The sequence below is a fragment of the Microcoleus sp. ARI1-B5 genome (assembly GCF_036705795.1).
Taxonomy (GTDB): Bacteria; Cyanobacteriota; Cyanobacteriia; order Cyanobacteriales; family Microcoleaceae; genus Microcoleus.
Genome location: NZ_JAUBVK010000016.1, coordinates 115,343 through 165,480 on the forward strand (window position 1 = coordinate 115,343; position 50,138 = coordinate 165,480).

Sequence of the window (50,138 nt, forward strand, 5' to 3'; positions counted from 1 at the left end):
CGGTAATCTGGTACATCGAGATATTTTTGCTGGATCAGTTCTTCGCGGATTTCGGCGAGGGTTTGCAAATCTTGGGTGTTGCGGTAGGTTTCCAATACCGAAAGCGCGACTTCGACTTGTTCTAAATAGTCGATTTCTTCTTGTACGGCGGCTAACAAAGGTTCTACTGCAATGCGGGCTCTTTTAAGTTTTTGGTGTTTTTTGTAGAGGGCTTGAGCGTTTTGAACGGCGTTTTTTTCCGGGTTTAGCGCAATAACAACTGGTTTTTCGGTTTCAAAGTCTGGGAGAGAAATTGATTTCATTCCCGGTTCCCAATGCTGCAAGGAAGCCATCAGCAAGTCGGCTTGGGATTTGTGGGTGTCGGCGTCTGCCGATTGCTGCAAGCGTTCTTTAAATGTGTTGGCTTTGAGGCGCAGTTTTGCGAGGACGCTGTTGAGTTTTTGGGTGAGTTGATGCCGCACTTGGGCGAATAGTTGTTGGTTGATTTCGCCTGTGTAGTAGCTGTTGAGTAATTGTTGAACGGAAAGGTTCGGCAGCGGATTTTGTTCCGGATTTAACGGATTGGGGGAATTAGATTCGTTTTCAGGATTTGAGTGTTTTTCTTCGGGTTTTGGCCAGTCGATGACGCTGTAGCCTTCGGGGGTAAAAGTCGGTTGAAATTTCGAGTTTTCTAGGCATTGCAGCCAGTACAGCCAGCGCTGGAACAGTTGCTGCCATTGGTGGGGGTTGAGGCTGTCGGTAGATTGTTCGGGGTCGAGATTTGCCGATCGAATCATGGACACAACTAAGGCTTTGCTCAACCCTCGGTAATTCTTCAACAGATTAATCTTTATTTGCCCGGGAACCAGGCTAATTCGTTCTTTCCAGCGATCGAGAGATTCGATCGCGCTTGGCACTGTATCGGTCAAAGACGGGGGCAATTCGTAGGGTTGCCCGGTTTGGATGGGGCGGACGCTGGACTGTTTGACGCCCACTTGGTGGGCGCAGGTGACAACGAGATTATCTTCGGCGGTGAGGATGACGTTGCTGTATTTGCCCATAATTTCGGCGTAGAGGTGCCAGAGGGCGGGTTCGCCCGGGCGTTTGGCGAATTGCAAGTCGATGACTCTTTCCCAAGGGGAGACGGGGGCGATGGAAACTAAGGCTAAACCGCTGAGTTGGTGCCGCAGTTGTTCGCTGAAGGTGAAGGTGTCGGGAATGCGGGGCGGGGAGTCGCCGACGCAGATGCGGGCGGCTGCTGGATGGGAGGAAATGTCTATCCAGCCGCGTTGATTCATGGTGCGGAGGGCCAGGGATACGGTAAATCGATCGCGCTGGTAGACTTGTTCTAAGCGCGCTGGCAGCCATTGGGCTCGCAGGTCGCTGCAAGCTGCGGTTAAAGTTGTAAAGTCTACGGGTTGCACGGTGGCCTCTTTGCGATCGAGCTATGTATTTCTATGCTGACAGATATTCGTCATATTTAACCAATTGTATCAAATTTTTGTGCCCTAATTTGAAAATCCGCCGCTCGCAAATCCGAACACAAGAATGTGCGATCGCATTTGGGAAAATACAGGACACAACAATCAGGTTCGATCGTTCGGAATGCGAGTCCTCTTTCATCAGAAAGGACTCGCATTCCGAACTATCGAACCTATCTGTCCTCTCTGATGAAAGATGCGGACTAAAGTCCTCACTACGAACCTATCTGTCCTCTCTGATGAAAGATGCGGACTAAAGTCCTCACTACGAACCTATTTTTAGACCGATATCCCGCAGCATTTCTAAATGTTTGTTCAGGGGTGCGATCGTATTGGCTGCGATCGCCCCGCTAGCAGCAACAGCCGGCAAACCAATACCCGGAAACGTGGAATCTCCGCAGCAAAACAGCCCAGCCAAAGGCGTTAAGGGCCCAGGGAACAAGCCTGTGCCCGCCCGAATTCCAGGCCCGTAGGAACCCCGATTTCTCCGCAAAAACCGTTCGTGAGTTAGCGGTGTTCCAACTAAGGTGACTTCGCAGCGCGATCGAATATCTGGCACAATTCTCTCTAAAGCTTCCCACATCACCTCGGCGCGCGCTTGTTTTTGCAGCTTGTACTCTTCGCTGGTGCGATCGAGCTTTTGCCACAAATCGTAAGGCTCGTTACCGGGTGTATAGGCGTGAATGACGTGCTTCCCATCCGGTGCGAGGTGGGGGTCGAGCAGGGAGGGAATCGAGACGAGAACGACGTTCTGAGGGGCTGTAACGCCCAGTTCCCAGTCCTTGACGAAGATGTAGTGACAAGCCAAGTCCGATCGCACTCCGGCAGCATCAATTCCCAGATGCAGGTGCATGAAACTGTCGCATTCGGGAGTCGCCTGCCGCTGTTGGCGAAATTGTTTGGGGATAGAGTTTTCCGGCAAAAGTTTCAGCGTATCCCAAACGGAAGCGTTGGAGACGACGGCTTTGCGCGATCGAATAACTTTGCCCGATCGCAGCCGCACGCCCGCAGCCCGGTTGTTTTCCACCAAAACTTCTGCAACGTGGGAATTTAGCAGCAACTGCCCTCCGTGGCGCTCTAAACCGCGTACCAGGGCATCGACGAGGGCTGCACTACCGCCGATCGGATAGTCTAAAACTGCACTGGGGCGATACCAGTCGGCGAACATGAAAGCGACTTCGGCTGCGATCGTTCCGTCGGCGGGAAGTCCAGACAGCAGGAAACACAACAAATTCAGCCAATTTCGGACAAAGGGATCTTTGACATTTTTGTCCATAATTTTGCTGAAAGGGCCTGCAAGTGCGATCGCCTCGCCAGCACTTTGCAGGAAAGCCGGCGCAAATTGGCCGAGGGTAAAAACACTGCCCAAATCGAAGCGCAAAGCGAGGGAGGGCAAGGCTGTGGCAGCTTTGGCGTAGGGTTCCATGATGCGCTGGAGTTGCCGCCATTCGGCTGCTGCTTCGCTACCGCGCAGTTGTGCGAGCACTTCGCCAAATTGACTCGCGCCGACGGATGTGTCGAAATCGCCTTCGGGCAAACAGCAACCCCAAGTATCGTAGGTGATGCAGGGGAGTTTTTCGCCGATCGCATCCAAAACTTGCCGCAGCGGATTCGCAGACGGGCTGTAGGATAATCCTGAGTACAATGATGGCCCGGAGTCGAAGGTGAATCCGCCGCGTTCAAAACCGTGTGCGGCCCCGCCCGCGATCGAGTGACTTTCGCAGACAATCACGTCAAAGCCATATCGGGCAAGCATTGCACCGCAACTTAACCCGCCGGTGCCGCTGCCGATGATGATGATTTCTGTGTCTGTGGGGGCGATCGCAACCATGTTTTTCTCCGCTACTTCAGCTAATATTATCAATGTCTTGCAGCTTTAGGACTTAGGCATTTAACTGTGGGCTCGATCCCCCCTAGCCCCCCTTAATAAGGGGGGGACAAGAAGCAGTCAAAGTCAACCCCTACTCCCCTTATTAAGCGGCTCGATCCCCCCTAGCCCCCCTTAATAAGGGAGGGACAAGAAGCAGTCAAAGTCCTTGTTAAAAATGGCGGGCTCAGAAGCATTCAAAGTCAACCCCTACTCCCCTTCTTAAGGGGGATTTAGGGGGATCTAGATTCAGCTACCACCCTTAAAATACAAATCTGTATATTATTAAATGGAAAACATATCAATTCTAGAACAAGCGGCCAAATCGAATACTAAACCATCATCCGCCGCCGTAGTCGCCGCCCTCCTAGAAGCTGAGAAAAACGCCAAAAAAACTAAAACTCGCTATTCTTTCGAGCAATTAACCGGCACTTGGCGCTTGTGCTTTATCACCGGCACGAAAAAGACTCGACAAAAAGCGGGAATTGTGTTAGGTGCGGGACGTTATATCCCTGAGTGGGTGGCGAAAATTCAAATTGCTTATTCGGCCCAAGCTGTTGCTGATGGGGAAGAAAACAGCAATATTGGCAGGGTGGAGAATTCGGTGCAAGTTGGGGCGATCGAACTAACTCTTTCGGGGCCGACTAAGTTTTTGGTGAATAAGAATATTTTAGCTTTTGATTTTACCATAATTACTGTGAAATTGTTGGGGAAAACTGTGTATCAAGGATTTATTCGCGGTGGAGAAGCGCGGGAGGCGGAATTTTTTAGTTTGAGTGTGGGAAAGCAGGCATTTTTTGCATATTTTCTGGTAGAAGATGGGATAATTGCGGCTAGGGGCAGAGGCGGCGGCTTGGCTTTGTGGCGGAGAGTTTAGCTGGAAATTTACGCGGGTCTTTTTGTTTGTGTAAATGCAGTTTCAACCACCGGGTTTCAAATTGAGTGAATACCACTGGCCAAGATACCTAAAATTTTACCAATATCGTTGATAAAATATTCCACTAAATCAATTTCGATCGCCTGTCCTGTTAATCGCATAAATTTCCAGTTAGTCCCCGTAGTAACAGTGCCATAAATCACCGGAATTTCATTACCTTCATTTTGGTTAAAAATTTGTGCAGCCAACATTTCTGCTACGCATTGCCCTAAACCAGCTAGTATATTTTCTTTTTTGGCTTCGACAATAGTAATTACGGGCGCACTGACAAATAAAAGTTCGGGGGATTGACTGATAATAAAATCACAATTGCCGTTTAATCCTTTGGTGCTATCTACACTAAAGTCTATGCCAGAAAACCAGCTAATTTGATAATTTAATTGTTTTCTGAGTTCGACTAAAATGGGAGCAATAATCAGTTCAGAGCGAGCTTTTTCCGTATTGCTACCAAGGGCTAAAGCTAGATTGTCGCGCAGGGTTTCTTTGAGAAAATCGCTTGGTGTCAATTCGGAAATTTCTATGAAAATATCAGAACGCTCGGAAATCGTTAAATTAAATTCTTTGGCAACTCGATTTAAAGTAAAATCACTGTATGACATGGTTATCTATCTCTATGTATGTTTGTGTAAACGCTATTTCTACCACCGGATGACAAAAGCCATAACTACCGCGCATCGCCAATTAAAATAAACGGCGACCAATAAAACGGATGGCGAGTAATTTGACTCAACTTAGCTTGCCGCAAAGCTTCATTTTTACTCATCCCCTTATTGATATTTTGATAAAATTGAACCATCAAATCTTTAGTAGCGGCATCATCAACACTCCACAAACTCGCCATCACCGCTTGTGCGCCCGCACGCTCAAATATATATGCAACTCCCGATATTTCTTCACCGTTAGAATTCGCTTGCATAGCAGTTTGACACGCGCTTAAGGTGAGAAGTCTGGTGTTTTGCAATCCTAATAACGCCGCATCGCGAATATTGAATTGGCTGTCAGCAAATAGCAGTGTATTTTCCTCCATCCCCAATTTTTGACAGCCTCCCTGTTGGAAACAGCCGTGAGTTGCTAGGTGTAAAAAAGGAAAGCGGGGTGCTTGAGTTTTGAATTGGTCGAGGGTGGCGGCATTGCCGATATAGGCGGAACTTCCGGGGAATAATTGAGCGATATTTCTAACTTCTTCTTCTGTACCAGCTAAATTTTGCGGAGCACGGGGGATGGGATTTCCTAATGCTAAGACTCCACCTTGTAAAGTAGAATTGGGAATTGACCTTGTGGAAATGCGGGTGAGATAGTTGACGGGATATTTCTGGATGAGGAATTGGCGATTTTGCCTATCATAAAGGGTTTCAAAAGGGATGTAACGCAATTTTCCTGTGGCGATGATGCTCAATTGTTTGGGAGATAATGCCTGTATTTGGTCTTCTATCGGGCGAATTAGGATGTCGTATAGTTTGCCGCCAGTTTCTCTGTAATCTGAAATGAGATAGTTTGATATTTCTTCGCGGTGTTCGGTGAGGAGTTTGTCGAATTCTGCGGGATCGATCGCAATTTTTTTAACACTTAAACTGTCTTTTGTCAAGACAAATAGGGCGATCGTATTGGGGACATTTTTGACATTTGTGAGCAAGACGGGTTGAATTACAACGGTATCTGGTGCGATACTTGCTTTCAGTTGGGCGATGTCTTTGGGTGTGGTTTCAAAGAGTTCGGCAACTTCTGGGAATTGGCGGCGGATTTTTTCAGCTAGTTTGTTATTTTCTTCATGAAGTTGATTGATTTGTTGGGAAAGTTGGTCGGAAGGTTTCTCTTGTAATTGGCGATATAAGAATTGAATTTGCTGACTTCTTTGATTCCACTGGTCAATTAATTGCTGTGCTTCTGGGTTTTTGACTTTGGCGTTGATGAGGCGGGTGTAGTCGGCGAGATCGGCGGTGGTGGCGATGTTGACCCATTGAAAAGCGCGATCGGCTTGGTTTTGGTCGATGAGGATGTCGGTGAGGGAGATCGCTGGTCCTCTGTTAGCTTGTAAAAACTTTTGGCGATTTTCTCGTTGTAAACCACTCCGCATTTCTAAGATAATTTGGACGGATTGCTGCCAATTGTCGATAGCATCAGTGGGTTTATTAGTATCTTGGTAGACAGAACCGATATTACTCAAAGTAGTAGCTTCCCCCCTGTAATCGCCCACTTCCCGCATAATTGGTAAAGCTTGGTTAAAGTATCTCAATGCTTCTTGCGGTTGGGAGATGCTGTTGTACACTGCACCAATATTGTTCAAAATGGTAGCTTCCCCAAAGCGAGATCCCACTGACCGCATAATTGGTAAAGCTTGGTTAAAGTATTTCAAAGCTTCTTGCGGTTGGGAAATGCTGTCATACACTTGACCAATGTTACTCAAAGTAGTAGCTTCCCCCCTGTAATCGCCCACTGACCGCATAATGGGTAAAGCTTGGTTAAAGTATTTCAATGCTTCTTGTGGTTGAGAGATGCTGTTGTACGCTGCACCAATATTATTCAAAGTAGCAACTTCTCCTCTGCGATTGCTCACTTCCCGCATAATGGGTAAAGCTTGGTTAAAGTATCTCAATGCTTCTTGCGGTTGTCCAATGCTATTGTATGCTAAACCAATATTATTTAAAGTAGCAGATTTCCCCGCACGATCGCCCACTGACCGCTTTGATAAAGCTTGGTTCAAGTAGTTCAATGCTTCTTGCGGTTGTCCAATGCTGTTGTACACTACACCGATATTACTCAAAGTAGCAGCTTCCCCAGAGCGATCTCCGAGTTCTTTATAAATGACAAGCGCTTGGTTATAAGAGTCTAATGCTTGCTGGGGCTGACCAATATTATCATAATTCAAACCTAGTCCTAGAAAAGCCAACGCTTCAAGTTCTCTCATTTTAAATTGTCGCGCAATAGCTAGAACCTGTTGCCATGTTTCTATTGCCTGTAGCGGTTTGCCTCGCTGTCCCTGTTGTATTGCTTGCTGTATCAATCTCTCTATTTCTTCAACCTGCAAATCTTGATTTTGCGCCCAACTAGGTTGAACCATCACCGGTACAGTCAGAGGAGTCAGACAGACACCAAAAGCCAAAACACTGCTAATAATTCGTTTCATGTTCTTCATAGTTTACCAAATTAAATTAATAGAATAGGCATCAAACTTAGTATCTAATAAAAATCGCAAACTCACAAAATAACCTCGCGCCCTGGTGATGAATCTCTGAGTCCCTCAAAAACTTCTGCCTCAATTCCTGCTTCTTCTAGATTGTTTTCTTGACGAAACTTTTGGATTGCTTCCCAAAAATTTTGAGGTTGCTCGATCTGGCGTTCTTTCTCAATCTTAGCAATAATTTCAGTTAACTCAGCAGATACTTTAGTCAATTCTTTAGCTTTTTCAAGCAAGCTATTGACCAAGGGTGATGGCAATAACTCCAGCGGTTCATCAAAATCATCAGAAGTTGTAATTAGTCCTCGTTCGCTCCCAAATCGGCTAGGTGTAGGCGAAGATTCTTCAAGTTCATGCAAAGTTTCTGCTTCAACTCCTGTTTTGATATCTTTAACTTGAATTGATTGAGATGGCATCCTTTTTCTGAGATAAATTGCAGATATCAGGTCAGACCAAGTAAAGTTTTCAGGTAATTTATCGATTAAGCTGCGGACTTCTTCTTTAAGATTAATGGTTTCCATCGGTTTTAGTAAAGAGAGTATGAATTTTAATTCTAGTGCCACTGATATTTTACATTTGTTGTAACAGTCCGGCAACGGTTAAAACCCCTGCCTCAAAGCTTAAGTCCTCGGTCGAGGACGGCAAGATCGATAATGATGCAAGATTTGAAGTGAAATAGACAGGAATTACGCACTCCGACCAAAGAAACCGGGTTTTTTACCGAATCTGCGGGCTGCACGAAATATTTTCGTAAAAAAACCCGGTTTCTGACATCCCGACGGACTCAATACGGAGTCGCTGCAATTGTCATCGTCTTTTTCTGCACATCAAATTGCATTTCATCCACGACATATTGTCGTTTATTTTTCCCATCTCCAACCATAACTGACCTGATACTGTCCAACTTGTCAAGAGAAAGAACCGACTCTAGCTTCACCTCCGCTTGACCTTTGTCCGGCGGATCTAGCAAGCGAAAAGCATTCATGGGAATACCGCGCCAAGTCTCTCGACGGCCTTTCGCTGGAGTGCCATCGCCCCGCACCTTTGGCATCCCATTACTCAGATAAACCACCGCATTTTTGGAAAACACGATTTTATCAATTTGACCCAACGGGATCGATAGCTTTCCCTGTCCTCCCTGTATCAATAATTGTTGCACTTTCTCGTCAATCTGCACAACTCGACCGTCTCTTTTTCCGCCCCCTTTCATCACAATTTCCGCTTGCGTAGGCAACGCTACGGGTATCGGCTGACTAGCGTTAGCCTCTGCTTGTACGGATGGCAAATTCTGTTTCTGGACTTCCTGACTGGCCGCATTAACTTGTGCAGCCATACCCGCTGTTACCGTAAAAAGTGCTACAACTAGAAAAGAAAGTGTTCTGCGTTTCATCGTCTCCTAGACCCCCTTCAAGGATAAGCGTTACCCGTGCTACTGTCCTAAAATTGTACTCCACATCCCTTGAAGGTGATTCCGTGACCGCTTCTCCCCAACCTACTCCCGAATCGAATATTTTAGGCAACTTTGCGAGTGTTGTTGGCTTGCTTGGTGCCGCTTTGTTTTTCACCGGCTGGATTTATCGCTGGTCTTATTTTTACTGCTTTCAGCTAAATGTAATTACCCTCGATTTACCAGTAGAATCGTTTTTCCTAGTACCGCTTCAGGTGTTTTTAGGTGATGGCTGGACAATACTCAGAAGTGCGATCGCCCTTCTGCTGACAGCCCTCGCGATTTACCTCAGTTTGTGGCTGGTTAATAGTATAAACAAGACAGTTGTTGCTAAAATTAATCGCAGAGCTAGACGTTGGCGTTTCTCTGCTCGCAGAAGAAGATTAGGGTGGCTTCATCGCTTCCTGAAGTCTTGGCAGCGATTCAATGTCAATAGATATAACTCAATCAAATTATTGCGATCGCTCGTTGACGAAATTATCATCGTCGGTTGGGTATTGCTAGTGTTGTTTTGGTCAGCATACCACCAAGGTATTGCCGATGCCCGACGCGATGCCGGGGAAAATTCGTCTTTACCCGCCGTTGCCTTAATCGCCAAACAAGACAACATTGCTTTAGGCAGAAAACTCGACGATCCAACACTCCGACTAGACCCCAAAGGATTTAAGGCGATCGGCGATGCAGGTTTATTTGCTGATTTGAGCAAAAGAGATTATACTGATATCAATAATCCCAAAGAACCTAGAGTTTGGCGGTTGCTTTTGGAAAGAGGGAACTGGATTTATCTGTTTCCGGCTTTAACAAAAGAACAGCAAAAAGACCCGAAAGTTCGACCGCCAGTGATGGCCATTCAACAAAGTCAATCCGGCGATCAATTGTTAATTGTAAGTCCCGAAGCTTCTCAACCGTCGAAATAAAGTCGGGGCGGGTTTATTGCATACCAAAATAGCCTCGATCCCCCCTAACCCCCCTTAATAAGGGGGGGACAAGAGCATTCAAAGTCCCCCTTCTTAAGGGGGATTTAGGGGGATCAAAACTTAACAACAAGTGAGAGATACAAAGTTCCCCTTAAAAAGATGGGATTTGTGTTTATTTGTTAGGCTCGATCGCACACAACTTCAAACACACCCCCCGGAATAAACCGACACAAAGCCCTGAGCCGATCGTCCGCATCTTGGCGGTTGAAAAAACGAGCAACCGTGTAATGCTGAGCATTCGGTAAAATTCGGACGATCGCCCAAGAATTGCGAACGCCCTCCTTTGACTCTTCCAGTGCTTTCCCTCGCGGAGTTGAGTTGAGTTCGATCGCGGGGCGATCGGCGATCGTCGGAGAATTTGCTTTTCTGAGAGTGTTGAGATAGCGGGCGATCGCGCTTCCTTTCAGATTCGCCCCAACGCGCAGAATCAGAAACACCGCCAAGCTTTCGAGCTCTGGCCCAGTCATGCGCGCGCGATCGGCATCAAAGTCCTCATCACAATAGCTGCGGATACCCGACAGCAGTTGCGTGATGCCAAAATCATTCAAAGCTTCTTGATAGCCGCGGGTATATTCGTTCCCGTCGCTCACAGGGTTTACCATAGTAATTGTCTCCTTGCGTATTTGGGGAGCCATCAGCCAGCGACGAACTTTACTAGGGATCTCGCTGGCTTTTGACTCTCTAAGAGTTTAACCATATATGCCGCATAAGTCAAGCATATATGCTTTATATTTGACATAATGGTCTAGATACAGCACAATAGGGACGCTATATCGGCGCATAGTGCTGTTTAATAGCAGCATAATGCTGCATATTAGAGAAAATCGTCTACAATACTGGACAATGACGATCAGCTTAAATCAGAAACAATTAACCTCTCATGGCTAAACGCATATCAACCTCCATAGCAGAAGGAATTTATGACCTACTTCAAGAGTGGGCAAATGAGGAACGCCGTTCAATCAGTGGCTTGTCAGCATTCATTTTGGAGCAAGCAGCCAGAGAACGTCAAAAGGAAAAGAAACAACAGCCCCCACCATCCGATGAGAAACAACATAAAAGTTGAGTGCAATTGCGGCGATCGAGCTTTTACTTTCTTCCCGGTAGAAGATTATCTACTTCCTGCTTCTTCTTCCTGATTCTTCCTTCGTGTTCTTCGCGTCTTCGCGGTTCAATCATACTAAATGAAATTTATCGGCATCGATTTAGGTTGGAGTTCGGGAGCAAGCGGTTTGTGCTGCTTAAATTGGGAAAACAACCAATTACAATTAATCGAGTGCGATCGCCTCGTAGCAACCAACGAAATTCTCACCTGGATCGATCGCCAAATCTCCCCAACTGAACCAGCAATCATCGCCGTAGACGCCCCCACAATCATCGCCAATCCAACAGGAATGCGCCTCGCCGACAAACTCACCCACAAACACTTCGGGCGCTACCACGCAGGCTGCTATCCCGCCAACCTTTCTCGCCCCTTCGCCCAAAAAACCGTAGAATTCGGCCTCAGTTTAGAAAGCCGAGGATTTGTTCACACACCAACAATAGAAGCTCAAAAATTAGGCAGATATCAAATAGAAGTATTTCCCCATCCAGCCACAATAAACTTATTTAAATTAGACAAAATCATCAAATACAAAAAAGGAAAACTGGCAGAGCGTCAACTAGAATTGATGAAACTCTGCCAGTATATTATAGATATTTTACCAAACCTTGAACCAAGTCTGAATCTCGCAAACATCCCGACCAAAAATCCGCGTTCATCTGCGTTTATCTGCGGTTCAAACCTCCCCGAAATCCCCACCGCCACCGCCACCCTCAAAGCCTTAGAAGACCAGCTAGATGCCTTGCTGTGCGCTTATATAGGCGCTCACTGGTGGTACTGGGGAATAGAGCGGAATTTGGTATTGGGCGATCGCGCAACCGGCTACATAGTCATTCCCCAACTTCAATAAGAAGAGAGGAAGAATAGCACAATCGCGCATTGACCATGACAACTGTCAACTGTCAACTGTCAACTGTCAACTGACTAATGTGCCCAAAGAATCACGCCAGCTTCATAAGGAGTGCTGAGATTGTCGTGCTTCGGCAAAACCCGCAGCGACAAACCTTGCAAACCGCTAGAAGTATAAGTAATGTCAGCCGTATAAAGGCTAGCATTGTGAGGATCTTCACCCAAATACTCCATTACCACCGGCACGCCGCCGACAATATTGCCATTAGCATCAACCGAACCTTGATAAAGTTCGACTTGCACGTCCGCAGGCGTCAATCCCATCAGATTGATGCGAGATTTAACAGCGATCGATTGATTGACCTTAACTTCCTTATCCTGGGAAATATCAACAGCCTCAATCTTAATGTCGTTCCACTTCGCGAGAACGTGCTTCTTCCAGTGAGACAACTCCTTCGCCGGAGCGCAATTATCCGAAGTCATCGTGAAGAATCGATCGCTCACCGGGAAATAAGCCCGCCGCGCGTAATCCTTCACCATCCGAGCCGTATTGAAGAAAGGACAGTTCAAAGCAATAGAATCCTTCATTTTCGCCGTCCAACCCCGAGGAATTCCATCAGAATCCCGGTTGTAAAACAGCGGTACAACTTCCTTTTCCATCAAGTCGTACAAAGCATTCGCCTCGACATCATCCTGATACTTAGTATCTTCGTAAAACTCGCCGTGTCCGATCGGCCAACCGGTACGAACATAATCCGCCTCATCCCACCAACCGTCGAGGATGCTCAGATTCGGCAAACCGTTCATCGAAGCTTTCATCCCGGAAGTACCCGAAGCCTCACGGGGGCGGCGCGGCGTATTCAGCCACACATCGCAGCCGGACACCATCATCCGAGCGACGTTAATGTCGTAATTCGGCAGAAACACCATCGAACTGATAGTTTCGTGCTCGCGGATGAAGTGAACGATATCCCGAATCAATTCCTTACCCGGAATATCCATCGGGTGAGCCTTCCCAGCAATCACAAACTGCACCGGGCGGTTTTTGTCCCGCATGATCCGCATAATTCGATCGACATCGCGCAAAAACAGCGTCGCCCGCTTGTAAGTAGCAAAACGGCGCGCAAACCCGATCGTCAGCACCTTCGGATCGAGAGCCTCGCGCGCGTGCTCGATTTCCGTTTGAGCCGCACCGCGCTCGCGCAGAGTCTTTTGCAGCCACTCCCGCGCGAACACCACCAACTCCGATCGGCAGCGCTCGTGATTCCGCCACAATTCCTCATCAGGAATCGACGACATCCTGTCCCACAGGCGATCGTCCTTGCGAGTCATTTCCCAATCCGGGCCGAGGTAGCGATCGTACAACTCCTGAGTAGACTTCGCCACACAACTGCGAGCGTGAACCCCGTTGGTAATCGAAGTAATCGGCACTTCTTCCATCGGTAAACCCGGCCACAACCCCTGGAACATCGGGCGCGACACCACACCGTGCAAAGCCGCCACCCCGTTGACAAAACTCGACATTTTAATTGCCAAAATTGCCATATTCAAAGGACCCGACACATCGCTAGTATCCTCGCGGCCCAATCCCAGAAACTCATTTTGCGACAAGCCAAACATCTTGGGATACTGACCCAGATAGTGCATCACCATATCCGGCTCGAACAAGTCAAACCCAGCAGGCACAGGCGTGTGAGTCGTAAACATACTGCTGGAAATCACCACCTGTTCCGCTTCCTTGAAACTCAGGTGATATTCCTCCATCAGCATCCGTATGCGTTCCAAAGCCATGAAAGCCGCGTGGCCTTCATTCATGTGATAAGCCGTAACTGTCAAGCCCAGGGCCTTGAGCATTTTCACGCCGCCGATGCCCAGCATGATTTCCTGGTGCATCCGCAGAGTTTTATCACCGCCGTAGAGTTGGTCGGTAATATCTTGGTCGTAGCGGCTGTTAGGTTCAATATTTGTATCCATCAAGTACAGAGGAACCGTTCCCACTTGTACCCGCCAAATTCTGGCATACACCTTGCGGCCGGGATAGTCCACCTCAATCCGCAATTCCGAACCGTCGGGATTGCGTTCTAGGTGCAGCGGCATATTGTAGAAATCGTTGAGCGGATAGCGTTCTTGCTGCCAGCCGTCGGCGTTGAGATACTGCGAAAAATAGCCTTCTTGGTAGAGCAAGCCCACACCAGCCAAGGGCAAGCCCAAATCGCTAGCTGATTTGAGGTGGTCGCCGGCGAGCACGCCCAAACCGCCGGAATAGATGGGCAGGGCTTTCACTAAGCCGAATTCCATCGAAAAGTAAGCGTAGCATTCTTTCCGCTCTGTACCGCGCTGTTTGCGGTACCAGGCGCGATTTTTGAGATAATCGTCTAACTGCTGGGCTGCTCGGTTCATTTGAGCAATGAAGCCTTCGTCTTCTGCCATTTCTTGCAGTCGCTCTTGAGATATGGTTCCGAGCATCAGCACCGGGTTTTGGTTGCTGGAGTCCCACAGGTCTCGATCGAGGCGGCGGAAGAGGTCTTTGGTATCGACGTTCCAGTCCCAGTGCAAGTTATAGGCAAGTTTGCGCAGGGGTTCGAGAATTGCCGGTAGGGACGGGGAAACGTTAAATGTGCGAATTGGCTGCATAGACAAAGCATTTATGTTGGGGTAGCGATATTTTCCTATGTCTTTAGCCGCAAGTCCGTTATTCTGCACACTATTTTAAGTTTTAAGTGGCGCGGGCGATCGGCTCGACGGGCGATCGACTGGACGGGCGATCGGCCATCTGCAACGACACAGCAGTATCGCACTTAAGTCTATCTCGTTGATTTAGAGCCCAAAGCCTCCAGCGTATCTAGCGCCCCATCCCGCAAAAACAGAGCTGGCAGAACTACTTGAGCCTCAACTGCCTCCCGATAACTGCCAGTTGGATTAGTCTGGAAAGTTTCCGGACAATACATTAATTAGTTTCCGGATAATATATTAGTTAGATCGATAAGGTAGCTACTCGACAAAAGTTCTATCTAAATAGGTATTAGAAGGACAGATAAAGATGCCAACAGAAAGACCTTTAGCCGTTGATTATTCTCAACGAGACGCAACTTCCAAGTTTGTTCCACGTCCACGCATTCATTCCAGCCTGCTTGCTGACTGGAAAAATATTCATCTGGCACACTATCAACTGCCTGCAATAGAAATTCCTGAAATTACGGGTGTTCAACACCTCATCTCTCTGCCATCCTGGAAACAGCCCACAGAAGTGGAAATCGTTGCTGACGGAAAGCGGCATTTGTTGCAGCACGATCCAAATGAAATCGGTTACATTGAAATATTTCCTGCTTATAAATTTCTGAGAGTGCGGGCGAGTCAGGCAGCGGAAACGACTCACTGCTATCTCGATCCGACATTTCTAACTCATGCTGCCTACGAATCCGCAAATCCAGAGCAAGTCGAACTGAATCTGGTGCTTTCAAAGCCCGATCTGCTAGTTTGGCAAATTGTCTTAGCTCTGAAAACAGTATTAGAAACCGATGCAACCAACAGTTGCTTTTATGCAGAGTCAATGGCAACGGCTCTAGCAGCTCATTTGTTAAGAAACTACTCAACCCGCAAGCATATTCTACAAGAATATAAAGATGGCTTACCAAAATATAAACTGAAGCAAGCGCTTGAATATATGAATGCTCATTTGAGTGAGAATGTGTCGTTAGCAGCGATTTCAGATGAATTAGGAATCAGCCAATTTCATTTCTGTCGCTTATTTAAGCAATCTACAGGAATGGCTCCTCATGCGTACTTGATTCAGCAGCGAGTCGAGCGATCGAAGCAGTTACTCAAGCAGAAAGAATGCAGAATGCTCGATATTGCGATCGCGTGTGGTTTTGCCAATCCGAGCCATTTTGCGAAGCATTTCCACCGACACACTGGCATTTCGCCGAAGCAGTTTCGCATGATGTAGCAAGAATGTGTTCAAGTCGCAAGAACGTGTTCGACTTGAACTAGCAGAGCCGATTAAAGTTGTTTACATAGAGCCTCAGGTGCTTATAGAGACCTTAATCAAAGCGTTCTTCGAGAAAAGCTTGTAACCCTCGATCTTACGTCTTTGTTGCGACTCACTCTAATTGCTACATACCATTCTTACCTATGAAAGTTAAATCATGAAACTTTTTCGGAACCTAAATCTTTCTCTCGCGATCTCATCATTTGTTTCTATTATCGTTCAGTTATCGATTCAAAGTCTTCCTGCTCAAGCAGGCTCGAGTGGTTGCGGTAGCGGTAGAACAGGCAGCATTACCCCAAATGCGCCAGCAGGAACTAGCTTCAAATCTGCCTGCGATCGACACGATAATTGCTATGACACTCTTGGCGCAGATAAAGGAGCCTGTGATAACCAGTTCCATAATGATATGTTAACAGCTTGTCGAGAAGCTTTCCCGGATGGTTCACTTCTAGGACAGACGATTCGGAAGCCCCAGCGCATAGCTTGTAATGGAGCTGCTGATAGTTATTATCAAGCTGTTCGTAGCGAAGGTGGCAAAGCCTATCAGGACGCTCAAAGAGAAGCTTCCAAGAAAGCTAATCAACCTGCCTGCTACAACGTGGATTCAAGACAAGGATGGCAGTATGTCAATTTTCCACGCTCATACAGTCGTGTGGTCAGCGTTAGTGGTTCTTGGTCAGTCGATGCAAGAAGTTACTCTGGTGTTGGACCAAGCGGGCATTCAGGCGAGTCTGCAAGCAGACTTGAGCCGTACAATCAGTACAAATACGACAAAAACACTCCGTTTGGAGGGTTGCTAGTAGATATTCCAACAGATGGGTATGGGTACTTCTGGGTTCGCAGTGGTTCACAGTCTTTACCTAAACCAATCTCACGGACAGCGATGAGAATTAATGATGCGGACAATGCTCTTGGAGACAACGCAGGTACACTCCAAGTCTGTTTTGGCAACTAGAATGTTAAGCCAACGTCATCCAACAGAAATTCAAGCTGTAAAAATGTCTCGTAATCTTTTGTAAAGCAGATAATCAGTTCTCAACCTCTTGTTGTAGAGCAGGCGAAAGATTTTTGGCGGGTGCGATCGCCAATTAATTAACTGTAAGTTATTTCAAAGTAGAGGATGTAAAGTGAAGTTACCACTGATTTTTTCGTTAACTGTTATTACCGTATTAGGACTATCGCCACAAGTAAAAGCATACGATCTTGAAGCTTGTGCAAAAGATCCGATGATCGCTACACCTCAAACGATCAATTTACTCCAGCCTATTGATAAAAAAATGATCAATTGCATTCCTAAACTGGATTCAATTGTTAGTCAATGGCAATCAAAAGCCAAGAGAATTTTATCTGTCATCGGTGAAGTAAAGATAGGTAATCAGGGCGAGAGTGACATCGAGAAGCTTGAATACAATGTAACAGGTAATATAATCTCTCTTGTTGCAAAAATTAGAGCTAAACATACTTGGAAAGAAACAATTCCGGCAGTAAGAACAAAAGTCCCTGTTGAGAAATGGCGTTGGGTAGATGTTCCTTATCCAGATGTAAGATGGAACAAAAAATGTGCAGGGAGCGGTAGATTAAAAACCTGTGTAAAAGTTCCGGAACATTTTACTAACTACCGAAGAGAAAAAGTGCCTTATACAGTAATGGAAGTAAGAACAATCACGCCTGAGAAAGTTGTATCGGCCACCGCATCAGCTACTTGCAAATATGACTACACGTTCAACGTGTCAACTTTTGAACAAAAGCCAATATTTAACTGTGGACAAGGAAGTCTTGGTAATTATAAACTGGATGCAAGTGCAATTACTAAAATTTTGAATGGTGAAATGCCCACTTTAGGTAGTTTGATAACTAGCATAAGTCTTACACCCCCTCTCTTCAAGGATGCTAATCGTGATGAGTATCAGAATGTCAGAAATGAAATAATTTCTAGTCATCCAAATTCAATAGTTTATTTCTCTTCGGAGTCTTTCGTCAATTGGGCATCCGCAGAAAACCAAGGACCCAACATAATTGCTTCTGTCCTTTCTGGGGGAGGATATGGTGCAGAGCTTGCTCGTCAAATAGAAGAAAGGTTGAGAACAGAACTCACTTTTATGAGCGCTTTTGCTTCTCAGACTGCAATAAACTTAAGTGCTGAACAGATAATATCAATGATGACAGGAAATAGTACACAGAATTTTGGAGGTTATAATGTCTCTGTAAAAGTGGTGAATACGCCTTACGTGATTCAGAAATGTGTGGTTAACGGCGATTGTCTTCCTCAGATAAAGTCACCACGTTTAGGCTTTGCTATCATTGCGACACCATCTAGCTAGAAAGATCGCACCTCGCAGTAGGCTGGGTTAACGAAAGGAGACCCAGCTTTCTCTTTGCAAAACTGTCCAAAAGTGCGATCTTGCTTGGGGCTGTGACCGAGTGCGATCGCCCAAGTTAAGATGAAAATGTCGGCGTTGAAACGAGGTCAAGCCGATGAGAATTTGACAACCCCGCTACAGCAAAGAAGAATTTGCTCGACGTGGCGATGAGATTTATGAATCTCAGGTGCGTCATCAAGTCGAAGAAGGTAATCATGGCAAGATTGTGGCGATCGACATTGAAACCGGAGCGTTTGAGGTCGATTCCAGTGAAATCGCGGCTTGCTCGCGCCTCGAAGCCCGTCACCCCGATGCTCAAATTTGGATCGTTCGCATTGCTTCCCAGTTGTACGTGCGATCGACCAATTACCCATTACCAATGACAACTGACAACTGTCAACTGACAACTGTCAACTGTCAACTGTCATGCAATTTTAACTTTTCTCAACAGAGAATTTACCAAGAGCTTGCTAGCATCGCCAGCCGAAAGCGCAGCGCTGAAATAGTGACCCTGAATTTCGTGACAGTGGAGCGATCGCAAACAATCCAACTGCTCTTTAGTTTCTACTCCTTCAGCCACCACGCTCAAGTTCAAATCTCGCCCCAGCGTCGCTACAGCATTGGCGATCGCCCGTTCGCACGGATCGGTCGTCAGTTCGCTGACAAAAGATTTGTCTATTTTTAAGATATTCAACGGAAACTTTTTGAGATAATTTAGAGAACAATAACCCGTGCCGAAATCGTCCAGCGCAATCTGCACTCCCATACTCTGCAAATCCCTCAGAACTTTTGTGGTATAATCCACATCTTGCATGGCTGTAGTCTCGGTAATTTCTAACTCCAAATACTTCGGTGCTAAACCCGTTTTTTCCAAACACTTCGCCACCATTTGCACTAAATTAAATTGCTGGAACTGCCGAGCCGAAAAGTTGACTGCTACCCGCAAATCAGGTTGCAAAGCATCCTGCCAAGCTTTATTTTGAGCGCAGGCAGTTTGCAGCACCCATTCGCCAATAGGGACAATTAATCCGTTCTCTTCGGCGATCGGAATAAATGTCGCGGGAGCGACTAAACCTAATTCTGGATGTTGCCAGCGCACCAGGGCTTCCATCCCCTGGATTTTCCAAGTAGTGATGTTGACTTTTGGCTGGTAGAACACCTCAAATTCTCCCTGTTCTAGAGCCTCGTGCAACCTGTTTTCAAGATTCAGCAACTGGCTGCCTTGGGGATTAATTTTTGCAGTATATAACTGATAATTATTTCTTCCCCTTTCCTTAGCGCGGTACAAGGCGGCATCGGCATTTTTGACTAAAGTTTCGGCATCTTCGCCGTCGTTGGGATAAAGGGCAATGCCGATACTGCTGCTGATGTGAAACGGCTGTCCTTCTAGTTTAAATGCTGGCTTTAAATTGTCGAGTATTCTTTGAGCTGTTTTAACTGCATCTTCCAAGCAATTGAGCTCGGGAAGCAGCACGGTAAATTCGTCGCCTCCCCAGCGGGCTACCGTATCCGTCGATCGCAAAGTGTCGCTGATGCGTCCGGCAAAACCTTCTAACAGGCGATCGCCCGCAGCGTGACCTAGTGTATCATTAATCTTTTTGAACCTGTCCAAGTCTAAAAACATCACAGCGAGCATTTTTTTGGTTTTTTTAGCTTGTCTTAATGAAGCCAACAGGCGATCGTTAAAAAGTATCCGGTTCGGTAAACCAGTGAGTTGGTCGTAAACTGCTTGATAGCGAATAATTTCTTCAGCTTGCTTGCGCTGAGTGATGTCCATCATGGTGCCGATCGCCCGCACTGCTTCACCGCTTGCATTGCGGATGATGTACCCGCGATCGAGCACAAAAACATATCCCCCATCGGCGCGGCGAAAGCTGTATTCCTCCGACCAACATTGAGCCTCTGAGTTCATTGCTTCGTTGAAGCTGGACATCACTCTTTCCCGTTCTTCTGGATGAACATTTAGCCACCATGATTCTAATTCTATCGTCTGAGTTTCGTTGAGTTTGTATCCAAAAACTTTTTCAAACTCTTCGCTCAACCAATACTCATTTCTTGACAGGTTAAAATCCCAAACTGCATCATTTGTCGCCCGCGTCAGCAGGTGAAAGCGTTCTTCGCTTTTGCGGAGTTTTTCTTCAGATTGCAGGCGTTCCGTTACATCGCGAAAGCTGAATACTCGACCAGTAATTTTGCCTCCCGTGTGCTGCGGTAGCGAGTAGCGCTCGAAGATTCGGCCATCTTTAAACTCGATGATATCGAAACTTTCTGCTGCTGGGCGATCGGACAATTCTTTAGCACGGTTGAGAAAGATTTCCGGGTATTTTAACTGGTTGATTCCGAACCCCAAAATTTGGTTGCTATCTCTCGAATCGAGCAGGAAATCCGGCAACTGCCACATTTGGGCAAACTTGCGGTTAAAGCTGACAACTTTTCCTCCACCGTCAACCGCCAGAATGCCGTCAGCAGTAGATTCAATGGTTGCTTGAAGCAAGGAAAGAGATGTTTCTAGTTCTAACTCTGCTAATTTGCGATCGCTGATGTCAAACGCTGTGACTAAGATTGACGCTTTTCTCTCAAATTTGATAATATCTACAGTTGCTTCTATCCAGCGTATTTCTCCAGTTTTCGTGATAATTCTCACTTCATATTTTGAGCCTGCACTGTCTCGCGGCTGGCTGGATTTACCCCATTTTTTAACTGTTGCTCGACAATCTGGATGAATGAAATCGTATAAATCCAATGCTAGCAATTCTTCGCGAGTATATCCAGTTAGAGATTCTGTCTGAGAATTGACATAGCGCAACTGTCGGCGCTGATAGATAAATGCAGCAGCATTAACAGTTTCTACCAGTTGCCGAAACTTTTTTTCACTGCGCCGCAAATCTCTTTCAGCCCGCTTGCTATCGGTAATATCTTGTGCTACATACAACTTGCCGCTCACCTCGCCTTTGCCGTCGCGAATAGTGGAAATAGAAAGCAGTACAATTATTTTTTTCCCCTGTTTGGAAAGGTAGACTTTTTCGACGTTGCGGACAGAACCTTCGGCTGTTAATTTTTCTAATTCCAACCCTGGCGCTGGCGATTCATTTTGCTTGAAAAGTCCAGTTATTTGTTGGCCCAACAACTCTTTTTTAGAGTATCCTAAAAGTTGACAGGTAGCTTGGTTTGACGACAGGATATGACCGCCCGGGGTGGTGGCCACGATCGAGACGCTCATTTCCTCGCAAATATCGAGGGCATATTCGGCAGTTTGCTGCAAATCTTGGGTCATTTTGGCAATAGTATCCCCGATATCTTGTTCTTTTTTGGGATGCAACACTTTTTCTGCTTCTGATTGCTTGTCCTTCGCTGTTTCAGAGTTAGGTTTGACTAACCCGATCGCCTTGGATAAGATACTTACCCTATTAATCCTCATTAATAAGGAGATTGCTACAGAAATAAAAGCCAGATAATAACCGATTATTTTTAAACTAAAAGTACGCTCGTTTTCAGGATTTTTAGGAGATTGTATAAAATTGTAGGTCGGTGGATTTACAGGTTCTATTTGGGATAATTCATCCACAAATAAGTCGGTGCCGGCCCAAGTAACGGGGCGAGATGCCGATCGCAAATACCTAACTTTCTGAGGCGCAACCAAAATTGCTTCTACAGCGCGATTGCCGTCTCCCTCCCCTACACTTGCAGGCAATATTTTTGCATTTATGCAACATTCCACACCAAAAATGGCAGCAGTTAAATATCCCAACATTAATTGACCAGTAATTTTCATTTGCTCCACTTCCTAATTTTAAAGAGATGCTTTACAGTCAAAAAAATGAAATAATCGAGCAGAAATTGAGCAGAAATTGAGGTGGTATCTGCCAACATATCCCACCTTAATTTATGTTTATTTTGTAAATTCAATTTCGACACAAACATAATTTATTATCGTAAGTAATTATAATTTTAATCTTAATTTAAAAAGTGTCATCAGCCATTGTGCCACAAATTATCCGCCATTATGCCTAGACAGCGGCTGGGATCGCGCTAAAATTAGATAATTTCCGCACAGAGGCGGCCGGGATTTGTTATAAAAATAAACAATTAGCTTAAAATCGATACAGAGATCCAGGAATTGAACCAATGAGTCAGACGATCCCAGAACTCCAAACAGAAGTCCGCGCGCTGCAAGCAGAAGTTGCCACCCTGCAAGAGTCGCGGGAAAAACTTTGCGTACAGCGCTCAGAGTGCCGAGTGACAGTCAGTTTTCCCAAGAATAATACTCCTGAGGCCATTGCCGAGTTCCACCAGCAAAATGCTGCCTTTGGGGAGCAGTGGTTGCAGCAAATCCAGGAGATCGATCGAGAAACTCAAATTATTGAAAAGCAACTGCAACAAAAACAGGCGGTACTCGATCGCAAACAAGGCGAACTAGACAAATTGCTAGCCGGAGTACACTGGCAAGAAGTAGAAAACGACGTTCAAACCGGGGAAAAGCGCTTGCAAGCACAAGCTCGCAGAATCAATCAGGCAGCAGCGCAGCTAGAGGCAGAAATCCAAGCTTTAAAAGCACTGTACGACAAACTAAATCCCAGTTATTCCGAGTGGTTTCAACAACCTACTCAAATTGTTGAATTTTCTGCAAAAACTATTCCTTACGCTGTGGGTGGCAGCAGCGGGTTGATATTGGAAAACAAGGAGATTGAGTGGGAGAAAAAATAGTTTAATCTGCTGAATTTTGAACGGAAATTAGTAGTTTAATTTCGCCGTTAAATTCCCGAATAAGTAACAGTCTTCGACGCAACGGCAACCTTAAAAAAGGTACGTTGTTGCGCCAATATCGCTCTTGGCGCAACAACGTACCTAAAACGGATAGGGAGCATCTGATTTTTGCTTTGAGCGTGCTGTATTACTAGAAAAAAATGTTGTTTACAAAAATGAGATGCTCCCAAACGGATACTTGCTTTCAGACACAAGCGTCAGGGTGGAGTTCAAAATTTTAGACTAAGGTTCAAGCTCCGAGATTCAATGCTGCAAGTAAATCAAAAATCGAAAATCGACTGACGCCGCTAATGTTAAGAGCTTTGAGTTTCATTTTTTGAAACAGGTTTATTTTTAACTCTGGTATCCATGTAAAATATAAAATCTAACTGTCTAAAATATCAAATAGACTTACTGATGAAACAATTGATTTGGATAGCACTATTTATTCTGGTTGCGTTGGCGGCTGTGGGTTGGGGTTCTGACTCGTGGCAGCCGTTTTCGGCTGTACCCGAAGTTTCGATCGATCGCAAAATCAACACTTCCCAAAACCCGTCTCTCTCACCGCTGACTGCTGAAAAAAATGCAGTCGCTCGGCCCCAAATTGACCAATCTCGGTTGTGGAAACACGTCGAGACTCTAGCAGGAGAACGCGAGGGAGAACGAGCTCGCACTTTCACGAGAGACTACATTTCGCAAGAACTGAAAACATTAGGATTTTCCCCAGAACAACAGCAGTTCGATCGCGGAATCAACGTCTTCGCCGAGAGAAAAGGTACCGACTCAAACGCTGGTGCAATTTTAGTCGCAGCACACTACGATACTGTACCAAAATCCCCAGGGGCTGACGACAATGCGACGGGAGTTGCAGCAGTTTTAGAAGTAGCAAGATTGCTGGGTTCTCGTGCCACGCCTCGGACATTGCAAGTGGCATTTTTCGACCGGGAAGAAATCGGGCTTTTAGGCAGTTTAGCATTCGCCGGTAGCGCGGCGCGGTTAAAAAATTTGCAGGGTGCGATCGTCCTAGATATGATCGGTTATGCGTGCCGCACGCCGGGGTGTCAGCGATATCCCGAAGGGTTGACAGCGCAACCTTTTCTAGAAGCATCGGGGGTGAAATCTCCCGAATTGGGCGAATTTATCGCTGTGGTTGGGGATGCGGAACATCCGCTGCTGTTGAGAACTTTTGCGGAGTCGGGAAACGCCGGTTTGCCGCCAGTGGTGGCGCTACCGGTTCCCCTGAAAGGGTTGCTGACTCCGGATGTTTTGCGCAGCGACCACGCGCCTTTCTGGTATAAAGGAGTTGGTGCTGTGTTGGTGACGGATACTGCTAATTTGCGATCGCCCCACTACCACCAATCTAGCGATACACTCGCAACTATCGATCGACCTTTTTTCACCGGTTCTGCCCAAATTGTTGTCAATGCAGCAGCTAAACTATTGGAAATTCGGTAATTGGTAATTGGGAATTGGGAATTGGGAATTGGGAATTGCGAATTGGGAATTGGGAATTGGTAATTGGTAATTGGGAATTGGTCATTCGGCAATTCTGTAATTAGTAATTAGGTAAAGTGTTCTTTCCTTCTTCCTTCTTCCTTCTTCCTTCTTCCTTCTTCCTTCTTCCTTCTTCCTTCTTCCTGACATCTATTAAATCCGTTACATCCGTTACATCCGTTACATCCGTTACATAATCCGTTGCCGAACTTCCTTATTTTTAATGAGTAACCAAGAAAACCTGAAACGGCATTTACTGCAACTCGACAATCGAGGCTACAAAGCCTACAAAGACATTCAAGGCAGCTATGATTTTCCCGAATTCACATTAATCGTTGATTACGTACAGGGAGATCCCTTTGCTTCTCCCAGTAAATTTAGAGTCAAAGTTCCGCCAAACATTGCTCGAATTCCCGGCGAACTTTTCAAATCTCGCAGTCGAGAAATAGCCCTGCGAGATTACCTAACTCGCCAGTTTGACAAAGCAGCATACAGCACCAGCAGCAAGCGCGACACTGGCAAAAGCGGTACGATCGCAGTGACTCGCTTCGGACAAGAAGTTTTAGAGCGAACTTCGGCATTTATCCTTGACTCAACTGCATCTGATATCGGAGATTTAGGAGGAGTTGAAATGCGATTTACCGTCGGACTTCCGGCAGGCGGGCGCAGTATTTTAGGGCGACAAGCTGCTGAAATGCTGTGCGAAGATATCCCGCGCATTGTCAGCCAAGCTCTGAAATATTCTAACTTAAATGCTGCGGAATGTCGCCGTCATGTTGAAACTGTAGAAGATGCTGAATGGTTGCGGCAGCAGTTAGCTGAAAACGGATTAGTTGCGTTTGTTGCTGACGGTTCTATTTTACCCCGCCGCAGCGGTGTTGACAACCGTTGTTTGTTAAATGATGCTGTGGCTTTTGTGTCGCCGCCGTCGTTAAAAGTTGAGTTTAATTGTCCGAATCGCGGTTTGATTTCCGGTATGGGTATTCCCGCTGGCATTACTTTGATTGTTGGGGGCGGCTATCACGGCAAATCAACTTTACTTAGGGCGATAGAGTTGGGAGTTTACAACCGAATTCCGGGTGATGGTAGGGAATTTGTGGTGACAAGTCCGGCGGCGGTGAAAATTCGGGCGGAAGATGGGAGAAGTGTTGCGGGTGTGGATATTTCGCCTTTTATTAATCATTTGCCGCAAGGTAGAGATACTGCACAATTTTTTACTGAAAATGCGAGCGGCAGTACGTCCCAAGCTGCTAATATTATTGAGGCTTTGGAAGTTGGGAGAAGGAAGAAGAGAAATGGAAGTCGGAAGAAGGAAGAGGGAAGAGGTTCGAGGGAAGAATCTCAATCTTTTGCGATAGGGATGCAAGCCGCGGATTGTGAAGAGGATTTAGTACCTGTTTTGTTGGTGGATGAGGATACGGCGGCGACTAATTTTATGATTCGCGATCGCAGAATGCAGGCACTGATCGCTAAGGATAAGGAACCGATTACGCCGTTTATTGATAAAGTGAAACAATTGTACGCAGATTGCGGCGTCTCGACTATTTTAGTCATGGGGGGAAGCGGCGATTATTTTGATGTGGCGGATACTGTGATTTCAATGGATAATTTTGCAGCATATGACGTGACAGAAAAAGCTAAAGAAATAGCTAATAATTACTCGACCAGTCGCGCTGCTGAAGGGGGAGAAAGTTTTGGTGAGATTACTCAAAGAGTTCCGGTTCCTGCTAGTTTAGATCCGAGTCGGGGACGGCGAGATGTGCGGGTGAAGGTGCGGGATGTTGATGAATTGGCTTTCGGAACTGAGGATATTGATTTGGGTGCTGTCGAGCAAATTGTGGACAGGGGACAGTTGAGGGCGATCGCCGCGGCAATGGTTTATGCTAAACAGCAATATATGGACGGGAAACGCACTTTGTCGGAAATTATCGATTTGGTGATGGCAGATATTGACGCGCAGGGGATGGATATTTTATCCTCTTTTCCTGAAGGGGATTTTGCCATGTTTCGACGGTTTGAATTGGCGGCCGCAATTAATCGGCTTCGCAGTTTGTCGGTTGTCAGTTGACAGTTGACAGTTGACAGTTGACAGTTGACAGAATGAATAGCGAATAGGGAATAAGTAAGATAGATGTAACGTGCGCGGAAGACGATAGTATATACATTTTGCATAAGTTCTCAAATAAATAAGTATAGCGGTTCTCAAGCGTAGTGAGGTATGACCTATGCCCTATGCCCTATGCCCTATGCCCAGACATACCTCATCTTTCTGAGAGATGCTATAGATTGTTGCCTTAGTTTTGATATGCTGACAAATGTGAGTGTAAAAAACGCAATTTAAATATGATAGGTAATATAGGACAACCGACTGCTGTCAGCGATCGCCCTTATTTAGTATTAATCAGTCAAGGGGAAGTTTTACAGTTAGAGTTAAAACAGCCGCAGCACGTATTGGGGCGCGATCGCACTCGTGCTGATTTAGTTCTTCCCGAAGCGTGGCGCGCAGTTTCCGGCGTTCACGCTGTTTTGCGCCAAATTGGCAATAATTACTGGATTTACGACGGTGACGGTCAGCGCCCGAGCACTAATGGCTTATTTGTCGATCGCACTCGCATCACTCCCAATGACGGTTATTGTCTGAAAAACGGTACAGAAATTAAAATTGGTCTCGATCCGAAAAATCAAGTTTTGGTGACTTATTTTAATCCGCTGGCGAGTCAAATCTTTCCCCCCAGCAAACAGTCAATTCCCCTCAGCAATCGATCGGTTTTGTTGGGCCGCGATCCAAATGCTTCGCTGCAATTAGATGCGCCGCTGGTTTCGAGGCGCCACGCGACAATCGATGCAGACAGTCGCGGCAATTATATTTTGCGAGACCACAGTGTTAACGGCGTTTTTGTCAACGGTCAGCGCATCACCAATTCTGTACAGTTGTCCGAGGGAGACGCGATTCGGATCGGCCCGTTTACTCTAACTTACCGCAATCATACGTTAGAGGTGCAAGACCGAGGCAATCAAATTCGCTTGGATGCTGACAGTCTGGTGATTCCCAAGCGTTTGGATCGTATCACTTTGGCGATCGAACCCGGGCAGTTTGTGGCTTTAGTCGGCGGTAGCGGTGCGGGAAAATCTACTTTAATGCGGACGCTTTTAGGCATCGAAAAAACTACTGAGGGCGCTGTGTTTCTCAACGGCGACAACCTGCGCCAAAACTTCAATATTTACCGGAATCAAATCGGTTACGTGCCTCAAGATGATATTATTCACGCAGATTTGAGAGTAGAAGAAGTTTTGAGTTATGCCGCTAAATTGCGCTTACCTCCCGATACGGATGTTCAGCAGGTAGTCACAAAAACTTTAGAAGATATTGAAATGTCTCACCGCCGCACTGCTTTCGTAAAACAGCTTAGCGGCGGACAGCGGAAACGGGTCAGTATCGGAGTCGAACTGTTAGCAGATCCGAAACTTTTCTTTTTAGACGAACCGACTTCAGGGCTCGATCCGGGTTTGGACAAGAAGATGATGCAATTGTTGCGAAAGTTGGCAAGTCAAGGCCGGACGGTGATTCTGGTGACTCACGCGACGGCGAATATCACGATGTGCGATCGCATTGTGTTTATGGGTCGCGGCGGACGGCTTTGTTACTTCGGCCCGCCTGCGGAAGCGCTAGATTTTTTCGATGTCAAAACCGGGGATTTTGCCGACATTTACAACGAACTAGAAACAGGAGAAACCAACGTTCTAAGCTGGGCACAAAAGTTCAAACAATCTGAATACTATCAGCGCTATATTGTCAACCACTTAAGCACGGGCAATGAGGGCAAAAAATCAGCACCTTCTAAGCCCAAATCTGTATCTTTTGTCAAACAACTCGTTCTGCTCGCCCAGCGGTATTTTCAGCTTATTTCTCGCGACTTAGTTAACTTGAGTTTAGCTCTTTTAACGGCTCCGATCGGCATTAGTTTGTTGCGGCTGGCTGTCCGAGATAAAGACCCGTTAATTGGCGCGCCGGAGGCAACTTTAGCACCTTTAGCCCTGCGAGTTTTGTTTGTATTTACCTGCGCGGCTATTTGGGTGGGACTGTCAACTTCCGTGCAAGAAATTGTCAAGGAATCTGCTATTTATTTGCGCGAACGTTTGGTGAATTTAGGATTGTTTGCTTATTTGGGTTCAAAGGTTTTCATACTTTCCGGGTTAGCGGTATTGCAAACGCTGTTGATGGTAGGAGTTATTCTGATTGCTTTCAAATCCCCCGAACCGAGTTTGATTTCCTGGCCGGTGGGAGCAGCTATTACCACTTTTCTGACTTTAATGAGCTGCATCAGTCTTGGATTGCTGGTTTCGGCGATCGTAAAAAATGGCTCTCAAGCTAACAGCGCTTTGCCTCTAATATTGCTGCCCCAGATTATTTTTTCGGGAGTTTTGTTTAAGATGGAAGGTGCGGCGAGCAAGTTTTCTTGGCTGATGTTAAGCCGCTGGTCTGTGGGTGCTTACGGCTCTTTAGTTAATGTAAATTCCATGGTTCCCGCGCCTACTACATTGCCGGACGGAAGCACACTTCCTCAGCCGTTTGAGCCTACTCCTGTTTACGATCCAACCTGGGAGAATTTGAGTTTAAATTGGGGGATTTTGTGCGTGCATATTTTCGTGTATTTGATGTTGACTCTGTGGTTGCAGAAGCGGAAGGATATTTTATAATTAAAATTACGCCTTTTTAACTCACAGTTCATTATCAAATCAGATCAGTGGAGAGATAAATGTTAGTTAAAACCAACGCAGTAGTAGAAATTGCTGCCTCGCCTGAAGTAGTCTTTGATTTTGTTACGTCCCTGTCAAATCTGCCCAAAGTCTTTCGCGGATATGGCCCAATTCCAGCAATTATTAAAGCTGAGATGGCAGATGGTGGAGAGATGCGTGAAGGCGGCGTGCGGCGGATAGAAAATTCCGACACTTCGGTGATTGATGAAGAAATCATTACTTTCAAAAAGCCAGAAAGACAAACCTACCGACTGGTTAGAGGGTTTAAGTTTCCGATTTCTCTACTCATTGAGTCTGGTGGCGGAGATTGGAAGTTCACTACTACAGCAAAGGGAACTCGGATTGATTGGGAGTTTTACTTTGTTCTGACTTCTGGGTTATTCTATCCTGTGGGGTTTTTGCTGGTTCAGGTTTTTATGAATAAAGCCATGCAGCAGTGCTTAGATACTATCAAAGATTATTTGGTTGACAAAGGCGAATAAATTAGATGAATTATTGGCTAATGAAGTCGGAACCGGATGTTTATAGTATTGCAGACTTACATCGCGACAAACTTTCTATTTGGGATGGCGTTCGCAACTATCAATCGCGCAATTTCCTGCGGCAAATGAGTCCGGGAGACTTAGTTTTTTTTTACCATTCTAATACTAAAATTCCGGGAATTGTTGGGTTGGCGCGCGTGGTTGAGACTGGGATTGCCGACCCGACTCAGTTTGATGCCAATAGCGAATATTATGATGCTAAATCGCCGCTTGATGCGCCTCGCTGGCAAACTGTAAGAGTTGAGTTTGTTGAGGAATTTGCTAAATCAATATCTTTGGATGAACTGAAATCAAAGTTTAGTGCTGATGAGATTTTGGTGGTGAGGAAAGGCAATCGGTTGTCGGTGATGCCGATATCTGAAAGTGGGGCACAGAAGATTTTGAAGATGAGATAATTAAGCGGGCGGACATATATAATACCAAAGCCGCATTGGGTTATTTAAGCCAGCCCTGTCTGGCGCGGATCAAACGCTTCGGCTAAAAGTCTCGCTATAGATATAGCGGTTCTCGGAAAGATGAGGTATTCACCAATTAATTAACAATTCCCCAATTTAAAATCTAAAATCTAAAATCTAAAATCTAAAATCTAAACTTGTACCTCATCTATCTGAGAAAGGCTATACATGACGGTGGCGTCAGTCCACAATCAAATCCGGTTTTTTCTGCTTCGGAGAACGAGGTTGTTTGAGGAAAGACTTCAAATTAACTCGCGGATGCCAAATTCCCAAATACCAGGGCTAATTCTGGGAGTGACAAAAACTCAAAACTCCTCCAATGCACAGGCTTGGGTAGCTATCATCGTTCCCCGATAAGTCCCCGCTCGTTTCATCAACCGGCGTAGAATTCAGAAAGGCTTGACTCGATTTTATAGGAGTCGGAACACCTCCAATCAGTTCCATCAAACTAGCCATCTGGCTTGATGTCTCTCTCAACGCCGTGCAGCACTAACTGCTGGTTGAATGCCGCCCTTGTTTGTCATAGACGGCCGTGGGGCTGAGGTTAAGTTCAGTAGCTTTTTGTCGATACGCAGCATTGACGGAGGGATAAATGCCACAGACTATCTGTGCTGATGAGATTTACGACACTCTCCGAACAATAACTCCCGCGTATATTGTCGCCGTTGAAAATCCGCCTAAAATTGCCTGAGTTAATTATCGCGCCAGACTTTCTCTGGGAGTGCGCACCCTAGGATACATTAAATGTTAAGGTGCGCACTGCACTACCTATTAAATGGAATTTTGGGACTCTTGTTATGAAAAAACTCACCATATTGTCGATCGCCCTGCTAATTTTTGCCGCAACTCTAGAATATCCGAAGGTGGGGCTGCAACTGAGTGCGATCGGGCAAACACCAACGCCCCAACCACAAACACCTCAACCACCAATAATCCAACCACAAATACCCCAACCACCAACACTCCAACCACCAACACTCCAACCACCAACACTCCAACCACCAACACCCCAAACACCAACAGCCCAACCAAAAGCAGAAGATCCCAAAAAGCTCGGCTACGTCTCCCCAGAATTTGCCGAAAGGTTCTCCCAGCAACAAATTGACCAAATCAACGCCAACGTCGAAACGCTGCTGCTAACCCAAAGCTGCGCCCGCTGCGACCTGCGAGCCATAAAATTAGTTAACCTTCGCTTAAAAAATGCGATCGTCACAGGAGCAGATTTATCCGACGCCAACCTCAGCGGTAGTCGCTTCGAGATCTCAGATTTTGTCAACACCAATCTCGCTCGCGCCGACTTAAGCGGCGCCGAATTAATCGGAGCGAGAATCAGCAACACCAACCTCCGAAAAGCCAACTTGACAGGAACCAATTTCGACGGTGCAGACTTGCGATTTTCCGACCTCAGAGACGCCAATCTCTCAAATGCGAACCTCCGGAATGCTAATATAGATGGCGCTAGTATCGATCGAGCAAGCATGGCCGGCACCACAATGCCAGACGGCAGAAAAAATCAATAATATCAAATCCAGCTTGAATATCCCCTTCATTCTTGAGTCCGCGCACCATCCGGACTTCGTTTGTGTAGTTGCGGTTTCAACCGCGCCCGTCTTATTGATTCGACATCAAACAGCCAAAAACCTCTGAATCACCTCATCGCTCAAGTCGCTAGTGCTTCCAGAAGCCACAATCCCACCTTTCTGCATAGCATAATACCAATCAGCTTGCCGCACAAAATGCAAATGCTGTTCCACCAACAAAACCGAAATTCCCCTAGTCGCAACCACGCGGCGCACCGCAGCCTCTATATCCAAAATAATAGACGGTTGAATCCCCTCCGTCGGTTCATCCAAAACCAGCAACTGCGGCTCACCCATCAAAGCCCTAGCAATAGCCAACTGCTGCTGCTGTCCCCCGCTCAAATCGCCCCCCATGCGATCGAGCATAGTCTTCAAAACCGGAAACAAATCAAAAATTTCCTCAGGAACTTCAGGATTTTTGGTCATGGTTGGTTTCGCTTCCAAACCTAACAATAGATTTTCTTTAACAGTCAAACGCGGAATAATTTCGCGCCCTTGAGGCACGTAACCAATCCCCAATTTGGCCCGCTGGTGAGTCAACTTAGAGACAAGAGATTGTCCGCCAAAATTAATTGTGCCGCTGCGCGGTTGCAGCAACCCCATAATCGTTTTTAGCATCGTAGTTTTCCCCACACCATTGCGGCCGATCAAACAAACCATTTGCCCCGCATTAACGCTTAAATCGACACCGCGCAAAATGTGACTTTCGCCGTAATAAACATTCAAATCCGAGACTTTCAGCATATATTTAATAATGGCTAATTGGTAATTGGTAATGGGTAATTGGTAATTGGTAATTGGTAATTGGTAATTGGTAATTGGTAATTGGTAATTGGTAATTGGTAATTGGTAATTGTTATCGTGTCCGTTGAATTACCCGCGCTCAAATTTTGTCGCCGGGGCGGGTTTATGTAGATTGTCGGTGAGAATGAAAGATTGTTGGTTAACCCGCCCCTACAAATCTTGTGGTTAATTTACCGAACATGATATGTCAACTGTCAACTATCAACTGTCAACTATCAACTGTCAACTGTCAACTGTCAACTGTCAACTGTCAACTGTCAGGTTTTCCCAAATATACCTCAATTACGCGATCGTCATTTTGAACCTCATCCATCGTTCCCTCGCACAAAACAGCACCCTGATGCAAAACAGTCACCTTTTTAGCAATTTGCCGCACAAACTCCATATCGTGTTCTATCACTAACACCGAATGACTTTCGGCCAGCGAAATCAGCAAATCTCCAGTTAGCGCCGTTTCCTCATCAGTCAAACCCGCCACAGGCTCATCCACCAACAACAAATCCGGAGATTGCGCCACCAACATCCCAATTTCCAACCACTGCTTTTCCCCGTGAGAAAGCAAACCAGCCGAAACATCAGCCTTAGCAACCAAACCAATCGTTTCTAACAAACCCGCCACCGTGCGCTTTTCAGCAGCAGGAGCAGGCTTAAACAGAGTTGGAAATACATTTTTATTGCCATTGCAAGATAGCTCTAAATTTTCGCGCGGCGTTAAATTCAAGTAAACTCGCGGCGTTTGAAACTTGCGGCCAATACCCAGACGAGCAATCTGATATTCCGACAATTTGCGCAAATTGCGGCCTTTAAATATTACCCGCCCTTCCGTCGGCTGCACCTTCCCGGTAATCGAATCGAGAAAAGTTGTTTTCCCCGCACCGTTGGGGCCAATGATAACTCGCAGTTCCCCCGCATCCATGCTAAAATTTAAACCGTTGATGGCTTTAAAACCGTCGAAGCTAACAGTCAAGTTTTCTATTTCTAATACTTTTCCCTTCATAATTAGCAGTTAACTCACTAATGAATAAAAACCGATACCATTTTAATTTTCCCTTGCAAGGTGCGTCAGCCAATAGTCTCGGGGTACGCCCCAAAATCTGCTGAGGCACCCTACATTTAGCCACGATTGCTCATAAAGTCAAACGCAATACTGTTAGAACTGCTCGTTACAGGAGCTGGATTTGCAGCCATAATCCGCTCAGCCAACTTCGAGAGCGGCAGACTTTGCAAATACACTTTTCCAGGCCCGGTTAGCTTGACTAAAAACAAGCCTTCGCCGCCAAACAAAGCATTTTTAAAGCCGCCAACAAACTGAATATCGTAATCTACCGTCGGTGCAAAAGCTACCAAACAACCAGTGTCCGCCCGCAACACTTCCCCAACTCCCAAATTTTTCTCAACGATTGTTCCTCCCGCATGAACAAAAGCTAGCCCGTCACCCTGCAATTTTTGCAGAATAAAGCCTTCTCCGCCAAAGAAACCGGCACCCAGCCGCTTGGTGAAAGCTACCTCAATTTCAATCCCGTTGGCCGCACAGAGAAATGAGTCTTTTTGACACAAAAATTTACCGCCAAGTTGGCCTAAATCGAGGGGAATGACTTTACCCGGATAGGGGGCGGCAAAAGCGACGCGGGCCTTGCGATTTCCCCCGTTGACAAAGGTGGTAATGAAAAAACCCGCTCCTGTCAGCATCCGTTTGAAACCTTGAAATAGGCCGCCACCTGTGGATGTTTGCATTTGGATGTCGCCTTCCATGTATGTCATGGTTCCAGCTTCAGCCCTGACGCCTTCTTTGGGGTCGAGTTCAATCTCGATGAGTTGCAAATCGTCGCCGTAGATTTTGTAGTCAATAATATCTGCCATATGTTGCCCCTCAAGTTACAGAACGAAGCTGCTTGCTACTCATATCCTAAGTAGGTGAACATATATATTGCCTCTCCTCAGAGAGAAACGCAGCTTTTCCCAAGTCTATGGCGATTACTTCGTTCCTCGCTGCCTGGTGACATTTATTTATGTCCGCCTACTTATATATACACGATATTTGTGCAATCAATGTTCAAGTTCTTCTTTTTCGAGCTGCACTTCTGGGTCTTGTTCCAGGCTGGGGTAAGTAGATGCGTACTTGGGTTTTCTGAACAAGCGGCGGATTTGCTCAAAATCATGATTTTGCAGCCATCCGACTAAGCCGTCGGGCAGCACGGTGACTACTATTAGGAATAACGCGCCTTGGAAAAACAGCCACACTTCGGGGAATTGTTCGCTCAAGAAACTTTTGCCAAAGTTGACCAGGAGCGCTCCCAATATTGCTCCTGATAGTGTGGCGCGACCTCCTACTGCTACCCAAATTACCATTTCGATGGAAAATGCAATATCCATCGCTTTTGGCGAAATTATTCCGGTTTGTACGGTGAATAAAGCGCCTGCTATCCCGGCTAAACCGGCGGAAATTGCAAATACTAAAACTTTGTATCCTGTGGGATTGTAGCCGGAGAAACGCAGGCGCACTTCGTCGTCGCGAATTGCTAGTAGCAAGCGACCGAAACGCCCGCTTGTCAGCCAGCGGCAGAGGGCGTAAGTTGCTGCTAGAAATAGGACGGTGAGAATGTAGAAAATATATTGAGTATCTCTGCCGTTTACTGTGGCTCCGAATAGGGTTTTAAAGTCGGTGAGTCCGTTGGTGCCGTTAATCAGTTTTTGCTGGCCGTTGAAGAAGTTGAAAAATACAATTGTTGCGGCTTGGGTGAGAATTGAGAAGTAAACGCCTCGAATTCGATTGCGGAATACTAAGTAACCCAAAATTCCGCCCAAGATGGCGGGGACGAGCATTACTGCGGCGATTGAGAAGGGAAATGAGTAAAATGGTTGCCAAAACCAAGGCAGTTCGGTGACGCCGTAGAGGCTCATAAATTCGGGCAATTGACTGCTGGCGTTTGGGGGAATTTGCAGTTTTAGGTGCATGGCGAATGCGTAGCCGCCGATCGCAAAAAATACGCCGTGTCCCAGACTGAGCAAACCCGTGTATCCCCAGATTAAGTCTATACCGAGAGCTACAATTGCTAGTGCTAAAAATCGGCCCAATTGGTTAAGACGAGCGTCAGGAAGTATTCCGGGGATGAGCAATATCAGTATAAGGGCGATCGCCCCTACAATTGCCGCTTCTTTTAGCAGAGCCTTTTTTTGTGTATTCTTCATTTTTTTGGCGCTCAAAGCTGTAGTTGTTAATTCTCAACAGTGCGTCCTTTTTGCGGAAAAATTCCTCCCGGCCGCACTTGTAGAAAAGCCATAATTAAGGCGAATACCATGACTTTTGCCATGCTGGTTGTGGCGAAAAATGTAAAAAAATCAGCTAAAGGCTTGACAGGAGCCAACATTAATGCTAGTGTTCCCGAACCGATGAGGTAATTTGCAGTGCCGATCGCCATTGCGGCAACTACACTCCCCACAATCTTGCCAACACCGCCCACAACCACAACCATAAAAGTATCAACTATATAATTTTGTCCGGTATTTGACCCTACCGAACCAATCAAACTAATCGCGCACCCAGCCACACCAGCCAACCCCGATCCCAAAGCAAAAGTCAGGGCATCTACTTGCTCGGTAGGTATTCCCAAACAAGCGCTCATGCTGCGATTTTGCGTCACAGCGCGAATCCGCAATCCCCACACAGACTTTTGCAAAAACAGGTAAATTCCCGCCAAACAAATGCCTGTCAGCGCAATAATAAAAAGTCGGGCATAGGGTAACTGAAAAGTACCCAGCGGGATGCCGCCGCGCAGCCACGCAGGCGCAGTCACATCAACGTTTTGAGCGCCAAACCAAGGTTGAGTTACTGCGAGTTTGTAAGTTTCCCCTAAAAATGCGCTCGCGGCCCAGGAAATACCCAAAGACAGAGGCAAAATTATGGCGATAAATGTGCTGCGAGTGCGATCGAAATCCGGGCGCCGCTTCAGCACCTGCAAACCGCCAAAAAACAGCAAACAAAACACCGCAATCCCAATTACCAGCACCCAACTGACGCTGCGGACAAACTGCTGTAAAATCAAACTTACGCCCCAAGTTGCCAGCAGAGTTTCTAGCGGGCGCCCGTAGAGATGGCGAATCACGCCTCGTTCCAGAATTAATCCTACCAATGCCGCTACTAAAAAAGCTAAGGGAATAGCAAATAAAATATAAGTTTCAAAGGCAAATCCTCCAATACCTTTGAAGACATTCTGCACCACAAAAGTCGTATAAGCCCCCAGCATCATCAACTCGCCGTGAGCCATATTAATCACGCCCATCAGCCCGAAAATAATCGCTAGTCCCAGGGCTGCAATTAGCAAAACAGCGCCGATGCTAATGCCGTTAAATAAACCGTCCAATATCGCCACTTTTTTTCCTCTTACTTTTTTACATACAATATTTTGGTAGAAAGGCGGGTTTTTTCTCGTGGGTGTCAACTTAGAACTAAAACCCTCTGTATATATCGCTTGTAGCCTAGTCTCGATCCCCCTAAATCCCCCTTCCCAAGGGGAGTAGGGGTTGACGCAAGAAGACTCCAGTTCCCCGCAACGATTCGGGGATTCGGGGGTGACGCAAGGAGACTCCAGTTCCCCCTTATTAAGGGAGTAGAGATTGACGAAAGAATGCTCTTACTCCCCCCTTATTAAGGGGGGCCGGGGGGGATCTCCGGGTTTAAAGACACGCCCTAGGGGGATCGAAGATACGTTGCCAACGTTAATAAAATTGGTATTACGTACTTATCAAGCTTTGAATTTGCCGCCTTTTGCGGGGTCTGACCAATCGCAAGAAAAGCCTTTTGTTTCAGCGACAAACTGATTCCAAGGAATCGGCTTCACTGCTTCTGGCGTAGCAAAAGCGATGTTAAACAAACCGTCTTCTCTCACTTCGCCCAACCGCACAAATTTAGCAAGGTGATGGTTAACGTCCAGCGTTACTTTGCCCCCCGGCGCGTCAAAGGTTTGACCCAAAGCTGCTGCCCGCACTTTTTCCAAATCGTCGGGTGTTCCTGCTTTTTCGACGGCTTGCTTCCACAGGTAAACCATGATGTAAGCTGCTTCCATCGGGTCGTTAGTCACTCTATCTTTGCCGTATTTTGCCTTGAAAGCTTCCACAAATTTTGTATTTGCGGGAGATTCCACAGTCATGAAGTAATTCCAGGCGGCGTAATGGCCTTTGAGATATTCTACGCCGATCGCCTTTACTTCTTCTTCAGCAATACTGACAGACATAGACGGATATTTGTCCGGGCCCAAACCGGCGCCCTGCAACTGTTTGAAAAATGCTACGTTGCTGTCGCCGTTGAGGGAATTGAAAATGACGCCGCCGTCTGGCAAAGCTGCCTTAATTTTAGTAATAATTGGCGTGACTTCTGTACCGCCCAAAGGTATGTAATCTTCCCCAACTAATTCGCCGCCTTTGGCTGCTAGCTGTGCTTTGATAATGGTATTTGCCGTGCGGGGAAAAACGTAGTCAGACCCGACTAAGAAGAATTTTTTGCCTTTATTTTCTAGCAGCCAGTCTACTGCAGGTTCGATTTGTTGGTTCGGTGCCGCCCCGGTATAAAAGATATTCTTGGAACACTCTTGACCCTCGTATTGTACGGGATACCAGAGCATATGATTTTTTTCTTCAAATACTGGTAATACTGCTTTGCGGCTGGCGGATGTCCAGCAGCCGAAGACGGTGACAACTTTGTCTTGATCGATCAATTTTTTGGCTTTTTCCGCAAAAGTCGGCCAGTCTGAGTTGCCGTCTTCTACTATTGCTTGGATTTGTTTTCCGAGGACGCCGCCAGCTTTATTGATTTCTTCGATCGCTAATTGTTCGGCATCGACAACGCTTTTTTCGCTGATTGACATTGTGCCGCTCAAGGAATGCAAAATTCCTACTTTGATCGTGTTTCCACTGCTGGCTGGTGCTGCTGCTGATGGCGAGCCGGTTGCTGTTGGAGAAGCGGCTGGGGTGGCTGTTGGAGTCGGAGTTCTACAAGCTTTTAGAAATAAACTTGATGTGAGGGTAGCAGAACTGTATAAAAGAAATTTCCGCCGATCGAATCGCTTTGTCATTTTTTCTTGTTACTCTTGAATAGATGAGTCAGATGATTGAGAATAATAACATATAGCGACTTGATATTAAGACTAGCTTAACAAGAGTGTTGTATTTTTAGATACAAAACTTATTATTGATTGACTAAATGAAGGTTTTGTGGGCATTGATGGCAACTGGGGCAGAAATGGAGTTTAGACACCAAGATACGTCATTTCAGCAATCAGTCTGAAATTAGAAACCCGGTTTTTTTATACAAATACGTTATTGATGCTAGGAGGCGTGCCTGTAACTGGGTCGATCGCACACTCACAGCCAAATGTCCAACCAAGTGACGATCGCCCTTTCTACAAATATAGCAACCGCCACATCGGGTGCGGACATAAATAACCTGATGAATAGAGCAGATACCCGTCAAGCATAAATGGTTGCATTCCCGTACTCTGCAACTCTCAACTCTCAACTCTCAACTCTCAACTCTCAACTCTCAACTGTCACAGGTCAACTGTCACAGGTCAACTGTCAACTGCTATATCCCTGATTTATGGAGAATAGCGGGCTCGAACCGCTGACCCCTACAATGCGATTGTTATGTTAAATTGGCTGAAATGATTTTTAAATATAGCTTTTAGTCATTGTCATTTATTGATATATCATTTTTATCGATTTCTGTGGGTTTCTCAGATTTCTGAGATTCGCGATCGCTCAGCCACTCAATCAGAGCCATGCGCACGATCGACGCCAGTGACTGATTTGGCTCGATCGCGAAAACTCGCAGCCGATCGCGCAAACCCCCAACATCGAATGTCAGCCGATCGCGTTTATCTCTACTTCCCTTTTTACTATTTGCCTCGCTCATAACTTCAGCATATTCGATGAGCGCAACAAATCTTTAGCTAAATGATCTAAGTTTTGTTGATATAGCATCCATTGGATGTTACAATCAACAAATACGCCCAGAACAGCGCTACCAACGCTGAACTGGACTTTCCACCAATGCCAATAGACGGCACCAGGAGACAGAATGATTTTACAGCAACAGCATCAAATTGTGGTTGAACGCAGTTTCAACCCGAACACAAGCGTGAAGGCTTTCGGCAAGACAGCCCAAGAAGCAGCAGATAAAGTTTTCGCCGCTTCTCGTGAATATGGGTACTGGGACGCAACAAAAACTTACCCTGCCGATCCCGATAGTTCAGAACAAGCACCCAAACCGGGTAGTAGTCGGCGCTCTGCTCATTTTTTTTACCTCTTCGTGAGCTACTTGAAGTACCTTAACAACGAACCTAAAAGTGGCTCATGAAATACAAAAAAAAGTGTCGAAAACCTTTCCTCGCACAGGTTGAAGATGAAAGGGGAAGACGGAATTTTTGGACTCGATCGCAAATCAAGGAAATCCTTGGCTACGTCAGTCGCAAAAACCGACGGACTCGGAAAACTGACCCCATGCCCGAAGCAACGTTCAAGCGCAGGCTGGCATTGCTAGAGGAAGAATGCCCGGAGTGCGATCGAGTTCTCCATACCCGCAAATTCTCAGACTTTCAAAAATGGTGTCTGGTTCAACTCGAATTGATTTTTGTGATTCAGTGCGATCGAGACATCGAAAAAACCCGCCATTACTTACAAAACATAGGACTCAGTACAGATGACTACGATTTCAAGAGTTGACCTCAAATTTGAACTCGGACTTGGCAAAGTCAGCGACATTACCAGCGTCCGCAAAGCGCTCGGCCATCGCAAATGGCAAAATTCCCAGGTTGAGGGCTGCGATATCGACGAAGTGCGCGCCTATTACCACCTGGTTCGGGAGCAAATGATGGTACCGGCTGATGCACTGATTCAAATTGCCTCGGAACGCAACGGATACGCCGAACAGTGCGATCGAATTGATGATATGGCGATCGACCACAGCGAACACCGCGATGGGGAAGAAGAAACTAACGGAATGGTACTTGCTGTCCGTGAGGTAACTCAATCCGCCAGCTTAGCAATGACTGATGTTGCGGAAGCTGCATCCGAGCAAATAGTTGATAGTTTTTGCGTGGCCCTGGGCGTAAATGTAGTGGACAAACTTCAAGACAGAGCAACTAAAATTCGAGCGAACTTTGGTTCAATCACTCAATCTATTCGATCGATTCCTTTAGATTTGCGTGGCGGGAGTTTGCCGGGAAAAAAACAGGAACCGAAACAGATTTCTGGACTTTGGGGTTAGTTGAAGGCTGCACAGAACTAGCTGAAGTTCTGTGCGATGGCGTCCCGCCCTCGCCCGTGCTACGGCACTATTGCTGCGATTGGAACAGCAGCAGTAATGCCGACGATTGTGTTTGAAGTTCGTGAAACTTTGGAACAGAGTCCAACTGCTAAAAAACGGACGTTTGTTGTAGCTGTAGCTGCACAAAAGGTTGGGTCAACCGAAGAAAACTCGGCAGCTCAACTTGTAAAAATAACTTTAGCCATTGGAGCTATGGCAGCAATTGTTAAAGATTGGAACAAGTAATTAAAATTCGCTTGGGGATTTTTTATTCGTAACTATTCCCAAAGCGATTGTTGCCAATCCGCTAATTAATAAGCTGTTTTCGTCACTGAGTCTATTAGTTTCTCGGAGTAATTGCGCTACTCCAGCGATCGTCCCAAAAATTGTTGCGAGTAAGTCGAGTTGAGATTGAGTTAACTTTTTGAATTTCATGGTTTGAACTGAATGCGGTTGAATCGTCCAACTAATTACTAAAATCAGTTGGTTCCTCAGGCAATGCCTCGTAAATTCTAGTAAGATCGACGCAAACTGGCTTGCCATTTAAGATGCTTTTAATTTGTTCAATTTCAGCAGAAACAATCCCTATTTGGGTTTTGTTTCTGTCTTGTTGCCTCTGCATCCGAGAGGTAATGATAATCATTAGTTTTTCTATTTTATTTTGTAGTCCTATTTTAATCTGGTAAGAAGCTAGCCAAAAAATAAAGGAAGAAATAGCACTAAAAATTGAAATTGCTTCAACAACAGAGCTAAAGCCATTCATAACTTTGATCCATCTAAAATAACTGCTGTAAATATGAAATTTCGCTCGGCAATATAGCGCGGATCTGATTTTACCCGGAGCATAAATTGTTGGTGTCCGCTGCGGGTTCGTCCCACCAAACATCCTGCAGATGCAGTGTAAATGTCGTCGCTCGGATGGTCGTACCCGTGGTGCTGGTTGATGCCAAAGAGTCCAGACTCGATCGCATCGCCAGTCCGAATCATGTCCCGGTTGTAATCCCGGTGGACGCGGACGGGATGAACTTGTACCAGTGCTTCGTGCGCTTGGGAGTAGCCGTGAATGCCAACTTGCCACGCCTCGTACTGACCGAAGGCAATTCTAGCGGCACCGTTAGGATTCATGGGATTGTCGGTGTAATAGTAGCCCGGTTCAGTTGTGGCAGTCCACTTGCCTTCGATCGCAGGTTTCTTTCCCTCGAATCCAAAAACTAGCCTCAAGTCGTTGAAATGGTTAGGTTTGTCGCTATTGAATCCGTTTGTGTCAACTCCTTCCAAATAAACTATATTTTTTTCTCCGGGGTTGCGAAATATTTTGTAGCCTTGAATTTCCATGTAAGAAATTATTTTTTCAATTAAAGTCATTGTTTTTCAGGAGAAATTTAACTTTTTGAATTCGTAAGGTAGGATAAAATCTGACTCTGACCAAATGCCAAGTTTTTTACGATTGGCATTGGCTGTTTCGGTGATGATTCCCCGAATCACAGCTAGTTCTCGCGTGCTGTAGGAGAATCTGTTAAATGGAAGGTAACTAACAGCCATTCCAGCTTTACAAAGCTGGATTTGTACGTTGTTTGTTGTTTTTGCTGTCCCGAGATAACAGTCACAGACCCAGCGATCGTACTGGTCTTTCTCAATTGGAATTGTAACGATCGGTTTACCAGCTACTAAATTCGTCAAAGTTGTTTTAGCTTTTTCTGCCCACTCCCAGTGCTTGAGAATTTTAGAATCTGTACTCGATTGTGAGTTTTTTCTAGATTCAGGCGAATCAATCCATTGCAGTCTTGCTCTGAATTGTTCGCCTTGAAAATCAAGATTCAAAGTATCGCCATCAAAGACAAATTTTGAATAACAGAGATATCCATTACCAGCTACTAGCATTAATTAACCCTCAAACTTAACTTCATTTTAAACCAACATTGAGGATTAATCAAGCTAAGAAGGCTTGACTAAAACAGGTTCAATCCAAATGCGTTTAGCTTCCTTCCACCGTTTACCTTCACCTGATTCTAGCACTCGCCAATGTCCTCGTCGCCAGTGAATGCACGGAGATGAATGAGTGCTTTTCTCTTCGGATAATACCGATCGACTTTGATAATTTTTACCCAACCAGCGCGGGTATCTAATGTTTGATACTCGCCAAGAACGCACTCCAAATCCTTTGCTTTGGGATTGAAACTCACTTTCAGTAACATCAACTAACAGCGATGGTGAGAATTCAAGTGCTAGCAAAACATTGATAATCAGATTTCTCAGGCGCTGAATGAATTCTTTGTCAGCAAGAGTCATTAAACTTTTACCGATGCTGCTGTTTGCGTCGTAAATCAAGTTATTTTCAGCATCGATCGCGGTTCCCGATGTCCACACAGTTTCGTTAGAATCGACAGTGCAAAACTGAAAGTAGAGGTGGTGTTTGAGGTTAAACGGCTCTATTTTAATATCCCTCCACTGCCCTCTGTTCCATTCAGGATGCTGTGAATCGCTGCAAGAAACTGTCAGATAATCGATTTCTCCGCTGTCGGGTGTACGAATTAAACCTTTGGGTACGGCTACCATAAAAGTCGGCTCTTATGGCTGCCAACCTGCTAAGATGCCCGGTTTGTGCAGGGCATCGGTTTGTAGGCGTAAGCCGGGGCGTAGCCATCGAAAGCTTCAATCAATTCAGAATTTAGGCAGTACAGCGGCGCATCTTGGGCAAACCACAGGGCTGTGCGGTAGCTGTGAAGGAAGGCGGAAACATCGGCATTGGCGTAATCTCGATCGCAAGTAGAAACGGCTATTGCAACAATGCCGCTTAGGATTTGCCAGTTGATGTATCCTTGTGGCATTTTGTAAGTGCGATCTGCTCTGATTTGCTTCAGCAGATTTTTGTTTACTTTTTCAAATGCTGAGAGAGTTTTGTTGCGATCGAGATTGTTTAGATCGAGAATTATAGGTTTCATAAGTCCAACAAGTGAAAAATTTATTAGAATTCGAGCAGCGATTGAATAAATGCTGCTCGAATTTAAATTACAGACTGGGGAATTCTCGAATCCTTAAATCTTCAGGAAACTTGCTGATATCTCCGCCTTTACGATCGGTAGATTTGATGCGATTGGGTTTAAAGCTATTTGGGTAATAGAAATGTTCGATCGCATTGGAGCCAAGTTGCTTTACAAAAACCGGAACATTTGCTGATTGAGATTGACTGACGATCGATCGAATCCATTCAATGTTGCACATTCTAGCGTCCGTCCCAGATTCACCACCCACAATAATCCAATTGATTTTAGATGACCCGATTTTGTGATTTCCTTGAAAATTGCAGCTTTGGCATCCGCTGCAAAATGCCAGATAGGGACGCAAATCTATCAGCTCTAGCAACGGTTCGCAGCTAAGAAATCGTACTGCTGCTGGAATTTGCACCAGATATCGAATGCGATCGGTTGCTTTCTGATTTTCAACTGAAGTACCCAGCCAAACATTTGGCAGCGGCCATTCAAAATCAAAAGTTTCGTAAGGCTCGTAGAGTTCATATTTGAGATTGCGATCGATCCCAATATCAACTGCTGCAACTCGAATTCTTTGCCGTGCTTGTTTGATATACTGGAGCATCCGTTCAGGGCGCTTGGTCAACACCTGAAAAGTGTGCTGCGGACACAGCGCCATTACAGCAAATATTTGATCGATCCACTCATCGGCTACATTGACATGAAATAAATCCGCCATCGAACACACAAAGATTTTGCGGGGCGATCGCCAATGTAGCGGCTTGTAAAGTTGCGATTCTACAAAATTCACTGTGCCGTCCCATTGCGCGACTTGCTGGTATTGAGAAAATTGCTGCAACCGTGCTGAGGAAGCTGCTGTTTCTGCGTAGCAATTGGCGCACCCTGCGCTCAGGCGGGAGCAGCCGACGATCGGATTCCAGCTCTCATTCGTCCAAGAAATATTAGTCATTTTTTCATTCCTGTGTTGTGTGATTAGAAAACCGGGGATTTCTCCCCGGCAACTGCAATTACTCAGCGCTCCGCAGCATCTTTTGGTCAGAACCTGGTAATGCTTTAGCTTCTAACGAACCGATGTTCATGTCGTAGCATTCCCAAATTGCGTCCTTTTGATGCTGGACTCCCAGAAACAAAGAGCCAAAGTTTTCGATCGACGGCACCGAATAATTCCCAACTTTCATGCACCAAGACTTATTAGAGCCTTCGCCTTCTTTGACTGGTTTGAATTCCGCAGCAAACACGCACAAAGAGCGCCATTTATCAGTTTTCCCGCTGGCTTGTGTGTTGGTTAGTTTGGCGAAACATAATTCCATTGCCACGTAGAATTCTTCGATCGCATCTCGCAAGCTCCACAAAGCTACATTTTTGAACCGAATCCGCAGCGGTCGGTTGTGGAGCAAATTATTGGACTTGTCAACGAACATTACCAAGTGTTCGGAGCAAACTTCCATCGTTTTCTTGTCAAGCAAATGACGATCGAATTCATAACTACCAACTACCGTTGACTTTAAGTCGCCGTTGTCATCCGATGATTTGTAGCGGATGTAAGGTGGAACGTTGCCTAAAACTGCCATCCGAACATTTTGCAAAAACCAACCTTTTTCTTTGGTTCCGCTTGCTAGGTCAATCTCTGTCATATCTTCAAGATTGTTCCAGCCTGCTTTGATGGCGTTCTTCTCGGGGATAAAGATACCGCATGGATTGTCGTTAATTACGATCGCATACGGCAGCCTTGGCACGCGCACCGCATTGAATTCTTCACTTAACAGGCTGGCATCAAATTCAAATTCAGATGCGATCGAGACATTGTTTTCGGCGATTTCAGCAGATTTCTTGGTCATGGTTTTTGTTGTAAAATTAGTTAATTGAGTGAATCAAACTTTTAAAGCGAAGCACTGCGCATGATAGTTGGCTATCCCGCAACTACTACTTGAGAGCTAAAGGCTCAATTTGGAATTCTGATAAAATCGCGCGCATTCGATCGGCGACCCCAGGCTTTCCGGCAATACCAGAGAATTTGTAATCAAACCATTTGATTTCAGAGTCGATCGGCTCAAATCCAATGGTTGTAACTACTTCCAAAAGTTCAAATCCTTTGGATTCAACAAGTTTTCTGTATTCAAGCCAAGGACGCAAAGCATTGGTAGTTCCATCACTTAACATCCCCCGGCAATAATTGCTGTTGGGGTCAATGAATGTCAAATTTACCCAATGCTGCGCTATCAAATGCTCGAACGGTTTGCCCCAGATTGGCTCTGAAGCTTGTAAGATAATCATTCGCAATTCGCTGCCAACTTCCGTTAGTATTTGCTCTCGATCGAGATAAATCTTGCCATCTTTGCGATTAAATCGGTATTTTGCTTGGTTCATGTTGCTATTAATTCATTGTTGGTGCGGTTCTATTCAGCCTTACCGCAATTTGGCGAAATCACAGTCTAAAAGCGAAGCATTAATTAATCTGAATTATTTCAGATAAACTGCCAGACTCGGTACTTTATGCTCAGTCTGTTTTAGTGCGATCGCCCGCTGTTTCCGAAGCGTTTCTAGATAGGGAGAACTCAGAAGCGCTTTTTGTTTTGCTTCTGCTTCTGCTATCATTTCTGTGAGTTATTGGATGTAAGCTTTGTTGTTCTCAATGTCAGAAGAGTGATCTCGGCAAAGTTTTTGGTACTCGCGATCGATGTCTTCATCCAGCCGTACAACCGATGTACTTTTGTCATCGTATCGGTTGCGAAGAACTAACACAATTTTAGCATTTTGATTGCGAAAAACTAAATTTTTACCGTTGATTGATGCTTCGGATTCAACAATCTCGAAAGCTTCGAGAATTGCATCAGGTTCGAGATTTTCTGCCTCAGCTTTTAGTGATTCGATCGCGCAACGGATTTAGACTAATCTTTGCAGGTGTTTCATGGTATGATAAGGTAGCCTTAACAGACTTGATACAGCGGTTGTTGGTTTGAACAACCGCTGTTTTGTGTTACTAAACTTCTAGTGATAGTTTATTGTTGGCTGGGTTGAAATCAGATGCTGCCATTTCGGCATAAATTTCTTCTGGATCGTATTCAGTTTCGCAACTTTCTTGCAGTCGATCGAAATCCAAAGATTTCTCAAAATGCTTGAAATCTTTAACAATAAACCACTGAGTGTCGGCTTCAATAGTTTGTACGTGATGATTGAACCAGTTTAAGAAAGCTAGTTCAACTTCTTCTTTGGAGAAGAATTGACAGTCACAGACTCCACAGTGTTGAAGTCTTTCAACAATGGCATCGATATTTAAATCCAACTTTTCAAGCGCTTGTTTGGTGAATTCTTGGGTTGCTGTGAGTTTCATGTAATTTACCTACTAAAAATCACCCTCTAAAAGCGAAGCACTGCTTTGTTTTTAGAAAGTGATTTTTAGGAGCTATTTTGTTTTTGAATTAGCGATTGAATTGAGCAAGTAGAGCAAAGTACCAGCACTCCTAGGCGGTGTAAGTAGTCGGCAAGTATCCCGATCGCACAATCAAGTAGCTCTCGGTGTCGGGAATTCGATCGCAGCTAATGATGTCTCCGCGTTCGATTGCAGCAACTGCTAGCTTGGCAATTCTGCCGTGAATGTGAGCGGTAATTTTCTGAGAATTGGATTTCATGGTTTTGGTGTTACTGGAAACAAAAGCAAAGTTGTTTCGGTGGATGTGTTACTGACAGTGTTCTACCTACTGGATTGATTTGAAAAACTTGCAAGTTGTTAGCGATCGCCAAATCAACAACATCACCGGGTCCTCCGCGATCGGTTTTTCGCACATCATCCCAGTGGTAGCCTGAGTTAATGCTCAGGCAAATATCCGATTTGCGTATCATGTGGCGCCAGACTTGCGCCTTAGAACCGTGAAAACCTTGAGGATACAGAATCACTGTTTGCGGTGCTTTGGTTAGCTGTTTGCGAAATCGAGAGCGCTGGCGGGTTTTCCAAGCGCGATCGATGTTTGGATGAGCCAATACCGCAGTCCAAGGCAATCGGCGATCGATGAGAATATCGGCAACTACCTGATCGAAGCCAAGCTGCATACCGCACAGAAAATGACGGGTGTTTTGTTCGATCGCCAAATCAATTAAGCGATCGATTTCTCTGCGGTAGTTTTTATCAATCCAGTAGTTGCCAGTGAAAAAAGCTGTAATGCGTTTTTTTGACATGAGAAATCAAGCCCCTTAAAATGGGGCTTGGCGTGCGTTACAAGTGGTCGTCAATCGTTCTGAAGGAATTGCTTTGAGGGTTGTAAGCAAAAATTAGTTTCTTGGCTTTGCGAGCCATTTTAAGAGTTTGGTACGTTCCGCCGTTGCTTCGACCGTCCCACACTGCCAAGCACAAATCTGCGTGCTTCACCATGTAAGCATTCCGCTCCATCATGCAGGTCGGAGTGTAGTTTTCAGAAATGCGTATTTCAGCATCTGCCGATCGCAGCAACTGCCAGTAAGCATTTTGGTGCGTTTTTTCCCATTTAATGCACTGATACGGGCAGGGTGTAATTGCCTTCCAAGGCAAATGCCTGTCAGTGAGAATCTCTGCTGCTAGCAAATCTGTGCCGATCGCCATTCCTGAGAAAAACTCAGTTACACCGTGGGATATCGCCATGTTAATCAGTTTGTTGATTGGCTTAACAACTGATTGCCCTACTCCTCGGTGTCCAGTAAAAAATGCTGTGTTATATTCCTTGAGTTCTGGCTGAGCGTGGATTTCGCGATCGATAGCAATCTTATAATCCAATAATTCGAGTTTTGGTGAGTACATGAAAAATCAATGAAACATCACCGCCACAAAGCGAAGCATTACTTGTCATTGGTTTAAGTAAAAAACCTTAGAGTCTAATTAAGCTCTAAGGTTTTTTCAATTTCTACATTTCAGGTAATGTAGAAATTGCATACCGATACAGGAAATCATCAAGCTTATCTTGCTTAACAATTTCTTCTAACTCAGCCAATGCTAGTTCTTTAGTCAAGTGGCTAGAAATATTATATTTCTTGCCTTTAACAAAGACTGCATAAAAGCCGTCGATACCTTGTCGCTTGGCTGCCGGAGTTACGTCAGTGGAATACTTAACGTAATATCGATCGCCGACAGCTTCGAGTTCGAGCCGATCGAGTTCTTGCTGTTTAAGCTTTTTCGCTATTCGCAAAGCATCTTTAACAGCTTGTTCGCGGGTCATGCTAAAGGTATCGGTATTGCGATAAATAAGCTTGTCATCAAGGTAAATCTCAAACTCAAACAAATTTCTCCGATACTGTTCGGAATAAACTGGTTTGAGATTGCGGATTTCGCCTTTGAGTTCAGGGGTTTGATAAAACATGGTGATGCCTCGGATAAGTTTACAAGCGAGAAATTTCGCTCAACACTTTATTGCGAAGCTTGACTTTCGGTTCCAATGCAAAAACTGACGCTCCGGTTAAAAGAGTGAGATACCTACAAGTTTTGTGCGATCGAAGAAACTTGTAAGTATTACAAAATCTGTTTAACAAAAAGATTCTCAACCTAGGAGGCTGAGAATCTTTTCACTAAAACACTTGTCGGATTGTGAGGTTTAAGCGACCGTTATTCTTCAACAAGCCTGTTGGTGCTGTGTTGGGAATAATGCGTTTAACTCCGTGATAAGCTAATCTGCTGGAGCCGTGCATGACTAAGATATCGCCCGATCGCAAAGTAATCGATTGCAAAGGATCGGAGCGCAAGGTGCCACCGACAACAAACTCGCAATCGTCGCCGAGGCTGATACTGATAATAGCGGGCTTGAGATTCAACTCACTATTATCTTGATGCAAACCGAGCTTACTTCTGCTACTTGCTGGATAATAATTTATCAAGCAAGTATCAGGAATGTAAGTTGGCTCATCAACGGAGTTAGCTACATGGACAGCTATAGCAATCCTAAATGATTCGTAAAATTTTATAATTTATAATATTTAGGTCATGTGTTAATATTTAGATTGGGAATATAGCGTGAAATATAACAATATGTCTGAGCAGCAAAATCTCAAAGAATTAAGTGATTTTATCGATAGCAATCCCGATCCTAGAGAACAGAAGCGAGCCATAGCTGTAATGATGTGGATTGAGGGCGTGCCTTGTTCTAAAATTCAAAAAATATTAAATGTATCAGCAGCATTTATCAGTCAATGTAAAGCAAGATTTATTAAGAATGGGGTTGAAGACTTAAGACTGAAATATCAAGGCTCAAAAGCCTATCTAAATCAATTAGAACTAACAGAGATTATTAAATACTTAGATGCTAAAGAATTTTTCAGCTTACAGGAGCTTCGGGAATACATAGAAGACAAAT

The 50,138-nt window shown here is 45.5% G+C and carries 52 protein-coding genes and 1 pseudogene (1 of these 53 cut by a window edge); 20 read left to right on the top strand and 33 right to left on the bottom strand.

The features are described from left to right. Together QUB63_RS21970 and QUB63_RS21975 are read right to left on the bottom strand one after the other, a co-directional pair. Positions 1–1,403, bottom strand: the 5' portion of a protein-coding gene (locus tag QUB63_RS21970) for an Rqc2 family fibronectin-binding protein (RefSeq protein ID WP_332947437.1). It extends 385 nt beyond the left edge of the window; only the first 1,403 of its 1,788 coding nucleotides appear in the window; it begins with the start codon at positions 1,401–1,403; the stop codon falls past the left edge of the window. Between the two features lie 322 nt (positions 1,404–1,725). Beyond that, positions 1,726–3,291: a phytoene desaturase family protein gene (locus tag QUB63_RS21975; protein WP_332947492.1), complete on the bottom strand. Its 1,566-nt coding sequence runs from the start codon at positions 3,289–3,291 to the stop codon at positions 1,726–1,728. A gap of 325 nt (positions 3,292–3,616) precedes the next feature. On the opposite strand from QUB63_RS21975, the gene QUB63_RS21980 reads away from it, so the two are divergent. Then, a complete protein-coding gene (locus tag QUB63_RS21980; RefSeq protein WP_332947438.1) occupies positions 3,617–4,204 on the top strand; it encodes a hypothetical protein in 588 nt (195 codons plus the stop codon). A 56-nt stretch (positions 4,205–4,260) separates the two neighbouring features. Here the strand turns inward: QUB63_RS21980 and QUB63_RS21985 are convergent, their stop codons facing one another. The 4 genes from QUB63_RS21985 to QUB63_RS22000 form a co-directional block, all read right to left on the bottom strand. Next, on the bottom strand, positions 4,261–4,863 hold the full coding sequence (locus QUB63_RS21985; RefSeq protein WP_332947439.1) for a hypothetical protein: 603 nt from the start codon (positions 4,861–4,863) through the stop codon (positions 4,261–4,263). Positions 4,864–4,928: 65 nt separating this feature from the next. Continuing rightward, positions 4,929–7,388: a CHAT domain-containing protein gene (locus tag QUB63_RS21990; RefSeq protein ID WP_332947440.1), complete on the bottom strand. Its 2,460-nt coding sequence runs from the start codon at positions 7,386–7,388 to the stop codon at positions 4,929–4,931. Positions 7,389–7,459: 71 nt separating this feature from the next. Then, positions 7,460–8,002 (bottom strand): hypothetical protein, encoded by a 543-nt coding sequence (locus QUB63_RS21995; RefSeq protein WP_332947441.1) that lies wholly within the window; start codon positions 8,000–8,002, stop codon positions 7,460–7,462. A gap of 221 nt (positions 8,003–8,223) precedes the next feature. Continuing rightward, positions 8,224–8,829: a hypothetical protein gene (locus QUB63_RS22000; RefSeq protein ID WP_332947442.1), complete on the bottom strand. Its 606-nt coding sequence runs from the start codon at positions 8,827–8,829 to the stop codon at positions 8,224–8,226. Positions 8,830–8,912: 83 nt separating this feature from the next. On the opposite strand from QUB63_RS22000, the gene QUB63_RS22005 reads away from it, so the two are divergent. Next, entirely contained in the window at positions 8,913–9,803 is an 891-nt protein-coding gene (locus QUB63_RS22005; protein ID WP_332947444.1) for a hypothetical protein, read from the top strand. Between the two features lie 179 nt (positions 9,804–9,982). Here QUB63_RS22005 and QUB63_RS22010 read toward each other — a convergent pair whose 3' ends face one another. Continuing rightward, a complete protein-coding gene (locus tag QUB63_RS22010) occupies positions 9,983–10,465 on the bottom strand; it encodes a hypothetical protein (protein WP_332947445.1) in 483 nt (160 codons plus the stop codon). A gap of 278 nt (positions 10,466–10,743) precedes the next feature. Between QUB63_RS22010 and QUB63_RS22015 the strand changes: the two genes are divergently transcribed. Continuing rightward, the gene (locus tag QUB63_RS22015; protein WP_332947446.1) at positions 10,744–10,929 is read left to right on the top strand and encodes a ribbon-helix-helix domain-containing protein; all 186 of its coding nucleotides are present in this window, start codon (positions 10,744–10,746) and stop codon (positions 10,927–10,929) included. 118 nt (positions 10,930–11,047) lie between these two features. Continuing rightward, entirely contained in the window at positions 11,048–11,815 is a 768-nt protein-coding gene (locus tag QUB63_RS22020) for a DUF429 domain-containing protein (protein ID WP_332947447.1), read from the top strand. Between the two features lie 74 nt (positions 11,816–11,889). Here the strand turns inward: QUB63_RS22020 and glgP are convergent, their stop codons facing one another. After that, positions 11,890–14,448 carry an alpha-glucan family phosphorylase gene (gene glgP, locus QUB63_RS22025; protein WP_332947493.1) on the bottom strand — a complete coding sequence of 853 codons (2,559 nt, stop codon included), beginning with the start codon at positions 14,446–14,448 and terminating at the stop codon, positions 11,890–11,892. A 406-nt stretch (positions 14,449–14,854) separates the two neighbouring features. Here glgP and QUB63_RS22030 point away from each other — a divergent pair, with 406 nt between their 5' ends. The 4 genes and pseudogenes from QUB63_RS22030 to QUB63_RS22045 form a co-directional block, all read left to right on the top strand. Further along, entirely contained in the window at positions 14,855–15,760 is a 906-nt protein-coding gene (locus QUB63_RS22030) for an AraC family transcriptional regulator (protein ID WP_332947448.1), read from the top strand. A gap of 199 nt (positions 15,761–15,959) precedes the next feature. Beyond that, the gene (locus tag QUB63_RS22035) at positions 15,960–16,757 is read left to right on the top strand and encodes a phospholipase A2 (RefSeq protein WP_332947449.1); all 798 of its coding nucleotides are present in this window, start codon (positions 15,960–15,962) and stop codon (positions 16,755–16,757) included. 172 nt (positions 16,758–16,929) lie between these two features. After that, positions 16,930–18,123 carry a hypothetical protein gene (locus QUB63_RS22040; protein ID WP_332947450.1) on the top strand — a complete coding sequence of 398 codons (1,194 nt, stop codon included), beginning with the start codon at positions 16,930–16,932 and terminating at the stop codon, positions 18,121–18,123. A 211-nt stretch (positions 18,124–18,334) separates the two neighbouring features. Next, a pseudogene (locus tag QUB63_RS22045) lies at positions 18,335–18,520 on the top strand (hypothetical protein); the annotation flags it as partial. Between the two features lie 66 nt (positions 18,521–18,586). Here the strand turns inward: QUB63_RS22045 and QUB63_RS22050 are convergent. After that, positions 18,587–21,934, bottom strand: coding sequence for an EAL domain-containing protein (locus QUB63_RS22050; protein WP_332947451.1), 3,348 nt, complete (start codon positions 21,932–21,934; stop codon positions 18,587–18,589). 353 nt (positions 21,935–22,287) lie between these two features. Between QUB63_RS22050 and QUB63_RS22055 the strand changes: the two genes are divergently transcribed. From QUB63_RS22055 to QUB63_RS22085, 7 genes are all read left to right on the top strand, one after another. Then, positions 22,288–22,866, top strand: a complete 579-nt coding sequence (locus tag QUB63_RS22055; protein WP_332947452.1) for a hypothetical protein — start codon at positions 22,288–22,290, stop codon at positions 22,864–22,866. Positions 22,867–23,322: 456 nt separating this feature from the next. Continuing rightward, on the top strand, positions 23,323–24,360 hold the full coding sequence (locus QUB63_RS22060; protein ID WP_332947453.1) for a M20/M25/M40 family metallo-hydrolase: 1,038 nt from the start codon (positions 23,323–23,325) through the stop codon (positions 24,358–24,360). Between the two features lie 262 nt (positions 24,361–24,622). Then, positions 24,623–26,467, top strand: coding sequence for an ABC-ATPase domain-containing protein (locus QUB63_RS22065; protein ID WP_332947454.1), 1,845 nt, complete (start codon positions 24,623–24,625; stop codon positions 26,465–26,467). Positions 26,468–26,742: 275 nt separating this feature from the next. Beyond that, a complete protein-coding gene (locus tag QUB63_RS22070) occupies positions 26,743–29,097 on the top strand; it encodes an FHA domain-containing protein (protein ID WP_332947455.1) in 2,355 nt (784 codons plus the stop codon). Positions 29,098–29,156: 59 nt separating this feature from the next. Beyond that, entirely contained in the window at positions 29,157–29,639 is a 483-nt protein-coding gene (locus QUB63_RS22075) for an SRPBCC family protein (RefSeq protein WP_332947456.1), read from the top strand. A gap of 5 nt (positions 29,640–29,644) precedes the next feature. Beyond that, a complete protein-coding gene (locus tag QUB63_RS22080; RefSeq protein WP_332947457.1) occupies positions 29,645–30,094 on the top strand; it encodes an EVE domain-containing protein in 450 nt (149 codons plus the stop codon). A gap of 857 nt (positions 30,095–30,951) precedes the next feature. Then, positions 30,952–31,674 carry a pentapeptide repeat-containing protein gene (locus QUB63_RS22085; RefSeq protein ID WP_332947458.1) on the top strand — a complete coding sequence of 241 codons (723 nt, stop codon included), beginning with the start codon at positions 30,952–30,954 and terminating at the stop codon, positions 31,672–31,674. Between the two features lie 105 nt (positions 31,675–31,779). On the opposite strand, the gene urtE is transcribed toward QUB63_RS22085, so the two are convergent. The 7 genes from urtE to QUB63_RS22120 form a co-directional block, all read right to left on the bottom strand. After that, positions 31,780–32,478 carry an urea ABC transporter ATP-binding subunit UrtE gene (gene urtE / locus QUB63_RS22090; protein WP_332947459.1) on the bottom strand — a complete coding sequence of 233 codons (699 nt, stop codon included), beginning with the start codon at positions 32,476–32,478 and terminating at the stop codon, positions 31,780–31,782. 310 nt (positions 32,479–32,788) lie between these two features. Next, positions 32,789–33,535, bottom strand: coding sequence for an urea ABC transporter ATP-binding protein UrtD (gene urtD / locus QUB63_RS22095; protein WP_332947460.1), 747 nt, complete (start codon positions 33,533–33,535; stop codon positions 32,789–32,791). Between the two features lie 116 nt (positions 33,536–33,651). Continuing rightward, positions 33,652–34,398: a TIGR00266 family protein gene (locus QUB63_RS22100; RefSeq protein WP_332947462.1), complete on the bottom strand. Its 747-nt coding sequence runs from the start codon at positions 34,396–34,398 to the stop codon at positions 33,652–33,654. Between the two features lie 186 nt (positions 34,399–34,584). Beyond that, a complete protein-coding gene (gene urtC / locus QUB63_RS22105; protein WP_332947463.1) occupies positions 34,585–35,727 on the bottom strand; it encodes an urea ABC transporter permease subunit UrtC in 1,143 nt (380 codons plus the stop codon). Positions 35,728–35,753: 26 nt separating this feature from the next. Continuing rightward, complete coding sequence (gene urtB / locus QUB63_RS22110; RefSeq protein ID WP_332947465.1) at positions 35,754–36,908, bottom strand: urea ABC transporter permease subunit UrtB; 1,155 nt, start codon at positions 36,906–36,908, stop codon at positions 35,754–35,756. A 372-nt stretch (positions 36,909–37,280) separates the two neighbouring features. Then, positions 37,281–38,606, bottom strand: coding sequence for an urea ABC transporter substrate-binding protein (urtA, locus tag QUB63_RS22115; protein WP_332947466.1), 1,326 nt, complete (start codon positions 38,604–38,606; stop codon positions 37,281–37,283). A 608-nt stretch (positions 38,607–39,214) separates the two neighbouring features. Further along, positions 39,215–39,445 (bottom strand): hypothetical protein, encoded by a 231-nt coding sequence (locus tag QUB63_RS22120; RefSeq protein ID WP_332947467.1) that lies wholly within the window; start codon positions 39,443–39,445, stop codon positions 39,215–39,217. 165 nt (positions 39,446–39,610) lie between these two features. Between QUB63_RS22120 and QUB63_RS22125 the strand changes: the two genes are divergently transcribed. Genes QUB63_RS22125 through QUB63_RS22140 form a run of 4 tightly spaced genes read left to right on the top strand, consistent with a single transcriptional unit; the run spans position 39,611 to position 41,083 of the window. After that, on the top strand, positions 39,611–39,889 hold the full coding sequence (locus tag QUB63_RS22125) for a hypothetical protein (protein ID WP_332947468.1): 279 nt from the start codon (positions 39,611–39,613) through the stop codon (positions 39,887–39,889). Then, entirely contained in the window at positions 39,886–40,254 is a 369-nt protein-coding gene (locus QUB63_RS22130; protein WP_332947469.1) for a hypothetical protein, read from the top strand. The genes QUB63_RS22125 and QUB63_RS22130 overlap by 4 nt, the downstream gene beginning before the upstream one ends. Then, entirely contained in the window at positions 40,232–40,798 is a 567-nt protein-coding gene (locus QUB63_RS22135) for a hypothetical protein (RefSeq protein ID WP_332947470.1), read from the top strand. Before QUB63_RS22130 ends, QUB63_RS22135 begins: the two co-directional genes overlap by 23 nt. A 36-nt stretch (positions 40,799–40,834) precedes the next feature. After that, the gene (locus QUB63_RS22140; protein ID WP_332947471.1) at positions 40,835–41,083 is read left to right on the top strand and encodes a hypothetical protein; all 249 of its coding nucleotides are present in this window, start codon (positions 40,835–40,837) and stop codon (positions 41,081–41,083) included. On the opposite strand, the gene QUB63_RS22145 is transcribed toward QUB63_RS22140, so the two are convergent. The 17 genes from QUB63_RS22145 to QUB63_RS22225 form a co-directional block, all read right to left on the bottom strand. Next, the gene (locus tag QUB63_RS22145; protein ID WP_332947472.1) at positions 41,084–41,272 is read right to left on the bottom strand and encodes a hypothetical protein; all 189 of its coding nucleotides are present in this window, start codon (positions 41,270–41,272) and stop codon (positions 41,084–41,086) included. 31 nt (positions 41,273–41,303) lie between these two features. Then, positions 41,304–41,600: a hypothetical protein gene (locus QUB63_RS22150; protein WP_332947473.1), complete on the bottom strand. Its 297-nt coding sequence runs from the start codon at positions 41,598–41,600 to the stop codon at positions 41,304–41,306. Further along, a complete protein-coding gene (locus QUB63_RS22155; protein WP_332947474.1) occupies positions 41,597–42,202 on the bottom strand; it encodes a hypothetical protein in 606 nt (201 codons plus the stop codon). The genes QUB63_RS22150 and QUB63_RS22155 overlap by 4 nt, the downstream gene beginning before the upstream one ends. Before the next feature lie 6 nt (positions 42,203–42,208). Beyond that, a complete protein-coding gene (locus QUB63_RS22160) occupies positions 42,209–42,718 on the bottom strand; it encodes a thermonuclease family protein (RefSeq protein ID WP_332947475.1) in 510 nt (169 codons plus the stop codon). A 54-nt stretch (positions 42,719–42,772) separates the two neighbouring features. Further along, on the bottom strand, positions 42,773–43,393 hold the full coding sequence (locus QUB63_RS22165; protein ID WP_332947476.1) for a hypothetical protein: 621 nt from the start codon (positions 43,391–43,393) through the stop codon (positions 42,773–42,775). A gap of 29 nt (positions 43,394–43,422) precedes the next feature. Further along, a complete protein-coding gene (locus QUB63_RS22170; RefSeq protein WP_332947477.1) occupies positions 43,423–43,779 on the bottom strand; it encodes a hypothetical protein in 357 nt (118 codons plus the stop codon). A 67-nt stretch (positions 43,780–43,846) separates the two neighbouring features. After that, entirely contained in the window at positions 43,847–44,776 is a 930-nt protein-coding gene (locus tag QUB63_RS22175) for a phage Gp37/Gp68 family protein (protein ID WP_332947478.1), read from the bottom strand. Positions 44,777–44,834: 58 nt separating this feature from the next. Next, on the bottom strand, positions 44,835–45,665 hold the full coding sequence (locus QUB63_RS22180) for a DUF5895 domain-containing protein (protein WP_332947479.1): 831 nt from the start codon (positions 45,663–45,665) through the stop codon (positions 44,835–44,837). An 85-nt stretch (positions 45,666–45,750) separates the two neighbouring features. Beyond that, complete coding sequence (locus QUB63_RS22185; RefSeq protein WP_332947480.1) at positions 45,751–46,194, bottom strand: hypothetical protein; 444 nt, start codon at positions 46,192–46,194, stop codon at positions 45,751–45,753. Positions 46,195–46,287: 93 nt separating this feature from the next. Beyond that, a complete protein-coding gene (locus QUB63_RS22190) occupies positions 46,288–46,422 on the bottom strand; it encodes a hypothetical protein (protein ID WP_332947481.1) in 135 nt (44 codons plus the stop codon). Between the two features lie 9 nt (positions 46,423–46,431). Continuing rightward, entirely contained in the window at positions 46,432–46,569 is a 138-nt protein-coding gene (locus QUB63_RS22195) for a hypothetical protein (protein WP_332947482.1), read from the bottom strand. Between the two features lie 238 nt (positions 46,570–46,807). Next, a complete protein-coding gene (locus QUB63_RS22200; protein ID WP_332947483.1) occupies positions 46,808–47,158 on the bottom strand; it encodes a hypothetical protein in 351 nt (116 codons plus the stop codon). 130 nt (positions 47,159–47,288) lie between these two features. After that, positions 47,289–47,456: a hypothetical protein gene (locus tag QUB63_RS22205; RefSeq protein ID WP_332947484.1), complete on the bottom strand. Its 168-nt coding sequence runs from the start codon at positions 47,454–47,456 to the stop codon at positions 47,289–47,291. Between the two features lie 10 nt (positions 47,457–47,466). Beyond that, the gene (locus QUB63_RS22210) at positions 47,467–48,000 is read right to left on the bottom strand and encodes a hypothetical protein (protein WP_332947485.1); all 534 of its coding nucleotides are present in this window, start codon (positions 47,998–48,000) and stop codon (positions 47,467–47,469) included. 37 nt (positions 48,001–48,037) lie between these two features. Then, a complete protein-coding gene (locus tag QUB63_RS22215; RefSeq protein WP_332947486.1) occupies positions 48,038–48,595 on the bottom strand; it encodes an SLOG family protein in 558 nt (185 codons plus the stop codon). 103 nt (positions 48,596–48,698) lie between these two features. Further along, a complete protein-coding gene (locus tag QUB63_RS22220; RefSeq protein WP_332947487.1) occupies positions 48,699–49,151 on the bottom strand; it encodes a hypothetical protein in 453 nt (150 codons plus the stop codon). 205 nt (positions 49,152–49,356) lie between these two features. Then, positions 49,357–49,752 (bottom strand): alpha-ketoglutarate-dependent dioxygenase AlkB, encoded by a 396-nt coding sequence (locus tag QUB63_RS22225; protein ID WP_332947494.1) that lies wholly within the window; start codon positions 49,750–49,752, stop codon positions 49,357–49,359. Between the two features lie 61 nt (positions 49,753–49,813). On the opposite strand from QUB63_RS22225, the gene QUB63_RS22230 reads away from it, so the two are divergent. Continuing rightward, positions 49,814–50,138, top strand: a 325-nt coding sequence (locus tag QUB63_RS22230; protein WP_332947488.1) for a helix-turn-helix domain-containing protein, incomplete at its 3' end; no start/stop codon positions are given.

Coding starts and splice junctions, on each gene's coding strand:
- urtC (WP_332947463.1), bottom strand. CDS start 35,727: ATGAAGAATACACAAAAAAAGGCTCTGCTAAAAGAAGCGGCAATTGTA.
- urtD (WP_332947460.1), bottom strand. CDS start 33,535: ATGAAGGGAAAAGTATTAGAAATAGAAAACTTGACTGTTAGCTTCGAC.
- QUB63_RS22190 (WP_332947481.1), bottom strand. CDS start 46,422: ATGATAGCAGAAGCAGAAGCAAAACAAAAAGCGCTTCTGAGTTCTCCC.
- QUB63_RS22215 (WP_332947486.1), bottom strand. CDS start 48,595: ATGTACTCACCAAAACTCGAATTATTGGATTATAAGATTGCTATCGAT.
- QUB63_RS22180 (WP_332947479.1), bottom strand. CDS start 45,665: ATGACCAAGAAATCTGCTGAAATCGCCGAAAACAATGTCTCGATCGCA.
- QUB63_RS21990 (WP_332947440.1), bottom strand. CDS start 7,388: ATGAAACGAATTATTAGCAGTGTTTTGGCTTTTGGTGTCTGTCTGACT.
- QUB63_RS21975 (WP_332947492.1), bottom strand. CDS start 3,291: ATGGTTGCGATCGCCCCCACAGACACAGAAATCATCATCATCGGCAGC.
- urtA (WP_332947466.1), bottom strand. CDS start 38,606: ATGACAAAGCGATTCGATCGGCGGAAATTTCTTTTATACAGTTCTGCT.
- QUB63_RS22030 (WP_332947448.1), top strand. CDS start 14,855: ATGCCAACAGAAAGACCTTTAGCCGTTGATTATTCTCAACGAGACGCA.
- QUB63_RS22125 (WP_332947468.1), top strand. CDS start 39,611: ATGATTTTACAGCAACAGCATCAAATTGTGGTTGAACGCAGTTTCAAC.
- QUB63_RS22140 (WP_332947471.1), top strand. CDS start 40,835: ATGGCGTCCCGCCCTCGCCCGTGCTACGGCACTATTGCTGCGATTGGA.
- QUB63_RS22165 (WP_332947476.1), bottom strand. CDS start 43,393: ATGGTAGCCGTACCCAAAGGTTTAATTCGTACACCCGACAGCGGAGAA.
- QUB63_RS22065 (WP_332947454.1), top strand. CDS start 24,623: ATGAGTAACCAAGAAAACCTGAAACGGCATTTACTGCAACTCGACAAT.
- glgP (WP_332947493.1), bottom strand. CDS start 14,448: ATGCAGCCAATTCGCACATTTAACGTTTCCCCGTCCCTACCGGCAATT.
- QUB63_RS22055 (WP_332947452.1), top strand. CDS start 22,288: ATGAGTCAGACGATCCCAGAACTCCAAACAGAAGTCCGCGCGCTGCAA.
- QUB63_RS22015 (WP_332947446.1), top strand. CDS start 10,744: ATGGCTAAACGCATATCAACCTCCATAGCAGAAGGAATTTATGACCTA.
- QUB63_RS22130 (WP_332947469.1), top strand. CDS start 39,886: ATGAAATACAAAAAAAAGTGTCGAAAACCTTTCCTCGCACAGGTTGAA.
- QUB63_RS22080 (WP_332947457.1), top strand. CDS start 29,645: ATGAATTATTGGCTAATGAAGTCGGAACCGGATGTTTATAGTATTGCA.
- QUB63_RS22200 (WP_332947483.1), bottom strand. CDS start 47,158: ATGAAACTCACAGCAACCCAAGAATTCACCAAACAAGCGCTTGAAAAG.
- QUB63_RS22205 (WP_332947484.1), bottom strand. CDS start 47,456: ATGAAATCCAATTCTCAGAAAATTACCGCTCACATTCACGGCAGAATT.
- QUB63_RS22160 (WP_332947475.1), bottom strand. CDS start 42,718: ATGCTAGTAGCTGGTAATGGATATCTCTGTTATTCAAAATTTGTCTTT.
- QUB63_RS21985 (WP_332947439.1), bottom strand. CDS start 4,863: ATGTCATACAGTGATTTTACTTTAAATCGAGTTGCCAAAGAATTTAAT.
- QUB63_RS22010 (WP_332947445.1), bottom strand. CDS start 10,465: ATGGTAAACCCTGTGAGCGACGGGAACGAATATACCCGCGGCTATCAA.
- QUB63_RS22145 (WP_332947472.1), bottom strand. CDS start 41,272: ATGAAATTCAAAAAGTTAACTCAATCTCAACTCGACTTACTCGCAACA.
- QUB63_RS22220 (WP_332947487.1), bottom strand. CDS start 49,151: ATGTTTTATCAAACCCCTGAACTCAAAGGCGAAATCCGCAATCTCAAA.
- QUB63_RS22085 (WP_332947458.1), top strand. CDS start 30,952: ATGAAAAAACTCACCATATTGTCGATCGCCCTGCTAATTTTTGCCGCA.
- QUB63_RS21980 (WP_332947438.1), top strand. CDS start 3,617: ATGGAAAACATATCAATTCTAGAACAAGCGGCCAAATCGAATACTAAA.
- QUB63_RS22155 (WP_332947474.1), bottom strand. CDS start 42,202: ATGACTTTAATTGAAAAAATAATTTCTTACATGGAAATTCAAGGCTAC.
- QUB63_RS22210 (WP_332947485.1), bottom strand. CDS start 48,000: ATGTCAAAAAAACGCATTACAGCTTTTTTCACTGGCAACTACTGGATT.
- QUB63_RS22020 (WP_332947447.1), top strand. CDS start 11,048: ATGAAATTTATCGGCATCGATTTAGGTTGGAGTTCGGGAGCAAGCGGT.
- QUB63_RS22185 (WP_332947480.1), bottom strand. CDS start 46,194: ATGAACCAAGCAAAATACCGATTTAATCGCAAAGATGGCAAGATTTAT.
- QUB63_RS22035 (WP_332947449.1), top strand. CDS start 15,960: ATGAAACTTTTTCGGAACCTAAATCTTTCTCTCGCGATCTCATCATTT.
- QUB63_RS22120 (WP_332947467.1), bottom strand. CDS start 39,445: ATGAGCGAGGCAAATAGTAAAAAGGGAAGTAGAGATAAACGCGATCGG.
- urtE (WP_332947459.1), bottom strand. CDS start 32,478: ATGCTGAAAGTCTCGGATTTGAATGTTTATTACGGCGAAAGTCACATT.
- QUB63_RS22070 (WP_332947455.1), top strand. CDS start 26,743: ATGATAGGTAATATAGGACAACCGACTGCTGTCAGCGATCGCCCTTAT.
- QUB63_RS22060 (WP_332947453.1), top strand. CDS start 23,323: ATGAAACAATTGATTTGGATAGCACTATTTATTCTGGTTGCGTTGGCG.
- QUB63_RS22175 (WP_332947478.1), bottom strand. CDS start 44,776: ATGACTAATATTTCTTGGACGAATGAGAGCTGGAATCCGATCGTCGGC.
- QUB63_RS22075 (WP_332947456.1), top strand. CDS start 29,157: ATGTTAGTTAAAACCAACGCAGTAGTAGAAATTGCTGCCTCGCCTGAA.
- QUB63_RS22135 (WP_332947470.1), top strand. CDS start 40,232: ATGACTACGATTTCAAGAGTTGACCTCAAATTTGAACTCGGACTTGGC.
- QUB63_RS22100 (WP_332947462.1), bottom strand. CDS start 34,398: ATGGCAGATATTATTGACTACAAAATCTACGGCGACGATTTGCAACTC.
- QUB63_RS22050 (WP_332947451.1), bottom strand. CDS start 21,934: ATGAAAATTACTGGTCAATTAATGTTGGGATATTTAACTGCTGCCATT.
- QUB63_RS22150 (WP_332947473.1), bottom strand. CDS start 41,600: ATGAATGGCTTTAGCTCTGTTGTTGAAGCAATTTCAATTTTTAGTGCT.
- QUB63_RS22000 (WP_332947442.1), bottom strand. CDS start 8,829: ATGAAACGCAGAACACTTTCTTTTCTAGTTGTAGCACTTTTTACGGTA.
- QUB63_RS22170 (WP_332947477.1), bottom strand. CDS start 43,779: ATGAAACCTATAATTCTCGATCTAAACAATCTCGATCGCAACAAAACT.